Consider the following 57,671-nt stretch of genomic DNA (forward strand, 5'->3'; position numbering starts at 1 on the left):
GACTATAGCGTCAACAACACCAGCGCACAGCCTCTGGAACTTACGTTGTTCGGTCAGTTAAAGCAGTCTATCGAGTTACCTAAGCACCGCGATACCGGCAGCAGCAACTTTGCACTGCACACTTATCGTGGCGCAGCGTTCTCTTCCAGCGAAGACAAGTACAAAAAGTACAGCTTCAGCGACATGGACGAAAACCTGAACATCACGACCAACAGTGGTTGGGTAGCGATGCTGCAACAGTACTTCGCAACCGCGTGGATTCCAACGACGGCAGGCGCGAATACGTTCTATACCAGTAAACTGGGCAACGGTCAGGCTGCGATTGGCTTCAAGGCTGCTCCCGTTGTGGTTGCCGCTGGCAGTCAGCAGAATCTGAACGCGACGCTGTGGGTCGGCCCGGAAATTCAGGACAAGATGGCTGCTGTTGCACCGCATCTGGACCTGACCGTAGATTACGGCTGGCTGTGGTTTATTTCTCAGCCGCTGTTTAAGCTGCTGAAATTCCTGCATGGCTTTATCGGCAACTGGGGCTTCTCCATTATTGCCATTACCTTTATCGTGCGCGGCGTGATGTATCCGCTGACGAAAGCGCAATACACCTCGATGGCGAAAATGCGCTTACTGCAACCTAAATTGCAGGCGATGCGTGAGCGTATTGGTGATGACAAACAGCGCATGAGTCAGGAAATGATGGCGCTGTACAAATCAGAGAAAGTGAACCCGCTGGGCGGTTGTTTCCCACTGCTGATTCAGATGCCAATCTTCCTGGCACTGTATTACATGCTGATGGGCTCCGTTGAACTGCGTCACGCGCCGTTCGCCCTGTGGATTCATGACCTGTCCGCACAAGACCCGTACTACATTCTGCCGATCCTGATGGGCGTGACGATGTTCTTCATCCAGAAGATGTCGCCAACCACCGTGACCGATCCAATGCAGCAGAAGATCATGACCTACATGCCGGTCATCTTTACGGTCTTCTTCCTGTGGTTCCCGTCAGGTCTGGTTATGTACTACATCGTGAGTAACCTGGTTACCATTCTCCAGCAGCAGTTGATCTACCGTGGTCTGGAAAAACGTGGCCTGCATAGCCGCGAGAAAAAATAATCCGGTTGATGGCTAACCAATAGAAAGCGTAAGGCGGTCATTGACCGCCTTATTTTTTTAATAGCTGTCTTATCACCCAGCGATACGTAAAATGGCCTGCCAGACAGGCATTAATGCAGAGAGAATATCATGAGTAATACCGACACCATCGTCGCCCAAGCCACGCCACCGGGACGCGGAGGCGTGGGTATTTTGCGCATTTCAGGACAGGCGGCCACCGAAGTGGCGCATGCCGTTCTGGGTAAGCTTCCCAAACCACGTCACGCCGATTATCTGCCGTTCCGTGATACCAACGGCACCATGCTCGATCAGGGCATCGCCCTCTGGTTTCCCGGCCCAAACTCCTTTACCGGCGAAGATGTGCTGGAGCTTCAGGGGCACGGCGGTCCGGTTATTCTTGATTTGCTCCTGCAACGCATTTTGACGCTACCCAACGTGCGCATTGCACGCCCCGGCGAATTCTCGGAACGCGCCTTCCTGAACGACAAACTCGATCTCGCTCAGGCGGAAGCTATTGCCGATCTGATTGATGCCAGTTCGGAACAGGCCGCTCGCTCAGCGCTGAACTCTCTGCAAGGCGTATTCTCCACCCGGATAAATCAGTTAGTGGAAGCACTTACTCACCTGAGAATCTACGTCGAGGCTGCCATCGACTTCCCGGATGAAGAGATCGATTTTCTCTCCGATGGTAAAATTGAAGCACAGCTCAATGGCGTAATGGCCGATCTGGATGCCGTCAGAGCCGAAGCCCATCAGGGTAGCCTGCTGCGTGAAGGAATGAAGGTCGTGATCGCAGGTCGTCCTAATGCGGGTAAATCTAGCCTACTCAATGCATTAGCAGGTCGTGAAGCCGCGATTGTGACAGATATCGCAGGAACCACGCGTGACGTACTACGCGAGCACATCCACATCGACGGCATGCCGCTACATATCATCGACACCGCCGGGCTACGCGATGCCAGCGACGAAGTCGAACGCATTGGTATTGAGCGCGCCTGGCAGGAAATCGAGCAGGCCGATCGCGTACTATTCATGGTAGACGGCACCACCACGCAGGCGACTGAGCCTGAGCAGATCTGGCCAGAATTTATGGCGCGCCTGCCAAAAACACTGCCGATTACGGTAGTGCGTAACAAAGCTGACATCACTGGCGAAACGCTCGGCCTCGAGGATGTGAACACTCACTCACTTATCCGTCTTTCCGCCCGCACGGGTGAAGGCGTGGATACGCTGCGCGACCATCTTAAGCAAACGATGGGTTTCACCAGCAACACGGAAGGCGGTTTCCTGGCACGACGTCGCCACCTGCAAGCGCTAGAACTGGCAGCCCAGCACCTGACTCAGGGCAAAGAACAGCTGGTCAGCGCCTACGCGGGCGAACTGCTGGCAGAAGAACTGCGGCTGGCACAGCAGGCCCTGAGTGAAATCACTGGCGAATTCACCTCTGACGACCTGCTAGGCCGTATCTTTTCGAGCTTCTGTATTGGGAAATAACGATTAATTTATTCTAATCGACCCGTGCTACGCCACTGGCTGCTACGCTAAGCAGTCAGTGGCTCTTTACACCACTAGCCGTCGACATCAATTCACTGCGCAACAGCCCGAAAATCTGCTCACCTTATAGCCCTGAGTCCGACGTCATTAAATAAATTATCATTTTTTTAACAAAAAATTTGATAAAAAATAAAATGTGTTGTATTAATCAATAATACAAAAAAGCATTACTCATAATAAGAATATCCTCTATCCCCTTGCCGTTTCCGATGATTGAATTGACTATCAATAGCCTGGTGGCATTCATGACACCATCTGTCATCAACATAATGATTAATATAAAAAACGCTAGAATAACCGAAAGACATAGCAATCATTAACTGGCTATCCTTTTATATTGGATGATTAGCCTGACTCTCACGATCACATGATTGATTTTAAATAAAATAAAAATGGCGCGAGTTAAAAACGCCCGTGAAATATTCCTTTTCACTGGCATGGTTTTACATTGAAATTTAACAACAATATTGTCATTGGATAAATTTTATTTTCATTACAACACCTGGTATTTAGACGTTATCTATAGCCGTAGCATTTTATTTTTTTGTTGATGTTATATTTTAACTATGAGGTGGATAATGAATAGTAACACGACCAATAACGCTGGGGGACTATATTCTCACAGCGCAACGCAAGATGTCCCAATAGTAGCAAAAACCGTTTCCCCCAACCTGCCATCGCTGAACGGGATACGCATGATTCTGGCTCTCTTCGTCTATCTTTTTCATACGTCGTTAGACAACATGCTCAGCCCATTTTCTGATCCAGCAATCAATACTGCCTATGCATTCTTCCTTAGCAAATCAGGCTGGGTCAGCGTCTCTTTCTTTTTTATACTAAGCGGATTTGTCATGAATTGGTCATCAAAACCAGTTGGCAACACGCTTACTTTCTATAAGAAGAAATTTGCCAGAATATATCCGGTTAATATTATCGTCATGTTACTACTTGTTGCGACAGGATTGATTAATATCAGCAGGGTTGATATTTGGTTACCTAATGCCTTGCTGATACAAACCTGGCTGCCTGATGGGGAAAATTACATCGGGGGAAATATACCCAGTTGGTTTCTATGCACGATAGTTTTTTTCTACCTATTATTTCCCTTTTTACAGAGAGTTATTAGAGCAATCCCTACCGCTCATTTGTGGACATCCATAGGGTTTTTATACCTGATTATGATTGTCACACAAATTATTATCGCCCTATATACATCCGCAACGCCCTATATTGAAGGGTGGTCATTATTGATTAGTGAAAGTCGCTGGTGGCTCTCTTATACCTTCCCTCTTACCCGCCTGCCTGAGCTTATTATTGGTATGTTACTATCACGCGTTATTCAGGAAGGTAAATGGGTCCCCATATCAATTACAGCCAGCCTAATATTAACCGCTGTAACATATTTTATTGATCTCTTTATACCGCTTCAATTCAGTTTCAATCTGGTTACACTCATCCCTTTACTACTCGTAATTGGTTCACTAACCGTTAGTGACATCAATCAACGTCGCTCTTTTTTACATACCAAACCCATGCAATGGCTAGGTAATCTCTCTTTTGGGTTCTATATGATTCACTTCTTAGTGCTAAAACTCATTATGGTATGGGCTGACGGTGCTAAATATGATGTCCCTGAGGCGATTTTATTGGTTGTTGCCGGAATGGTGCTGAGCCTTTTAGGTGCCTGGCTGTTGTATAAATTCGTTGAGCTGCCAGCCAGTAAATGGATTACCTCAAAAACATGGCTCAACTTTCGTCGTGACCCACAAAAAACCGGCGCGACATCCTGATAAACAACGGAGCATCGCCGCTTAAGCGGCGATGCTCCAGTAAAAAAGGGAATAACCGTTAATGTGAACACTCACTTACATAGCGTGCACGTTCAGGCATTTTTCCCTCGGTGCTTCATTTGCTTTCTTACTTCAGCGTTGCTTTCACTACGGCTGACAGCGGCGTCGTTGGGCGACCAATCAGGCGGCTCAGCTGTTTACCGCCATCAAACAGACCGCCTTTGGATGCACCGGTGTCTGAATCCGCAATAATCTGCGCGAAAACATCAGGTAGTCCGGCTGAAACCAGTGCAGCGGTGAACTCCGCTTCGGACAGGTTTTGATAACCGATATTTTTGCCAGACTGTTTGCTAATTTCAGCAGCCAGTTCCGCCAACGTATAAGGCTCGTCACCAGCCAGTTCGTAAACCTTGCCAGCCTGTCCTTCCTGCGTCAGAACTGCGACAGCCGCGGCCGCGAAGTCTTCGCGCGTTGCAGAGGCAATTTTCCCCTCGCCTGCGCTACCGATAAATACACCGTGTTCCAGCGCCGCAGGGATGCTGGCCGCGTAGTTTTCGGTATACCAGCCATTGCGCAGCAGGACATGCGGTAAACCAGAGTCCTTCAGCAAGGCCTCCGTTTGACGGTGTTCTTCCGCCAGCGCCAGAGGGGACTTATCCGCGTGCAGCAGGCTGGTGTACGCAACCAGTTTCACGCCAGCTTTCACTGCGGCTTCAATGACGTTGCGGTGTTGCGCAGCACGCTGACCCACTTCGCTTGAAGAGATCAGCAGCACCTTATCCACACCTTGCAGCGCGGAAGCCAGTGCTTCTGGCTGATTGTAATCCGCTGCTTTCACCTGCACGCCTTTTGCCGACAGATCGGCAACTTTATTAACATCACGCACCAGCGCCACGATGTCGCTCGCCGGAACCTTCTCTAACAGTTGTGCGATAACCAAGCGGCCCAGTTGGCCTGATGCACCAGTAACAGCAATCATCTCAAGCTCCTTTTATTGACTGTCTTTTATTAACCATCTTTTACTTACGGGTAGTGGCTGGCATAATATCGGCAAAGCTAACTTTAAGTAAGTACATACATAAAGGTAAGTATAGTGAGTCAATCCCAAACGCCCATCGATTTATTGCCGCCCATTCTGCCAACCGGCAATGTCTTCGCTGAGAAATGTCCCTCTCGCCAGATACTTAATCACGTCACCAGCCGTTGGGGCGTGCTGATTTTGATTGCATTACTTGATGATACGCATCGCTTTAGTCAACTGCGTCGACGGATTGGCGGCGTGAGCGAGCGCATGCTGGCGCAGACCCTGCAATGGCTGGAAAGTGATGGTTTTGTCCTGCGAACGGCCTATCCGGTTGTCCCACCACACGTTGAGTATAGTCTGACGCCATTAGGCAAAGAGGTTGGCAAGCGGGTAAAAGAGTTGGCGATATGGGTCGAAGGGAATCTGGACGAGATCATGGCGGCACAGCAGGCCAGCGAACAATAATCCATCAAACCAGACATCATCAGATCATCAATCAAACCCTGCGCCTCCAGAATAGAGGTTCTTGTTCAGGAGGGCGCGCGATCGGGCAGTAGGCGGGAAATGTCAGTGAAAATAGCTTTCCAGGTTTCGTCATCGACCGCCATAAAGCCAAAATAGCGCAGCAGGAATGCCCCTTCGGATGCCAGAAACGCCAGCCGAGCATCTCGCCCTTCCTGGGAATTCAGGTCAAGCCCGGCCAACTGGCGGTCATACCACGCCTGTGATTTAGCAAGATGCTCGGGCATGTTCAGCAATGAAGCCATCATACCCGCCGCGCGATCGCCTTCTGCGGCATCCGTTCGATACGTGACGTCAACATGCGCACGTACTCTGGCCTCCTGACTATCATCCGCACCGATGCACGCGGCTGTCATCTCATCAAACTCATCTTCCCAGCGCTGATACATGGCACTAATCAACTCGTCTTTCGTCCCGAAGCACGACTGAATACCGCCTTTTGTCACGCCCGCGGCTTTGGCGACCGCATCAATCGTCAACGAGGCAATGCCCTGTGTGTGAACGATCTGTTCCGCCGCATCCAACACGCCTGCACGATTAATGCTCTTATTACGCCCCATACCTTCCCCGATTTAAAATACGTTTGTATTTAAAAAGCAATTCTATATCATCAGAACGCTATCCAACAGATGAAAAATGGAAGATCGAGGCAGAGATCCTGTTATGCAATCACCAAAAAAGTGGCTGATTCTGGCCATTGTTTCCAGTGCACTGTTCCTGATTGTTATTGACATGACGGTACTGTACACCGCACTCCCGACACTGACTCACGACTTGCATGCCACGGCATCGGACAAGCTGTGGATCGTGAATATCTACGCGTTGGTTGCCTCCGGCTTGCTGCTGGGAATGGGCACGTTGGGTGATAAGCTGGGCCATAAACCATTATTTATTTCCGGGCTGGTCGTATTCGGCACCGCGTCATTGTTCGCCGCTTATTCACCCACTCCCCATATGCTCATCGCCGCCCGTGCTTTGCTGGCAGTGGGTGCGGCAATGATGATGCCCGCCACGCTCTCCATTATCCGTCTGACCTTTTCTGATGAACGGGAACGCGCACTGGCGATTGGCATCTGGGCAGCGGTGGCATCCGGCGGTGCCGCGTTTGGCCCCGTCATGGGCGGGATATTGCTTGAATACTTCTGGTGGGGCTCGGTTTTCCTCATTAATGTACCGGTCGTTCTGCTTGCGCTCATCATGGGAGTCACCGTCATTCCACACCGGCCGGGTAATGCTTCACACCGCTGGGACTTCTTTGGTTCTCTATTGATTATGGTTGGTTTGATTGGTGTAACCTATGCCATAAAAGAGCTGGGCAAACGGGTTCCGTCTTATGCAGATGCGCTAATCGCGCTGCTGATCGGCGTGGCGTTCATTATCCTGTTCGTTCGGCGCCAGCGTAACAGCAAGCATCCTCTGGTCGATTTCTCTCTCTTCCGCCTGCGGCCTTTCAGCGCCGCCGTAGCCGCAGCTATTGTAGCAGCGGCCGCATTGATCGGTATGGAGCTGGCTTTCACCCAGCGACTACAGCTAGTCGTTGGGCTGTCTCCGCTACAGGCCGGCCTGTTCATTTTACCGCTGTCATTGGCTTCCTTTATCTCTGGCCCGCTGACCGGAAGAATGCTGCCGCGCGTGAATAGCGGGACAATGCTAGCCGCTGGCCTGTTGATTTCGGGACTCGGAATGGGAAGTTATCTGCTGCTCCACAATGCGCCCACCATGATACAAATCATCAGCCTGACCATTATTGGCGCAGGTGTGGGCTCCACCATGACGGCCGCATCGAGCACCATTATGCAGGTTGCTCCGGCGTCAAAAGCGGGTATGGCAGCCTCAATCGAAGAAGTGTCCTATGAATTAGGGGGCGCGACGGGCGTGACGCTGATGGGCAGTTTGCTGTCTTTCGCTTATTCTGCAACGTTTATGTTGCCCGCAGGGTTTACCGCACCGGACACCGCCTATGACAGCCTGGACGAGGCATTAATTTTTGCCGAATCCTTACCGGAAAATATGCAGCGCATTCTTACCGCACAGGCACATTCCGCCTTTGATTCCGGATTTTCCACCGTGCTGGCAGCGGCAACGTTGATTTTACTGTTGACCTCAGCCTTCGTCTGGGCAACGCGCCATAATAAACAACATCGTCATCAGGCCGCTGATGTATAGCGCCATAGGCTAAGACGATAAAAAACGCCGTTCAATGACGAACGGCGTTGGTAATGGCGATTTGGCAACGTACTACATAACGGATTAGTACGTTTCTTTACCGTATTGCAATGAGCGAGGCCCGTACAGCATACCGCGTGGATGGCCCGCCGCCAGCAGGCGCGTGCTGGTCACGCCAGCAACATCATGGCCTTTGTCGGAGATCGTGTCCGCAATCTGGCTCACCGCAGCCTGCACCAGCGCACCGATGATGCCGCCGTTAGAATTTGATTGCTGTTCGTTGCTGGACGCCGTTGCACTTCCGCTCCACAGCAGTTTTCCGGTACGCAGATCAACCAGACGTGCATCCGCAGAAACGCGGGTTTCGCTGCTAATCACGATGTATGACGTGCCGTATTCTTTTACGTCCAAATACAGTGCAGCATCAGCACCAAAGATTTGGTGCAGCTTCGCCGTACTCAGCGCATGAATATCCGCCGCAGTCGACAGACCATTCTGTTTGAACGTTTCGTCTACGACAGCGACAGGCAAGACGTAATAACCGGATTCCGCCAGCGGGTAGGTAACTTGTGAAAGCAGGCTATAGCTCGCTTTCACATCCGGCGAATGGTTAACCGGCGGCAATACCAGAATAGACTTAGGTTTACTCTGCTTAAATGCCGTGTAGTCATAGGGAACGGGTTTAGCACAACCGGTCAGCACCAGCGCAAAAACCAGACCACATAATCCTAAAAAACGATTCATTTAATGCTCCCTTTATTTTTACTCAACAGAAAGTCCATAAAAGGTGCTGATTCAGGGAATTTCGCTTTTTCAGTTTCAAACTGTTGGCGAGCTTCGCTATCACGGCCAGTGTTGGCATACAGCAACCCAAGTTGAGCATAGAGTCCCGGCGGGACAGGTTTATTGGCGGCTTTCGCTTTTTCGATCGATTCATTCAAAGCAAGAATTTGCTGCTCAGGGCCGACTTTATCTTGTTGATAGTAATCGTAAAGAGCCGGCTGATATTTTTCCCAGCTGTAAATGGTTTTTGGCTGAGACGCACAACCAGCCAGCACTGTCGCTGCAAGCAGCAGGACAATTTTCTTATGAGATAACATGGTTATATTCCTATTCCATTAGTTCGCTGGGCGCCAGGCACCACTTTCAATTCCCGCAACCAGATTATTGACGGCTTCACGAATAGCCAAATCCAGCACTTTACCGTTCAGCGTAGAGTCATAGCTGGCCGTACCACCGAAACCGATAATTTCACGGTTGGACAAGGTGTACTCACCGGCACCTTGTACGGAATACACCACTTCAGACGTTTGCACGTTCACCACGTTCAACGTAGTTTTTGCGTAAGCAACCTGTGTTTTTCCGCGACCAAGGATGCCCCACAGTTGATGGTCACCCACTTCTTTGCGACCAAACTCGGTCACATCGCCGGTAACAACATAGCTAGCGCCTTTCAGCGTCTGCGTTTGCCCTTTAATACCCGCTTCTGCTTTCAGCTCTTCCATATTGGTACGATCCAACACATTAAAGCGGCCGCTCTGCTGAAGATGGCTCACAAGAATGGTCTTGGATTGATTACCTAAACGGTCAACTCCATCAGAAAAAATTCCGTTCATGTAATTAGAGCGGTTTTCAAATTTTCCGACGGAAATCGGGCTGCGAACGCCCTGATAAGGCGTACTGTAAGAAGTCACTTTTTGTGCTTCTACGGTACGGGAAGACTCTGTAGCACATCCGCTCAATAACGCTGCTGACATGAATACAGAACAAAGAACGACTTTTTTATTCATAACACTATCCCTTAGTGACAATCCATTAACCCTGAGCAAAGCCCTGTTATTGATTCATAATGAAAATGCCGTAAAAACGTTATTTAGCTGCAACACAGTTTTGCTGCGTTTAAATAGCGCTCGACATTATGAGGGGCGTAAGGAAAAGTAACGAGTTATTTCATGGGAAAATTAGCAAAAATAATAAAAACCAGAATTTTTACCTGAAATAAATCGCTGTAAACCGGATAAAAAACAAGGTTATATGCAACCATGCCATTACTTTCACATAACATTACAACTAACTGAAACGATTCAATAATTTCATTAATAACACGCGTGAGATTTAACATTAACCGACTTTTTACCTGCTCTATATCAAGGTCAGGGTGTTATCCAGCTATTAGGATAAAGGCCACGATCGAGGGATCCAGGGTGGGAGAAGGTAATGAACCGATTTGTTATTGCCAGTACTCAAGACTGTATGGGGTGCCATGCATGCGAAATCGCCTGCGTCATTTCACACAATGATGAGCAGTATCCAGATAGCACCACGGTGTTTCAGCCCAGAATCAAGGCATTCAATACGCCAACGCTGCGAGCTGCCGTGACCTGCCGTCACTGTGAGGATGCCCCCTGCGCCAGCGTGTGTCCAACGCAGGCCTTGATCAGAAAAGACAATAGCATTCAGCTCGTTCAGGAAAAGTGCATTGGCTGTAAAAGCTGTGTACTGGCGTGCCCGTTCGGCGCGATGTCCATGGTGACAAACCCCGTGGACAATAGCACCGTCGCCCATAAATGCGATCTCTGCGCCGATCGTCCCGAAGGGCAAGCGTGTGTAGAAGCCTGCCCGACGCAAGCCTTGCAGTTAGTCAGCGAACAAACGTTGGCAGCCCGCCGTCAGGAAAAACAGCAGATGATGGCGCAGCGTTCAGCCTCCTACTGGCAGCGTGAAACGCCCGTGCTGAAAGCGCTGACGACCAATCCACTCAGTAAAAGGAAAAACTGGCCGCGCCGGGATGCCGAGAAAAAGCCGCTGACCCAGAGAACCTCCACGTTTGATGAAATCTATCATGGCTTCTCCGTGCAGCAGACGGAAGATCAGGCTGACCGCTGCCTTTCCTGCGGAAAACGCGCGATCTGCGAGTGGACCTGCCCGCTGCATAACAATATTCCTGAACTGCTGAGTCTGGCGAAGCAAGGGCGGATTCTTGAAGCCGTCGAGTTATCACACCAAACCAGCAGCCTGCCGGAAATCTGCGGCCGGGTGTGCCCACAGGATCGGCTATGCGAAGGAGCCTGTACGCTGGGTAAAGAGTACGGCGCCATCACCATCGGCAACGTTGAGCGCTACATTACCGATACCGCAATGGCCATGGGCTGGTCGCCCGATATGACGCGTGTCGTTCCCAGCGGCAAACGCGCGGCGATCGTCGGTGCTGGCCCGGCAGGGTTAGCCTGCGCCGATGTGCTGGCGCGCAACGGCGTGCAGGCTGTCGTGTTCGACCGCCACCCGGAAATTGGTGGGCTGCTCACATTCGGGATCCCGTCGTTCAAACTGGATAAAGAGGTGCTGATTCATCGCCGTGAAGTATTCAGCGCGATGGGAATCGAATTCCGGCTGAATACCGAAGTGGGGAAAGATATTTCTCTGGCTCAGCTTCTGGATGACTATGACACCGTTTTCCTCGGCGTAGGCACCTACCGCTCCATGAAGGCTAACATTGATAATGAAGAGGCTCCCGGCGTCTTCGATGCGCTCCCTTTCCTGATTGCCAATACCAAGCACGTCATGGGACTGCCTGAATTAGACGACGAGCCTTATATCTCGATGGCGGGCAAACGCGTCGTGGTGCTCGGCGGTGGAGATACCGCAATGGACTGCCTGCGCACATCCGTTCGACAAGGTGCGGTATCCGTCACCTGCGCGTATCGTCGCGATGAAGCCAACATGCCGGGCTCGAAAAAAGAGGTGAAAAACTCCCGTGAAGAAGGCGTGGAGTTCATGTTTAACGTCCAGCCACAAAAAATCTGCCTCAATGAACAGGGCGAAGTATGCGGGATTAGCCTGGTTCGCACCGAACTGGGCGAGCCTGACGCCAGCGGCCGTCGCCGTCCGCGCCCTATTCCCGGATCAGAATTTGTGCAACCTGCGGAAGCCGTGATAACCGCATTTGGCTTCCAGTCGCACAGCATGCCGTGGCTGGAAGAGGCCGAGATCGGTCTGGATAACTGGGGCTACATCACGGCCCCCCTAAATAGTCAGATCCCCTGCCAGACCAACCATCCGCGTATTTTTGCTGGCGGCGATGCCGTACGCGGTGCCGATCTGGTGGTAACCGCCATTGCCGACGGGCGCAAAGCCGCATTGGGAATGATTGCGACGATGGGGCTGACCGCCGTCACGGGTGCCATTCCCGCACACCCGCAGCGTCCCGAAACGCACGCAACCTGCGAGGAGCTCCGCTCATGAATCAATTTGTTATCGCCGAAGCAGAAAAATGTATCGGCTGCCGGACCTGCGAGATTGCCTGCGCAGTCGCCCATAGCGGTGGTCAAAGTGCGCAATTGCGGCCTTCTCACTTCTTTCCCCGCCTGAAGGTCGTAAAAAGCGCCAGCGTCAGCGTACCCGTTCTGTGCCGGCAGTGTGAGAATGCGCCCTGTGCCAGCGTGTGCCCAAATGACGCGCTGGTGCGCGATCGGGATAGTATTCAGGTTATTCAGTCCCGCTGCATCGGCTGCAAAAGCTGTGTCGTCGCCTGTCCCTTTGGGGCCATCAATGTGGTGACGAAAGCGTCGAATGATGAGGGAGAAGCGCACCTCACGCAAAGCGAGGTTCACAAATGTGATTTGTGCGCGGATGTCGCCCAGAGCCCTTCCTGCGTTAGCGTGTGCCCGACATCGGCGCTGCGATTAGTGACCGCAGATGAGCTGCGCAAGCAGACGCTGGAAAAACAGCGGCGTTCCGCACTAGGGTGGCCGAGCCATTAAAACAGACTGGAAGGTGGCGGGCAGGGAAGGATCGCCACAAAACACACGATGCAGAAAATTCGTTGTGCCTAATTAATAATTATCGCCGATTTATCCATCGATTTTTCTTTAGATCACATATTAGTCTGATAATATGCATTGGTAATGCCTGATAGGTTCCCATCTTTTATCACGATCACGGAGTGAACAATGACCTGCCATTTTGTCAGGTGGACAAGCACGGAAGCGCTTCCTGACTTACAAAGATTGCCCGATAGGCTCATCTCATCAACACAGGGTTTTTCAGCCAAACGCCGTGAGCGTTATCTGAAAAGTCGCGTGCTGCTGGCTGAGATGATGTTCTATTTTTTCGGCTATCCGCTGTTACCCACGCTGCTGGTGTCCCCTGAAGGACGCCCTTATTTTGCCGATCCCAATATGCCCAATTTCAGCATCGGCTATGCAGGCAATACCATCGCCATCCTCCTGAGCGAAGAAGGCAGTGTGGGTATGGATATCGAAATCGTTCATGTCAGGCCAACGAATCAGGCTATTCCACAGATGCAGGCGCAAACTCAGGCCGAACAGGCGTGGATCGACGCTCAGCACGACCCGCTGGAAGCGGCAACGCAGCTATGCACCATTCGCCAGTCATTGATGAAAATCCCTGGCGTAAACAGCCATCCTCCCAATAACCTGAAACTCCACCCCGCCTCTGGCAGGCTGCGTTCAACCTGCACCCCCGCCGTAGAAGTGATGAGCGATGTTGATGATTATCTTGCCTGGGCCTGCGCCCATATCCCTACACTTAACCGATTGATCATGTGGAAATATACATCGGCATCGGGCATGAGAAAATCGGGAGAAATTCTACAGCAGCAGCGCCAGTCTTTACGCTATATGAAATTGACCAGCCATACGATAGAAAAAGTTACCTCTACCGCCTCACAGTAGCCAGCCGCCTTGTAGCAGGCTGAGGCTCCGGGAAAGCCCGGAGCCACGAACGGATTAATGCGCGTCGATAAACACGATTTTCAGCAGGAACAGCAGCGCAACGACAACCACACACGGGCTGATTTCACGCCAGCGTCCCGTCGCTAACTTCATTACACAGTAAGAAATGAAGCCCAGCGCGATCCCCTCGGTAATAGAGAAGCTGAACGGCATCATCACGGCGGTAATAAAGGCCGGAACGGCTTCCGTCAAGTCATCCCACTTCACACGCGCCAGACTGGACGTCATCAGTACGCCCACGTAAATCAGTGCGCCCGCGGCCGCATAGGCAGGCACCATACCCGCCAGCGGTGACAGGAAGATCACCAACAGGAACAGCAAACCCACCACCACGGCGGTCAGACCGGTGCGCCCACCGACGGACACGCCAGAGGAGCTTTCAATATACGCCGTAACGGAGGAGGTGCCGATAAACGAACCGGCCACAGAGCTAACGCTATCAACATATAGCGCCTGCTTCATACGCGGGAACTTACCGCGCGCATCGACCAGACCGGCTTTATCCGTCACGCCAATCAGCGTACCGGAGGAGTCAAACAGGTTAACCAGCATGAAGGAGAAAATAATGCCGGACATCCCGAGGTTCAGCGCACCCGCCAGATCAACCTGACCGACCACCGACGTTACGCTCGGCGGCATAGAGAACACGCCAGCAAACTTCACATCACCCAGCAGCAGGCCAATCGAGGTGGTCACGACAATGGAGATCAGCACCGCAGCATGAATATTGCGTGAAGCCAGCGCCACAATAATGAAAAAGCCCAGCGCACCCAGCAGCACGCTGTGTGACGTCAGGTTGCCAATTGTCACTAGTGTTTCAGGATTAGGAACGATAATACCGGCATTTTTCAGGCCCATCATGGCAATGAATAGCCCGATACCGCTGGCGATCCCCAAACGCAGGCTAAGCGGGATATTGGCGATCATCCAATAGCGAATCTGGAAGATGGTCAGCAACAGGAAACCGATTGCGCCCCAGAAAATAGCACCCATCGCAACCTGCCATGGCAGCCCCATCGCTCCCACAACAACAAACGCGAAAAACGCATTCAGCCCCATTGCTGGAGCCAGCGCCACAGGCAGGTTCGCCAGCAGCCCCATCAAAATACTGCCGAATGCCGCAATCAGACAGGTGGTCACAAAGACCGCTTTGGTATCCATCCCCGCCGCACCCAGAATCTGCGGGTTAACAAAAACGATGTAGACCATCGTCAAAAACGTCGTGAAACCGGCAATCGTTTCCGTACGTGCTGTCGTGCCGTGTTGTTTAAGTTTAAACACGCGCTCCAGCAGGCCCTGCTCGGTAGCAAGACCGGGTTGTGATTTATTCATGAGTAACAATCCAAAGAAGGGAATAACTGTCGTCGGGTATCCTATAACAAAACGCTACGTTTTTACGTTGATCCCACGTTTTTTTTCATCGAATAAGAAGAACCTATTAACGTCATCGTTTTCTCTCGGTTAAATCCCCCTGATTTTACGCAAGATAGCGCTAAAAATGGCTTTGTAGGTCGCAATATCGGGTCAATTGGTTAAAGTAAGGAACGCCTTCTCATTCTGATCGTTTAAGAACCGAGATACCGGGGCGACCACGGTGCGAGGTGTCCCTACGGGAACCTCATCACCGTGTTTCCCCTAAAGTGATAATAAGACTTTATATTTCATCGATAAGGATTGGTCATGCCACGTATTGAATGCGTCTTCTTCGACTGTGATGGCACGCTGGTTGATAGCGAAGTGCTGTGTTGTCAGGCTTATGTGAATATCTTCATCCCATACGGGGTGAACTTATCGCTGGAGGAGGTGATAAAAACCTACAAGGGCGTGAAGCTGTACGAGATTATTGCCCGCATCAGCCAGCAGCATGGCTTAACCGTATCGGTAGAAGACGCGGAGCGTCATTTCCGGCAAGAGGTGAAACGGCTGTTCGATGAATCCCTGCAACCGATCGAAGGCGCACGTGAGCTAGTGCAGTCCATCACCGTTCCGATGGCTGTGGTTTCTAACGGCCCGGTCAGCAAGATGCAGCATTCGCTCGGCCTGACGCATATGCTCGATCTGTTTGGCGACCATCTCTACAGCGGCTACGATCTGAAAAAATGGAAGCCCGATCCCGCGGTGCTGTATCACGCTGCCGAGCAGCTACAGCTTCCGATTGAGCACTGCATTTTGGTTGAAGACTCCGCCGCTGGCGTACAGGCTGGCATCGCGGCGGGCATTCCGGTGTTCTATTACTGCGCCGATCCCCACAATCAGCCGATTCATCATCCGCTGGTCACGATGTTCGATGATATGCGTGAACTGCCGCAAATCTGGCGCGAAAAAGGCTGGAATATCACCGAGCAGTAGCAGCATCGAGATACACGGGGCGACCACAGGGGTGAGGCCTCCCTACGGGAACCTCCCCCTGTGTTTCCCCTAATAACAGGCTTCAGTGACCCGTATTCGTCTCACGCAGGCTTATTCCGCCACCACAGCAAACGGCGCTTCGGCTGCTTTTCCTGCTGGTTAAAACGGGCGTTAACCCGGTTAGCCAGCAGTTCCAATGACAGGCAAAACACAAAGTAGACCAGCGCGACAAACAGGAAAACCTCCATCGGGTAGACCATGCTGCGGTTATTAACCTGGGTAGCGAGAAACGTCAGCTCGCCGACGCCGACAATGTAGGCCAGTGAAGTGTCTTTAATCAGGGAAATCCACTGATTAATGAAAGAGGGCACCATCATCCGCAGCGCCTGCGGCAGGACTATCTGCCATAGCACCTGCCAGCGGCTTAATCCCAGCGAGAGTCCAGCCTGCCACTGGCCGCGCCCAATCGCGACAATGCCCGCTTTCACGCCATGCGCCAGATACGCCGAGGCGATAAGCGCCAGCGCACACACCACGGTCGTGATTTCAGGGATATCGACGCCAAAAACGATCGGCAGCAGAAAGTAGGTCCAGAAAATCAGCATGATGACGGGAATCGCACGGAAAAACCCTAGCACCATCGCCAACAGCGCGCTCCATACGCCTCGGGACATCGCCAGCGCCACGCCCAATATCGTACCCAGAACAGCAGAGGCTACGCCCGCCAGCAGACTCATCACCAGTGTCAGCGCCGCGCCACCCAGCGGGCCATCCGGGAACGTTCCCCACATCAAATAACCGATGTTATCGGTGATAACGGTAAAATCCATCTCAGTGTCTCTCCGCCAGATTGCGCTGCTGACGCCACATGCCCCAACCTTCCATTACGGCAATAATCACGATGTACAACACCGTCGCCACGCCAAACGCCTGAAACGTGCGTAAGGTTTCCGTCTCCACCTGACGCGACGCGTAGGACAATTCAGCGACGCCAATCGCCATCGTCAACGACGAGTTCTTAACGATATTCATGTATTGCCCCAGCAGCGGTGGCAAAGCGATTTTTAGCGCCTGCGGCAGCACCACATAGCGCATGGATTGCCAACCGGTTAGCCCCAGAGCATGCGCCGCGTACTTCTGCCCTCGCGCCACACCGCGAATACCGGCGCGAATTTCCTCGGCAATAAACGCGCTGGAGTAGAGCGTCAGCCCGGCCAGGCCCGCCAGAAACTCAAAAGAAGGCCACGCTAACGTCATGCCCAATAGCGAAAGAACATGCGGAGTGTTCAGCCATTGCATCATCTCTGAGGGAAAAAGCTGACCGGCACCGAAATACCAGAAAAACAGCTGCACCAGCAGCGGCGTATTACGAAATAGCGAGCTGTAAGCAACAACGATGCTGCTCAGCAGCCGAATCTGGCTGTCTCTGGCTGCGGCCAACAGAAAGCCCAGCACCGTAGACAGGACGATCGTACTCAGGGATATGCCCAGCGTGATCAAGAAACCGTGCCACAGCCAGATGAGGTATTGAGGAGCCAACAGCCACGACTCAATCGATTGCAGCGCCGTATCCATGCGTTTATCTCTCTTTGTCATTATTACGAGGTACAAATAGAAATGCCCTCTGCATGCAGAGGGCTAAGATCATCGCACTGAAGATGTCAGCTATCAGGATTTAGGCTGCTGATCCAACGGGGCAAAGGTGAAATCGCCGCGCGGCTGAGCCGATTTCGTGCTTGGCCCAAACCAGCGATCGTAGATCGTCTTCGCTTCGCCCTGTTTTTCCAGGTTAATCAGCGTGTCGTTAATCTTCGCTGTCAGGCGCTCTTCGCCCTTCGGAATCCCGACGCCCTGATACTCTTTGGTGATGCTGAACGGAGAGATTTCAAACTCCGCCTTCTGGGCATCAGGTACGTTCGCCAGCAAACCGACCAGCTTGGCATCATCCTGCGTGATGGCCTGAACGTTGCCGTTACGCAGCGCAGCGAAGGCCAGCGGCGTATCGTCGTAGGAAATCACTTTGGCAGTCGGGTAGTGTTCACGCAGGGTAATTTCCTGCACGGTGCCTTTATCGGCGCCGATACGCAGCGTTTTGATGTCGTCCGGCGTTTTCAGCACGCCTTTACGGGCGATGAATTTCTGCCCGGTGGCGAAGTAAGGAATACTAAAGTTAACCTGCTTGGCACGCTCATCGGTAATGGTGAAGTTCGCAGCGATCAGATCGACTTTCTGCGAACTTAACAGCGGAATACGGTTAGCCGGGTTAGTCGCGCGCAGCTCCACCTTCACGCCCAGCGCCTTACCAATCGCCTCGGCGATATCCACGTCATAACCCACCAGCTTTTTGCTCTGCGGATCGACATAGCCAAACGGCGGGTTGCTGTCGAAGACAGCAATTTTCACCACGCCCGCCTTCTGAATGTCATCTAATTTATCTGCCTGTGCAGCACCAGAAACGGAAGCCAATCCGGCCAATAAAGTCACTGTCAAAATCTGCTTTTTCATTCCCTGCCCCTTAGTTATCGCTGTATTAACAGCAGGCTATCAGCAGGGTGAAAACGCGGGAAATAACATAAACAGCTATAATATAACCTTATGTTACTTCGGTATTCTGGCAGATTATCCTGATTCAAGTACGTTCTGGTGGATTGATGGAAAGCGGCAAACTACCGCCAAGCACGTCATTAATCTGACTGGCTACCTCATCAAATAACGCATAGCGTCGGCGGTATTCCGCCCGTTTGCGGCTGGGAATGTCCTGTTCAGACTTTCTCGGAATTGATAACGGCAACGCAATGTTGCCATCAGGCAGCGATTGACCGCCGTGAGCGAAAAGGAAAGCATTGTAGTCGGCCAGAAAAACATGGCGTTTCTTACTGCGATAGCGCCAGTGTTTATAGATATGCGTTTCGTTACTGACCGCGACAACGTGCGCCAGATTAAGGCCTCGAGCCAAGTTAAGCAGGCCTTCCAGAAGAAGGCGTTTGGGAAACAGACTATGGCAATCTCGCGTCGCGCCCTGAATAACGTGATGCGGCGTTTGTGCATCCGGCCCCTGGATACCACCGACAAACAGGCTCATTTCCCCTTCAATGCGCAGGATGGAGAATGTCATCTGTGCCAGCACGTGCTCGCTGCTCTCAAGTTGCAGGGAAAGTTCGCCTTCCTTACACATTTGATCGTTAGTCATCAGGCGAAGCGTGTAATTTTCACCACTTTTCCCCTGAAAACGAGCCAGAACGTTACCGCTCTCGTTCTGACCATATAACAAGCGCTGGCGATGTAACGGCAACGATTGGATAAAGCGGTAATGATCCATTAAGGCCGCGCAGGTTTGATGTGTCGGTAGCGACGCCATCAGGTAAGGGCGCTGGAGCTTGCTGTACAGCTGATTTCCGTCACGTCGAAAAATATCCTGCACGGGATAATTAACGATAAAACTAAGCCATTTCATGGTCAGCAGCGGGTGAAGCATCACTCGGGCGGTATATTTTATACGCCAGTGAACGCTTTCCCAGCGCCGATCCGGCTTGTGTTTCCCTGTTGCTAATGCCAAAAAAAGGGAAAATGCGGCCCGAAACTGGGTTTTCGTACTGCCAAATGATTGTGTAGAGGTAATGTCCATGAATGTCACCGTGATTAAGATGACGAAATCGTAGCGGGACATTCATCAATGAAACTAAAATCGCGACACCTAAAAAGCCGCGTTCTCTTATCCGTTGAGGATTAATTTAAGATAGGCGCTCGCCTAATCGCGATCGTTTAAGGATCAAGATACCGGGGGCTACCACGGTGCGAGGTATCCCTGCGGGAACCTCATCACCGTGTTTCCCCCTATAAAATGCAAACGCATTTTAAATGCCACTTGTGGCAGCCCGTCAGGGCGAGCACAGGCACTGGGCGAGTAAATCCATGTTTAAGTGAACAGCATTAGGTACTCGCCTATTTTCCTACTTCACTCAGCGTAACGCCGCTTTTCTTCCAGACAGCACCAGCCAGGTCATCATCCCGCCAATCAGTCCCCAAAACGCCGCGCCGATTCCCCATAGCGTCAATCCAGAGGCGGTAATCAGGAAAGTGACTACCGCGGCATCACGCTGTTGTTCATCCAGCAACGCACGATACAGACTGCCCGAAATGGTGCTGAGCAGCGCCAAACCGGCGATAGCGTGAATCAGCGGCTGCGGCAGCGCCGTAAAAAGCTGTCCGATAGACCCACCGAAAACGCCCGCCAGCAGATAAAACCCACCAGCAGCGACGGCGGCAAGATAGCGTTTCTTCGGATCGGGGTGTACATCCGATCCCATACAGATCGCGGCGGTAATCGCGGCGATACAAACGGAGAAGCCACCGAACGGCGTCAATATCAACGCAATTAATGCCGTAACGGTAATCAGCGGCGACACGGGAACCTGATAGCCAGCGGCTTTCAGCGTGGCAATGCCCGGTGCGTTCTGCGATGCCATGGTGACAATGAAAAATGGAATACCTACGCCCAACAACGATGCCCACGAAAAATGCGGCGTAATAAACGCCGGTACGGCGAATACCAGCGGTGAATCAGAGACCGCAATTTGCCCTCGAAATAAGGCCAGCAGCAGGCCAGCAAATAATGTCAGCACAATGGCAAAACGGGGCAACAGCCTACGGCTGAGCAAATAAGTCACGCACATCGTGAAAGCCAGCCAGAAATCCTGTTGCAGGGAAAGAAAGGCATCCGCGCCAAAGCGCAGCAGAATCCCCGCCAGCATCGCGGCAGAAATGGCCTGCGGAATGATGTTCATCAGGCGGGCAAAGAGGCCGGTGATCCCGCAGATAAAGATAAGCGCGGAAGCAAACAGGAACACGCCGATCGCTTCATTGAGTGACGTCCCCGGCAGGCTGGTGACCAGCAACGCCGCCCCTGGTGTTGACCAGGCCGCCAGTATCGGCGCACGGTAGTACAGCGACAGGCTAATGGACGCCAGCCCTTGGGCAATCCCCAGCATGCTTAACCAGCCGCCGATCTGCACCGCACTGGCACCCGCCGCTTCCGCCGCCTGAAAAATGATAGCGGCCGAACTGGTGTAACCCACCAGTACTGCAACAAAACCGGCGATAAGGGTCGAAAAGCTGACATCTTTTAGCGCAAATGACGCAGGCATGGTATACCTTCACTCTTGTCGTGCGCTATAGCGCACAGAAAGCGTTAACATAGCAGCGTGCGCTATAGCGCACAAGCAGGAGCAGCCTTGATGTCTGATAAGCTAACCCGCCGGATTGGCAATACCTTGAAAACGTTAAGGCAAGAGAAAAGCTGGAGCCTCACGCGTGCGGCAGAAGAGACGGGAGTAAGCAAAGCAATGCTGGGCCAGATCGAGCGGGGCGAGTCCAGCCCAACGGTTGCCACCCTGTGGAAAATTGCGACCGGAATGAATGTGGCGTTCTCTACCTTTATTGAACCGACGCTCACAGATGAAGACGTGACGTATCGCTCGGGAGCAGGTTCGGCATTCAGGGAAAATGAGGCGGGAATGCACGTTGTGCCGATCTTCCCCTTCGACGAAAAACTGCGTTTCGATATGTTGGTTATTGAGCTGGCAGCGGGTGCCAGTAGCACCTCATCGGCGCATGAAAGCGGGGTGATCGAGCATATTATTGTGCTGGAGGGCCAACTGGAGATGACCGTTGATGGGCAGACACAGTTGTTATCCGCGGGGGATGCCCTGCGTTTTGCCGCCGACAGAGAGCACCGCTACCACAACCCTGCCGATACTACTGTTCGCTTCCACGATCTGATTCACTATCCTGATAAAAACTAAATCGTGATAAAAAATAACGCCCTGCAAGCAGGGCGTCAGCATGATAAGCCTAAGAACGGGCTTACTCTTCTTCTTTCTTCTCTTTCTGCGCCAGCAGCTTCTCCAGCGCATCGCCACCGAGGTGACGGAAGTCCTGACCTTTGACGAAGTAGAAGATAAATTCGCAGATATTCTGGCAACGGTCACCGATACGCTCGATAGAACGGGCGCAGAACAGCGCGGTCAGTACGCTTGGGATGGTGCGGGAATCTTCCATCATGTGAGTCATCAGCTGACGCACAATGCCTTCGTACTCTTTATCCACTTTCTTGTCTTCGCGATAAATACGAATCGCTTCGTCCAGATCCATACGGGCAAAAGCATCCAGCACGTCATGCAGCATTTGCACGGTATGGCGCCCTAATGATTCCAGGCTAACCAGCAGCGGCTGATGCTGATGGGAGAATTTCTCCAGCGCGGTGCGACAGATTTTATCCGCCACGTCACCGATACGTTCCAGTTCAGAGATGGTTTTGATGATCGCCATCACCAGACGCAAGTCGCTCGCGGTAGGCTGACGTTTCGCGATAATGCGCACGCAGGCTTCATCAATCGCCACTTCCATCATGTTAACTTTGGCATCGCCTTCGATGACCTGCTGAGCCAGCTCCGCGTCCTGATTATGCATCGCGGTAATCGCGTCAGTCAGCTGTTGCTCCACCAGCCCGCCCATTGTCAGGACCTGCGTGCGGATATGTTCCAGTTCGGCGTTAAACTGACCGGAAATGTGTTTGTTCAGATTCAGATTATCCATGATGCTTCCTAATCAACCGTAACGGCCGGTGATGTAATCTTCAGTCTGTTTCTGCCGTGGAGCAGTAAACAGGGTATCAGTATCGCTGAACTCGATCAGCTCACCCAAATACATAAACGCCGTATGATCTGAACAACGCGCCGCCTGCTGCATGTTGTGAGTCACAATGACCACGGTGTAGTCTTTTTTCAGCTCGGAGATCAGCTCTTCAATGCGGCCTGTAGAAATGGGGTCGAGCGCAGAACAAGGTTCATCCAGCAGCAAGACATCCGGGCGGATCGCAATACCGCGTGCAATACATAAACGCTGCTGTTGACCACCAGACAGGCTGTAGCCGCTCTGGTGCAGTTTATCTTTCGTCTCTTGCCATAGCGCCGCTTTGGTCAGCGCCCACTGCACACGCTCATCCATATCGGCGCGAGACAGTTTTTCAAACAGGCGAACACCAAACGCGATGTTATCGTAAATGGACATCGGGAACGGCGTCGGCTTCTGGAAAACCATGCCAACCTTGGCGCGCAGCAAGGCGATATCTTGCTTATCCGTCAGGATGTTATTGCCATCCAGCAGGATGTCGCCTTCAGCACGCTGCTCAGGATAGAGCTGGTACATTTTGTTCAGCGTACGCAACAGCGTGGATTTGCCACAGCCGGACGGGCCGATAAACGCAGTAACCTGATTCGCGGCAATATCCAGCGTGATGTTTTTCAACGCATGGAATTTTCCGTAATAGAAATTCAGATCGCGTACCTGGATTTTGTTGGATGTCTCAGTTGCCATACTCATCAAGACTTCTCTCTTTTTCCTGGCGCTGACTGGCAACGCCTTGAATTTATTTAATGTTTCTCAGCAAGCTAATATTTCTTAGCAAATCAATGCTTCTTCGCGGAGAAAATAACACGCGCCAGAATATTCAGCAGCAGAACGCACAGCGTAATCAGCAGAACCCCTGCCCAAGCCAACTGTTGCCACTCCACAAACGGACTCATGGCAAATTTGAATATGGTGACCGGCAGGTTAGCAATCGGATGCATCAGATCCGTGCTCCAGAACTGATTCGACAGCGACGTAAACAGCAACGGTGCGGTTTCCCCAGCAATACGCGCGATAGCCAGCAACACCCCGGTGATAATGCCCGATACAGAAGCCTTCAGCGTAATCGCAGAAATCATTTTCCATTTCGGCGTACCCAGCGCATAAGCCGCTTCACGCAGGCTATCCGGCACCAGTTTTAGCATGTTCTCGGTGGTACGAATCACAATCGGCACCTGCAACAGCGCCAGCGCAATCACGCCCGCCCAGCCGGAGAAGTGCTGCATCTTTGCCACCACCAGCGTGTAGACAAACAGGCCAACCACAATTGAAGGCGCTGACAGCAGGATATCGTTGATGAAACGAATCACTTCGGCGATCCAGGATTTACGACCGTATTCCGCCAGATAGATACCCGCCATAATGCCCAACGGCGTCCCCAGCAGCGTCGCCCACAGGATCAGCAATCCGCTCCCGACGATGGCATTCGCCAGTCCGCCACCTGCCGTATTCGGCGGCGGCGTCATCTCGGTAAACAATGCCAGAGACATACCGTCTACACCGCGGGTCACTGTCGAGAACAGAATCCAGATCAACCAGAACAGGCCAAATGCCATCGTGGACATGGATAAGAACAGCGCAATGCGGTTTTTCTGGCGACGCCAGGCCTGCATTTTACGCCGCGAGCGCGCCAGTGCGGCTTCTTGTTCTATGCCTAATGTAGCCATTAGCGCGCCCCCTCATTTTTTGCCAGACGCATCACCATCAGCTTTGAACACGCCAGAACAATAAAGGTAATCACAAACAGAATCAGACCCAGCTCCATCAGCGCCGCCGTGTGCAGGCCGGATTCCGCTTCGGCGAATTCGTTCGCCAACGCAGAGGTAATACTGTTGCCAGGCATATACAGCGACGCGCTGTCGAGCTGGTAGGTGTTACCGATGATAAAGGTGACCGCCATGGTTTCCCCCAAGGCGCGCCCTAATCCCAACATCACCCCGCCGATCACGCCGTTTTTGGTGTAAGGCAGCACAATGCGCCAGATCACTTCCCACGTCGTACAGCCGATGCCGTAAGCGGACTCTTTCATCATGACTGGCGTTTGCTCAAACACATCACGCATCACCGCCGCAATATACGGGATAATCATGATGGCCAGAATGACGCCGGCCGCCAGAATACCAATCCCGAACGCCGGGCCAGAGAACAGTGCGCCCACAATAGGAATGCCGGACAGGACGTTGCCTACTGGCTGTTGGAAGTATTCGGCAAACAGCGGAGCGAAAATAAACAGCCCCCACATGCCGTAAACAATACTCGGTATGGCCGCCAGCAATTCAATCGCCACGCCAAGTGGGCGCTTCAACCATGCGGGTGCCAGTTCGGTCAGAAATAACGCAATCCCGAAGCTAATCGGGATGGCAATAATGAGTGCAATCAGTGAGGTCACGACGGTACCGTAAATCGGCACCAGTGCACCAAACTGTTCTGCGGGCGCATCCCACTCTTTCGTCCACAAGAAGGCAAAACCGAACTTCTCGATGCTGGGCCAGGACGCTACAATCAGGGAAACAATGATGCCTCCCAAGAGCAGTAGCGTGACCAGCGCCGCCAGTTTTACCAGCGTGCTGAAGAGGATATCGCCATATTTTCCCGGGGCTTTGATAGTTGGCTTGTACTCAGCCATACGTCTCTCTTCTCATTTTTAACTACATATGAAAGGCAGAGAGGTTATGATTACCTCTCCGCCCCGATACGACTTGTTATTCCACTACGTATTTCCCAGAACCTGACAACCTCATCACGTTTTGGTTATCAACACGAGGTCGATGCAATACGTTGTTGATGCAATAATTAGTACAGCGCTTTACCGTTGCTGTCTTTTACCTGGGTTTTCCAGGCAGCACGGATTTGCTCAACCACTTCTTTTGGCAGTGTGGCGTAATCCAGAGCAGTAGCCTGCTCGCCGCCTTTCTTGAACGCCCAGTCGAAGAATTTCAACACTTCAGCGCCCTGCTCAGGTTTATCCTGCTTGGTGTGAACCAGGATGAAGGTAGTTGACGTGATTGGCCACGCGTCCGCGCCTTTCTGGTTGGTCAGATCCTGAGCAAAAGATTTGCTCCAGTCGATCTCTTTAGCCGCGTTGCTGAAGCTCTGTTCAGTCGGGCTAACTGGCTTACCATCAGCAGAAATCAGTTTGGTGTAGGCCAGGTTGTTCTGCTTGGCATACGCATATTCTACGTAACCGATAGAACCAGGCAGACGCTGTACGAACGCTGCGATACCATCGTTACCTTTACCGCCCAGACCGGTTGGCCAGTTAACGGTAGAGCCAGAACCGACTTTCTCTTTCCACTCGGCATTCACTTTCGCCAGGTAGCTGGTGAACACGAAAGAAGTACCAGAACCGTCAGCACGACGAACGACAGCGATATCCTGATCCGGCAGCTTGGCATTCGGGTTCAGTTTGGTGATTGCCGGGTCGTTCCATTTTTTGATGTTGCCCAGGTAGATATCACCCAGTGTTTTACCATCCAGCGTCAATTCGCCAGATTTGATACCAGGAACGTTCACTGCCAGTACCACGCCACCGATAACGGTAGGGAACTGGAATAAACCATCCTGTGCTAATTTGTCGTCAGCCAGCGGCGCATCAGAAGCACCGAAGTCTACAGTTTTAGCGACAATCTGTTTTACACCGCCAGAAGAACCGATTCCTTGATAGTTAACTTTATTACCGGTTTCTTTTTGATAAGAGTCAGCCCATTTAGCATAAACAGGCGCAGGGAATGTCGCACCGGCACCGGTGAGGTTAGCAGCAGCAAAAGCAGAGAATGCCGTCAGAGAAAAGGTTGCCGCAACAACACTGGCAAGAGTGGTACGCATCAGTTTCATAATCCCTCCTGTGGGATAATCGACGTGTCGACGTGGAGTCGTTATCAATCAGAGTTATCAAATCAGAGTGTAGTTCGCAGGAGGAAAAATAGGACAATTTAGTGACAGTAAAATGTACACAATATGACAGTTTTATGACAAAGAGACCGTAAGCGGGAAAATTCAGGGGCAACCAGCCAGAACACGCGTTCTGACTGGTAAAGAAGCAAAGTCAGTGAGTCTGGCTATGGCTAAGCAGTTTGTAAATCGTATCAGGCTTATAGCTATCGCCCTGATAATAAATCGCCCAGTCAGTTACCCGTGATATATCAACGGAATACACACCACCTTCCTGCATATCCTCAACGTAGAACGGATGATTGATTAATGTTCCCGTGACGACCGTATCGTGGATTTTTTCAGGTATAAACCACATGTGCTCACGCTCTTCTCCCTCTTCGCCATGAGGGATGCCAAACTTCACCATAAAGCGCCATTCATTTTCGACAGGCTTCGGTGATTTTTTTAGTAGCTTAGCTAAAAATCCCTGCTTAGCCGGTTCGTCACTCACATGGTAGTTTTTAAACATATTGACGAAATAACGCCAGCGCAGCTGCGCCTTACGCGACATTTCTGCCGTTTCCGCATTCGTACGCCAGAACATGATGGCATTCTGCTCATCAAATCCTTTAAAGAACGTTTGCAGTACCGGGTTTTCTTCGTTGGTACGAAACAGCATACAGGAAGGCTCCTGATGCACATCATCCCGATCGGCGCGATCGCCCAGAAACACGCCTTCCGGCGTCCCTTCCAGATCGTAGCGCATCTCTTCCAGAGGCCGCAGTTGGTCAATCGGCGTGGATTGATTCACATGCCGTAGCCCTTCTTCAAACGGCAACGCCACCAAATATTCATAGCCGCTGTCCGTTTGTCCGCACAGAATCGGCTCATTAAAGGTAATTTGCTGATTTTGAATGGCATTATTGACAAAACTTCTGAATAAATCCGGGATGCCATAATACGAACTCAGCGTCTCTGGAATGACTAGTTCCGCTTCCGTCAGGCCGCATCGCGCCAGACCATGCGAGTGAAACCAGAATGTCGTTGGCGGATCGTTCTCGGTGTCGTACACGGCATGAATGGTATACAACGATTCAATTTCCGGCAGGACATCATCCTCTAGCTGAAAATTCAGCCATTCGCGGGTAAACACGTTACCGGCGGCAGAAATATCGATCCCCAGGAGAAAATCCGGTACCACCGCACTTAATAAACGAAGCTGATGAACGTAGTCTTCCAGCGGGTTTTGCCCAAAAAGACACTCGACCATCACTTCCTGCGTTGCCGCATTAGCCTGCGCCAGCAGTTCAGGTGAAATTGGGTCGGTTGAATGTATCGGCGTGATTTTATTCTCGGGATCGCGCTCCGATACCTCAAGATAAAAGGTCAGCTCTCTATCCTGATGGCGACAGGTATAAAAGAACCCGCCTTGCCCCTGTTCGGGATAGCTTATTTCACCATCAGTAAAGAATGACTGCGCCTCTAACAGGCTTTCCAGCAGCGGATAGTTCATCTCTCGTGAGGAAAAGGCCACCATCGTTGAAGGCGCTTTTTCGCCCTTTCCCTCGGCGATATCCAGGTATTGTTGTTTGTTATTCATATTAAGAACGAGTCAGTATTCAATATGGGTAAACCAATATACCGAATAAATTTTAATGAGGAGAGTTTGGAGAGCTTAAAAAAAATGGGGAAGAAAAAATGAGCCGTAATATGAAAAATAAACGAAGGTAAGTAGCACCAGGGCTATTTACCTTCGTTTTTTAAAAATTACTCAACAGTAACGGATTTCGCCAGGTTACGTGGCTGATCGACATCAGTGCCTTTAATCAGCGCGACGTGATAAGACAGCAGCTGCAACGGCACCGTATAGAAGATTGGCGCGATCACTTCTTCGATGTGCGGCAGTGGAATAATTTTCATATTTTCGCTGCTGGTGAAACCGGCATCTTCATCTGCGAAAACATACAGTTCACCACCGCGCGCCCGCACTTCTTCGATGTTGGATTTCAATTTCTCCAACAGTTCGTTGTTCGGCGCTACCACTACAACCGGCATATCCGCATCGATCAGCGCCAGCGGGCCGTGTTTCAGCTCGCCTGCCGCATAGGCTTCCGCGTGGATGTAAGAGATCTCCTTCAGCTTCAGCGCGCCCTCCATTGCGATCGGATACTGATCGCCACGGCCAAGGAACAGCGCATGGTGCTTGTCAGAGAAACCTTCTGCCAGAGATTCGATGAGCTTGTCCTGAGACAGCATCTGCTCAATACGCGCAGGCAGCGCCTGCAAACCATGAACGATGTCATGCTCAATCTGCGCATCCATACCACGCAGACGGCCAACGCGCGCCACCAGCATCAGCAGAACGGTAAGCTGGGTGGTGAAGGCTTTGGTCGACGCCACGCCAATCTCTACGCCCGCTTTGGTCATCAGTGCCAGATCGGATTCACGCACCAGCGAGGAACCAGCAACGTTACAGATAGCCAGCGATCCCAGATAGCCCAGTTCTTTGGACAAACGCAGCGCTGCCAGCGTATCCGCCGTTTCACCGGACTGAGACAGGGTAATCATCAGGCTGTTCTTACGCACCGCAGGCTTGCGGTAGCGGAATTCTGAAGCGATTTCTACGTCGCACGGAATTCCCGCCAGCGCTTCAAACCAGTAGCGAGAAACCATGCCAGAGTTGTAAGACGTCCCGCAGGCGATGATCTGAACGTGCTCAACCTTCGCCAGCAGTTCATCCGCTTTCGGGCCTAATTCAGAAAGATTAATTTCGCCGTGACTGAAACGCCCTTCGAGGGTGTTCTTGATCGCCATCGGCTGTTCGTAGATCTCTTTCTGCATGTAGTGACGATACGCGCCTTTGTCACCCGCATCGTAATTCACTTTTGATTCAATTTCTTCGCGTGTAGCAAGCTGGCCGGCTTTATCAAACACGCGCACGTCACGACGGGTGATTTCCGCGATGTCGCCTTCTTCCAGGAACATAAAGCGACGCGTCACGGGCAGCAGCGCCAGCTGATCGGAAGCAATGAAGTTCTCACCAACACCACGGCCAATCACCAACGGACTACCAGAACGCGCGGCAACCAGTACGCTTGGGTCGCGGTTATCCAACACCACCATGCCATACGCACCGCGCAGCTGTGGGATCACACGCTTAACCACCTCAACCAGCGTGCCGCCGTTCTGCTGCTGTTCAAAATGAACCAGATGGGCAACGACTTCCGTATCGGTTTCAGAAACGAAACGATAACCGCGACCGATCATCAGCTCGCGCAGCGGTTCGTGGTTTTCGATAATGCCGTTATGGACGATAGTGATATGTTCAGAAACATGCGGGTGTGCGTTCTCTTCAGAAGGTTCGCCGTGCGTTGCCCAACGGGTGTGGGCGATACCGGTACCACCGTGCAACTCACACTCTTCGGCTGCCTGAGACAGTACCTGCACTTTCCCCAGACGGCGTAAACGGGCGACATTTCCTTCGCTATCAACAACCGCTAACCCCGCAGAGTCATAGCCGCGATACTCAAGACGGCGTAAACCTTCCAACAAAATTTCAGCAACATCACGTTGCGCAACTGCGCCTACAATTCCACACATCGATGGTATTCCTATAAAAGTGACATATTGTGTCACCAGGGATGTCTTAGACCTGATTGTTCCGGTTTTTCCGGGTTCCCCGAGCCTTGTAGAGAGTTGGGGATTATTATGTTTTGTTCTGTACTCTGGGAAACCCCTCGGGGGATCGGCCAACGTACAGGACAAAACTGCCTCCGCCACTGCGGAGGCATTAAATATTATTTCTTTTTCACTGGACGCTGCCAGCCGGAAATATGCCGCTGTTTCACGCGGCCGACCACCAGCTCATTCTCTGCTACATCACGCGTAACCGTTGTTCCCGCACCAATGGTCGCACCGCTGGCAACGCTAACGGGTGCCACCAATTGGCTATCCGAACCGACAAATACGTCGTCGCCAATAATCGTTTTGTGTTTATTCGCACCGTCATAATTACAGGTGATCGTTCCCGCGCCAATATTAACACCGGAACCGATATCCGCATCACCCAAATAGCTCAGGTGACCCGCTTTTGATCCTTTGCCTAAACGCGCCTTTTTCAATTCGACAAAGTTACCGACATGCGCGCCTTCAGCCAGTTCAGCGCCTGGACGCAAACGGGCAAACGGGCCAACGGTACACTCTGCTTCTAACACGGCGTCTTCCAACACAGAGTAAGGACTGATTTCACAACCGTCGCCAATGGTGCTGTTTTTAATCACACAGCCTGCGCCGATTTTCACCCGGTTGCCTAGCTTAACATTACCTTCAACAACGACATTGACATCAATCACCACATCGCGACCATGGGTCAACTCGCCACGCAGATCAAACCGTGCCGGATCGAGCAGCATCACACCGGCCAGCAGCAGCTTATCTGCCTGTTCACGCTGATAAACCCGCTCCAGCGCCGACAGTTGCAGGCGATTATTGACGCCCTCCACTTCACTCAGCCGCTCGGGATGAACCGCTTCAACACGCTGACCCTCTTCCGCTGCCATCGCAATGATATCAGTGATGTAAAACTCGCCTTGTGAATTATTGTTATTCAGCTGGCTTAACCAACGCTTCAAATCCTTGCCGTTCGCAATCAAAATGCCGGTATTGATCTCGTTAATCTGGCGCTGCTCTTCACTGGCATCCTTGTGCTCGACGATCCCCACAACAGCACCGTTTTCACGCACAATTCGCCCATAGCCCGTCGGATCGTCCAGTTTCACCGTCAACAGGCCGATACCGCCCTGCGGCTTAGCCTGACGTAAACGCCCCAGCGTTTGTGGCGAAATCAGCGGCACATCGCCATACAACATCAGGATGTCTTCATCATCGGCAAAATAAGGGGCAGCTTGCTGCATCGCATGGCCGGTTCCCAACTGTTCCGCCTGCAGTACCCAGTTCAAGGCTGGATCGGTCAATTCACGTTTGAGTAAATCACCGCCGTGACCATAGACCAGATGAACGTGCTGTGCGCCTGTTGTCATTGCCGCATCAATGACGTGCTGAACCATCGGCTTACCTGCCAGTTTATGTAACACCTTGGGAAGGTCGGAATACATACGGGTTCCTTTACCCGCAGCAAGGATCACCACACTCATAGCACTATTTGACATAAGCATCCTGACAGTGCGAAGCCATCGCTCCGCAAGAATAAAAATGGCTAGCCTGTTACGGCATGAATAACCAGAGTTTACCGAAACTCATGCATAACGCGGATACTTTTTGGTGAGTTTTTTCTGAAAATCTCGCACAAAACGACGAATACTCATGACGGGAGAGTGAAGTCCCCAAAAACAGAAATGGCACAGGGTTTCATAAAAAACAGACTTTGTTTTTAAGTATTTCCATTTGTGACACACGCAAAAGAAACAGCGTTTCATTTATAGCAATATACGCGGGCGAATAATTCAATAACGAAGGAGATACAATGAAACGTTGTTCTTCACCAAAATGTGATTCTTTACGGAAACACCGTTCTTCACGCCTCGCAGCCGTCGCGTTGACGAATGCATTACTTTTCAGCTTCAGTACACACGCCGCGACAGAATCAACGCCAGTCTGGCACGGCATCGCCTTTGGTCAATCAACAGACGTAAACTTCTCATCCAATGTCCTGCCGGAAAAAATTGGTGTTAACGACGTCACTATTAACGGCAAGAAATTAGCGCCGGGAGATAACGCTGATTTGTCCGCGCCGATCACGATCGAGAGTCGTGGCGGAAAAATAGCCAATACCCATGACGGACTGACGTTTTTCTATACGCAGTTGCCTGCCAATGTGAATTTTACGCTTCAGTCTGATATTACCGTGGAACAGTTTGGGCCTGAAAACGGCGCCAAACCTGCGGCTCAGGAAGGGGCAGGGATTCTGGTGCGCGATATTATCGGCGTGCCGCGTCAGCAACCGCTGAAAGAAGGGTATGAAGAGTTCCCTGCTGCGTCCAACATGGTGATGAACGCCATCATGACGCAGGATAAAAAGTCTCATACCGAAATTAAACTACAGGCTATTTTGCGCAATGGCGTGACACAGCCGTGGGGCAACGCAGGCGCCAAGATTACCAAAACCAGCTATCAGGAAAATGTGAATCTGGAGCAAACGCCGACGTTCCGCCTGAAACTGGAACGTACCAACGACGGTTTCATTACCTCTTATGCACCGAAAGGCACGGATAACTGGGTATCAAAAGAAGTCAAAGGCGCGGACGTCGTTACCAAGCTGGATAAAGACCACTACTACGTCGGTTTCTTTGCCTCCCGTAACGCCAAAATCACCGTCAGCAATGCTCAGTTGACCACCACGCCAGCGCAAACCAAAGCGTCACCGGAGTTTAAGGCTAAGGCTTATGATCCTTTGCTTCAGGTGATGTCATCGCCTAAAACCACCAGTGAACACTATGTTGTGCAGGCGAAAGCCAATTACAACGGCACGATCGCAGTATCACAAGACGGTAAATCTCTGGGCGATGCCAAGCAGGTAAAAGCGGGAGAGACCTTCTCTCTGCCTGCGAAAATTGCCGGCAACGGCGCTGAGTTCAAGATAGCCTATCAGCCTGCGGAAGGGGATGATAAAGCGGTAAAAGAGAGCACATTCAAGGTTGAAAGAGTGGCCTACGCAGACGCTAAAAATCTGTATGTTTCGCCACAAGGTTCAGCCAGCAATGACGGCAGTAAAAATGCACCGCTCGATTTAGCCAGCGCCGTCGCCGCTCTGCCAGCAGGTGGTACCATTTGGCTCAACGATGGTGATTACAGCGCGGCTGAAATCCCTGTCAGCGCCAGCGGCCAGCAAAAAGCCGTCAAAAACCTGTTTGCTGTCAGTAATAAAGCCGTCATTCACGGCCTACAGCTGAAAGCGAGCCATTGGCATGTTAAAGGGATTGAAATCACAGAGAAACCGTTCCGTATCGAGGGGAGCTACAACACCATCGAACGCGTTCTGGCGCACCACGCTGACGATACCGGTATTCAGGTGACCTCAACGGCCGATGTAGGCAGACCGCTGTGGGCCAGCCATAACCTGATCCTGAACTCTGAATCTCACAGCAACCAGGATCCAGGCAAAATTAACGCCGACGGTTTCGCGGTGAAAATGCGTGTCGGTGAAGGCAACGTGATTCGCGGCGCGTTCTCACACAACAACATCGATGACGGCTTCGACCTGTTTAACAAAATCGAAGACGGTGCAAACGGCGTTGTGGTGATCGAGAACTCAATTGCCATGAACAACACCAGTAACGGTTTCAAAATGGGTGGCGAAGGTCAGCCGGTGGCGCATCAGGTTAAACACAGCATTGCCGTGGGTAACAAGCTTGATGGTTTCACTGACAACTTCAACCCTGGCGCACTGATCGTTGAAGACAACATCGCGTTAGATAACGAACGCTTTAACTTTATTTTCCGCCCAAGCCCTTACTCAGGCCCGGAAAAACAAGGCGTCTTCAAGAACAACGTTTCGCTGAAAACCAAAGCGGGTAAATATGATGATGCAGTTGTCGGCAATATCGATAACACCAACTATTTCATCAAAGGCGACCGTTCGGTTAACGCGCAAGGTAAGGAAATCACCGTAAATAATTTCGTTTCGGTAGCCATCCCTGAGACGTTTACGCGTGATGCCAAAGGCAATCTGGTACTTGGCGACTTCCTGAAGAAAAAATAAGGGCTTCAAGCCCCCGCCTAACAAGGTAGGGGGCTGACAAAGCATATCGAGCAGTAGTAAATGGGTTTATCCGTGCTCTTAATGCCTGCTTTCGCAGGCATTTTTATATGTCACATACGCTTAAATGTAAAAAGGCCAGTCAGTTCATACTGACTGGCCTTCAATTACTGCAAGCTTATCTGTTACATCGCTTTTCTGGTCAGCTCGATAACGCGCAGCTTCGCAATCGCTTTGCTCAGCTCAGCTGAAGCCTGAGCATAATCCACATCGCCATGCGAATTACGGATATGATCTTCAGCTTTGCGTTTCGCTTCCAGCGCACGTGCTTCATCCAGATCCTGCCCACGGATAGCGGTATCAGACAGTACGGTAACGGTATTCGGCTGCACCTCAAGGATGCCGCCAGAAAGATAAATATACTCTTCCTCACCGTGCTGCTTAACGATACGAACCATACCAGGCTTAATGGCAGTAAGCAGAGGGGCATGTCCCGGATAAATACCCAGTTCGCCTTCGCTCCCCGTTACCTGGATCTTCTGCACCAGACCGGAGAACATTTGCTGTTCTGCACTCACGACATCCAGATGGTAAGTCATAGCCATGTCACCCTCCTACAAGGCGTTACAGTTTCTTGGCTTTTTCCACGACTTCGTCAATGGAACCAACCATGTAGAACGCCTGCTCTGGCAGGTGGTCGTATTCGCCTTCCATAATCCCTTTAAAGCCACGGATGGTGTCTTTCAGGGCAACGTATTTACCTGGAGAACCGGTAAATACTTCCGCTACGAAGAACGGCTGTGACAGGAAGCGCTGAATTTTACGCGCACGAGATACCACCAGCTTGTCTTCTTCAGACAGCTCGTCCATACCCAGAATCGCGATGATGTCTTTCAGTTCCTGATAACGTTGCAGAATAGACTGCACGCCACGGGCAACATCATAGTGTTCCTGACCAACAACCAACGGATCCAGCTGACGGCTGGTGGAATCCAGCGGGTCAACGGCTGGGTAGATACCCAGAGAAGCGATCTGACGGCTCAGTACCACGGTTGCATCCAAGTGAGCAAAGGTGGTGGCTGGAGATGGGTCAGTCAAGTCATCCGCAGGAACGTAAACGGCCTGAACGGAGGTGATAGAACCGGTTTTGGTTGAGGTGATACGTTCTTGTAGAACGCCCATCTCTTCCGCCAGCGTCGGCTGATAACCTACCGCAGAAGGCATACGACCCAGCAGTGCGGATACTTCCGTACCAGCCAGGGTATAACGGTAGATGTTATCGACGAACAGCAGTACGTCACGGCCTTCATCACGGAATTTTTCCGCCATGGTCAGACCGGTCAACGCAACGCGCAGACGGTTACCTGGTGGCTCATTCATCTGGCCATAAACCAGTGATACTTTGTCGATTACGTTGGAATCGGTCATTTCGTGGTAGAAGTCGTTACCTTCACGGGTACGCTCACCCACGCCTGCAAACACGGAGTAACCGGAGTGCTCGATCGCGATGTTACGGATCAGCTCCATCATGTTTACGGTTTTACCTACGCCCGCACCACCGAACAGACCCACTTTACCGCCCTTGGCAAACGGACACATCAGGTCGATAACCTTGATGCCGGTTTCCAGCAGCTCCTGTGAGTTTGACAGCTCTTCATAGCTCGGAGCTGCGCGGTGAATAGCCCAACGCTCTTCTTCGCCGATGTCGCCTTTCATGTCGATGGGTTCACCCAACACGTTCATGATACGACCCAGCGTTGCTTTACCTACCGGTACTTCGATCGGGTGGTCCAGGTTATTCACGTTCAACCCGCGACGCAGACCGTCAGAAGAACCCATTGCGATACAGCGAACAATACCGCCGCCCAACTGCTGCTGTACTTCCAGCACCAGTTTTTCAGCGCCGTTCTCTACCTCAAGCGCATCGTACACCTTCGGTACGGCATCTTGCGGGAACTCGACGTCCACCACGGCGCCGATTACCTGGATAATCTTTCCAGTAGCCATCTTGAATCCTCTACGTAATTCGACAATACGTAATTCGTAAACCTGCTTTAAACCGCGGAGGCTCCCCCGACGATTTCGGTGAGTTCCTGGGTAATGCTGGCCTGACGAGCTTTGTTGTATACCAACTGCAGCTCTTTGATCAGGCTACCGCCGTTATCGGTCGCGGCTTTCATCGCAACCATTCGCGCGGCCTGCTCACTGGCCAGATTTTCTACGACGCCCTGATAAACCTGAGATTCTACATAACGGCGCAGCAGGGTATCCAGCAGCGACTTAGGATCGGGTTCATACAGGTAATCCCAGGATTTCTTCTTCAACTCACCGTCATCCGAAGGCGGTAACGGTAACACTTGAACAACAAGCGGTTCCTGAGACATGGTATTGATAAACTTGTTGCTTACGATATACAGCTTGTCCAGACGACCTTCGTCATAGGCTTGCAGCATAACTTTAACCGGGCCGATCAGTTCTGATACGGAAGGGTTGTCTCCCATACCGGTAACCTGAGCAACAATGTTTCCGCCTACCGAACCGAAGAAAGAAACCGCTTTGGAACCAATCAGCGCTAAATCAGTTTCAACGCCTTTGTCGCTCCAGGATTTCATATCAGCCAACAGTTTCTTGAACAGGTTAATGTTCAAGCCACCGCACAGGCCACGGTCAGTAGACACCACCAAATACCCAACGCGCTTAACGTCGCGTTCTTCCAGGTACGGGTGTTTATATTCCAGATTTCCTAACGCAAGGTGACCAATCACATTGCGTATGGTTTCCGCATAAGGACGGCTGGCCGCCATACGATCCTGCGATTTACGCATTTTGGAAGCGGCGACCATTTCCATTGCTTTGGTGATCTTCTGCGTATTTTGGACGCTTGCGATCTTACTACGTATCTCTTTTGCGCCGGCCATCTTTGCTTCTCCTCAAAGCCTTGCGGCCTGCTTTACAGCAGGCCACCGGGCGTTACCAGGACTGGGTTGCCTTAAAAGTATCGAGGATGCCTTTAAATTTGCCCTCGATCTCATCGTTATAAGCGCCAGTTTGGTCGATTTGTTGCAGAAGTTCGCCATGCTCACGGTCAGCATAAGCCAGCAGTGCCGCTTCAAAGCTACCGACTTTCGACAGCTCAACATCTTCCAGATAACCACGTTCCGCCGCAAACAGAACCAGAGACTGCTGTGCGACAGACATCGGCGCATACTGTTTCTGCTTCAGCAACTCGGTCACTTTCTGACCGTGGCTCAACTGCTTACGAGTTGCATCATCAAGGTCGGAAGCGAACTGAGAGAATGCCGCCAGTTCACGGTACTGTGCCAGAGCGGTACGAATACCACCGGACAGTTTCTTCATGATCTTGGTCTGTGCTGCACCACCCACACGGGATACGGAGATCCCAGGGTTAACCGCAGGACGAATACCGGCGTTAAACAGGTTGGATTCCAGGAAGATCTGACCATCGGTAATAGAAATTACGTTGGTCGGAACGAACGCAGAAACGTCACCTGCTTGCGTTTCGATGATCGGCAGAGCGGTCAACGAACCGGTTTTCCCCTTCACTTCACCCTTGGTGAATGCTTCAACGTAATCGGCGTTAACGCGCGATGCACGCTCCAGCAAACGGGAGTGGAGATAGAAAACGTCACCAGGATAAGCTTCACGACCTGGTGGACGACGGAGCAGCAGAGAAATCTGACGATAAGCAACGGCCTGTTTGGACAGGTCATCATAAATAATCAGCGCATCTTCACCGCGGTCGCGGAAATACTCGCCCATCGCACAGCCGGCATACGGTGCCAGATATTGCAGAGCAGCAGACTCGGACGCGGTAGCAACGACAACAATGGTGTTTTCCAGTGCGCCGTGCTCTTCCAGTTTACGCACCACGTTAGAAATCGTGGAAGCTTTCTGGCCGATAGCGACGTACACACATTTGATGCCAGAATCACGCTGGTTGATGATGGCGTCGATAGCCAGAGCGGTTTTACCCGTCTGACGGTCACCGATAATCAGCTCACGCTGACCACGACCGATTGGAATCATGGCGTCAACGGACTTATAGCCCGTTTGTACTGGCTCATCAACGGATTGACGTTCGATAACGCCAGGCGCAATCGCTTCAACCGCAGAGAAACCGTCGTGATCCAGTGCGCCTTTACCGTCAATCGGTGCGCCCAGCGTGTTGACCACACGACCCAGCAGGCCACGGCCAACTGGAACTTCAAGAATACGGCCGGTGCATTTTACTTTCATGCCTTCAGCCAGATCCGCATACGGGCCCATAACTACCGCACCAACGGAGTCGCGCTCCAGGTTCAGTGCGATCGCATAACGGTTACCCGGCAGAGAGATCATCTCTCCCTGCATCACGTCTGCCAGACCGTGGACGCGGATGATTCCGTCGCTGACGGAAACAATAGTACCTTCATTGTGAGCTTCGCTCACCACATTGAACTGAGCAATGCGCTGCTTGATCAGTTCGCTGATTTCGGTGGAATTCAGTTGCATGCTCCAGTCCCCTTAAGACTGCAAGACGTCTGCCAGACGTTCCAGACGACCGCGAATGCTGCCATCTATCACCATGTCGCCCGCGCGGATAACCACGCCGGCCATGACAGACTTATCAATTTTGCAATTCAGCTTCACTTTGCGTGACAGACGTTTTTCCATAGCGGCAGCGATCTTCGACAGCTGCTGCTCACTCAACGTGTTGGCAGAAATCACATCGACGTCAACCGTCGATTCTAGTGCTGCCCGCAGTTGAATAAATTGTTCCAGTACTTCAGGAAGTACCGGTAAACGTCCGTTTTCGGCCATCACCTTAATCAGGTTCTGACCGGCTTCATCAAGTTGATCACCACAAACGGCAATAAACGTTTTTGCCAGCTCAATCGGTGCAACTGCACCGGAAAGCAGCTCGGCAATCTGCTCATTGCGCGCTACTTCGGCCGAAAACGCCAGCATGTTATGCCAGCGATCCAAGGCCTGATTCTCAACCGCAAAGTCAAAAGCTGCTTTGGCGTAGGGGCGAGCTACCGTGACAAATTCAGACATCAGCCCCTCCCTCCTTACAGTTCAGCGACCAGTTTATCAACGATGTCGCTGTTAGCAGCTTCATCCACGGAACGTTCAATAATTTTCTCGGCACCGGCAATCGCCAATACGGCAACTTGTTTACGCAGCTCTTCACGAGCACGTTTACGTTCGGCTTCGATTTCAGCCTGCGCCTGCGCCACAATCTTGTTACGTTCAGCTTCCGCTTCAGCTTTCGCCTCATCCAGGATCTGAGCACGGCGTTTGTTCGCCTGCTCGATGATAACCTGAGCATCCGCTTTGGCTTTCTTCAGTTGATCTGTCGCATTGGCCTGAGCCAAGTTCAAATCTTTTTTGGCACGTTCAGCAGAAGCCAAACCGTCAGCAATTTCTTTCTGACGTTTCTCGATGGCTGCCATCATCGGCGGCCATACATACTTCATGCAGAACCAGACAAACAGGACGAACGCAATGGCCTGGCCGAGGATTGTTGCATTAATATTCACAGCACAATGCCTCTTTCAAAGTTAAATAAGTTGATGTTTTAACCTCAGCAGAAAACATTCTGCTTAGGCCACCGCAAACATCACATACAGCCCCAGACCAACAGCGATCATTGGGATGGCGTCAACCAGACCCATGACGATAAAGAACTGTGTACGCAGTAAAGGAATCAGGTCAGGCTGACGAGCAGCACCTTCCAAGAATTTACCACCCAGAATGCCGATACCGATCGCAGCACCGATTGCCGCCAAACCCATCATTAACGCGGCAGCCATGTACAGCAGATCCACACTCAGGTTTTCCATGACAGTCTCCAGTTTGTTTCAGTTAAAAACGTTATTTGTTGAAAGAAAATCAATGCTCTTCAGATGCCATCGAGAGATAAACAACCGTCAGAACCATGAAAATAAAAGCCTGAAGCGTAATAATCAAAATGTGGAAAATAGCCCAAGGCACATTTAACAGCCATTGTGACCACCACGGCAACAGACCGGCAATCAGGATGAAGATCAACTCACCCGCATACATATTGCCAAACAGTCGCAAGCCTAAGGAAATAGGTTTGGACAGCAGGCTGACACCTTCAAGAATCAGGTTAATAGGAATAAATACTGGATGGTTGAACGGCTGCATGGTCAGTTCTTTAACAAAACCACCGAGACCCTTCATTTTGATGCTGTAGAACAGAACCAGGATAAACACCCCAAGCGCCATCGACAGCGTAATGTTCACGTCAGCCGTCGGCACGGCACGCAGGTAAGCATGCGCCGGATCGTATCCCAACAGGCTATAAATGCCCGCCCAGGCTTGCGGCAACAGATCGATAGGCAGCAGGTCCATCAGGTTCATCAGGAAAACCCAGACGAAAATGGTCAGCGCCAAAGGAGCAATCAGTTTGCTTTTGCCATGGAACATATCGCGCACGGTACCATCAACGAAACCGATAATCAGTTCGACGGCCGTTTGCAGCTTACCTGGCACACCGCTGGTTGCGCGCTTAGCGACACGGTGAAAGATAACCAGAAAGAGGATCCCAAGAGCGATGGAGAAAAACATCGAATCGACGTTGATCGACCAAAAACCCGTCCCTACCTGCAAATGGTGCAAGTGGTGACTGATATACTCTTGCGGAGTAGAGATTTCTCCAGCAGCCATGATGTCCCTTACCCTTTTGTTGTTAACTACGGTAACGATTAATTACGGCCGGTGCCACGATCTGCATAATCAGCACCGATAAATAAGTCAGGCCAAGCGGAAAAAATGCCGCTTTAAACACGCCTAACGCCACCACTAACAGTGCAATGGTGATAAAGACCTTGAGCGCCTCGCCAATCGCGAATGACCAGGCCACACGCCCATCTGCGGGCTTGTGCGACTGATGACGCAAGGCAAACAGCACAAACAAAACATTCGGCAACCAGGCTGCCAATCCCCCACCTAATGCAGAAGCGGCAGCATTGACGCTATTGAGGCTGAAAACAGCACTCAACAAAGCAAAAGTCACTAACTGTAACAACAGCAGCCTGAAGGCTACTTTTCCGCTGTAAAGGGATACAGGCATGACGTTTGCTCTCTCCGTACCTTTTCAGAGGTATACCGAATGACGTATAAAACTGCCTTTACACCACTGAGTCAAGCAGCAAAAAACGAGCAAATTATACGGGTCATACCTGCGAATTCAATCGATAAGTAGCGAAAAGGTGAACAATTATTTAAATTTCTTTCTGAAGCCCCGTTTTTACTAACAATCATCCCTTATCATGTCTGGTGTAATTAATTTCTAAAGGCCTCTAATCTGTGATGTGACTCACATAAAAGGCTTTACGACTATTTATAACAGAACGTGTTTTTTTTTGTCTTTAGCAAAATAAGCTATTTATTTTATTTAACTTCAATAAGTTATAAAAATATCTATTCAAAAAACGCAACAAACAACGTTTCAACCGACTATTGACATTATTGATATCGTTTTTTTACTCAATTAACACAAAAATAACTAAATTTTGATGCCAATGATTTATTTTCGTTCGTTATTATTCAGTGCGAAAGCAAAAGGACAACGTTGAAAAAACGAAGATGTAAAATTTCAGTGATCGTGATGCATTCTGGAACGCTGCCACCGATAAACGAGGTGGCAACTTCACACGCAATATTTAGTTATAATTTTTTTGATAAAAAACAAAATTAGTTTGGTTTAAGCACGACCAAATGGCGCTCGCCTTCCAGTTCGGGGACAGATAAGCGAACGACCTGATCCAATAGGACACCTTGTGGCAAAGATGACAATTCATCCTCTGGAAGTACACCTTTTAGCGCATAAAATCGCCCTGTCGATCTGGCAGGAAGATGGCTGCACCAGCTAATCATGTCATGCAGAGAGGCAAATGCCCGACTGATCACGCCATCAAAAGGTGGCTCTGCTGGAAATTCCTCAACGCGACTTTGCACCGGCGTGATGTTTTCAAGCTGCAGTTCATGCTGAACCTGACGCAGGAAACGTACGCGCTTACCCAGGCTATCCAGCAAGGTAAAGTGCGAATCAGGGCGAACAATCGCTAATGGAATCCCCGGCAACCCAGGCCCCGTCCCCACATCGATAAAACGTTGCCCGTGTAAATGCGGCTCAACCACGATGCTGTCCATGATGTGACGGACAAGCATTTGCTGCGGATCGCGTACCGACGTCAGGTTGTAAGCTTTGTTCCACTTATTCAGCATGTCAACATACTGTATCAGAAGATTTTTTTGCTTATCTGAAATCACAATGCCAGCCGCGTTTAGCAGATTATCGAGTGTGTTGCGCACAATAAGATCCCGATGAAAAATATGAGGTTAATAATAAAAATAGCCGGATAACCGGCTATTTAGGGGATAAGTTTACCTTAAATCAGGCGCTGCGGCGCAGCAGACCCTGTTTTTTAAGCCAGATCAGCAGAATGGAAATTGCCGCAGGCGTAATACCGGAAATCCGTGAAGCCTGACCGATAGACGAAGGTTTGTGGTCGTTCAGTTTGGCAATAACCTCATTGGACAGCCCGTTAACCTGCTTGTAGTCCAGATCGGCAGGCAGCAACGTATTTTCATTACGCAGCTGTTTCTCGATTTCATCCTGTTGACGAGCAATATATCCTTCGTATTTGACCTGAATTTCAACCTGTTCAGCAGCCTGCTCGTCGGTTAATCCCGGAGCAAACAGCGGCAGCGCAGTAAGCTGAACGTAATCCACTTCAGGGCGACGCAGCAGCTCTTCACCGTTCGCTTCACGCGACAACGGCGTTTTCAGCAGCGAGTTAACTTGATCTAACTGCTCAGACTGTGGGTGAACGTGAATATCGCGCAGGCGCTGGCGCTCTTTTTCAATATTCTCGAGTTTCTCGTTGAAACGTGCCCAGCGATGATCGTCGACCATCCCCAGCTCGCGACCCATTTCAGTCAAACGCAGATCGGCGTTATCTTCGCGCAGCATCAGACGATATTCGGCACGCGACGTAAACATACGGTAGGGTTCTTTCGTCCCCAGCGTACAGAGGTCGTCAACCAACACGCCGAGATAGGCCTGATCGCGACGCGGTGACCAGCCTTCCTTATCGGCAGCTAATCGAGCCGCATTCAGCCCTGCCAGCATGCCCTGCGCAGCGGCTTCTTCGTATCCTGTTGTGCCGTTGATTTGTCCGGCGAAGAACAGGCCATGAACAAATTTGTTTTCCAGCGTTGGTTTCAGATCGCGGGGATCGAAGAAATCGTACTCAATGGCGTAGCCAGGGCGAACAATGCGTGCATTTTCCATTCCTGCCATTGAACGAACAATCTGCCACTGAACGTCAAACGGCAAACTGGTTGAGATCCCGTTAGGATAAATTTCGTTACTGGTCAGGCCTTCTGGCTCAAGGAAGATCTGATGCGTATTTCGATCGGCAAAACGCATGACTTTGTCTTCGATCGATGGGCAATAACGCGGGCCGATCCCTTCGATGATCCCGGCATACATCGGGCTACGATCCAGATTATTACGGATCACATCATGGGTTTTCTCGTTGGTATGCGTGATGTAGCACGGCATTTGCGCCGGATGCTGGCTCGCATTCCCCAGGAATGAGAAAACCGGCATTGGGTTGTCACCGTGCTGTTGAGCTAGCACGCTAAAATCGATCGTTCTGGCGTCAATACGCGGCGGAGTACCGGTTTTCAGGCGGTTAACGCGCAGAGGCAGCTCACGCAGGCGACGTGCCAGCGGAATAGAAGGCGGATCGCCTGCACGCCCACCGCTGTAGTTGTCCAGCCCGATGTGAATCTTGCCGTCAAGGAAAGTGCCTACCGTTAATACGACGGCTTTCGCACGAAATTTTAGTCCCATCTGGGTTACGGCACCAACGACACGATCGTTTTCCACAATCAGATCGTCAACAGCCTGCTGGAAGATCATCAGGTTTGGCTGATTCTCCAACGCGGTGCGAACCGCCTGACGGTAGAGTACGCGATCCGCTTGCGCGCGAGTGGCTCTGACCGCTGGGCCTTTACTGCTGTTTAGTATCCTAAACTGTATACCTGCCTGGTCAACGGCGCGCGCCATCAACCCTCCCATGGCATCGATCTCTTTAACCAGATGGCCTTTTCCAATACCGCCAATCGCCGGGTTACAAGACATTTGTCCCAGCGTATCAATATTGTGTGTGAGTAAAAGCGTCTGTTGGCCCATTCGGGCAGAAGCCATCGCAGCTTCTGTTCCGGCATGACCGCCACCAATCACGATGACGTCAAATGGATCTGGATAAAACATGGTACTGCTCCTCGCATTATTGCGAATGATGAGTGGTGAACGATCGTTATTTGCCCTGGGGTGGGGGATTCTACTCAACTTTGAGCCAACGACCAAGTCCGTTGGATCCTCGTTAATTAAAGAAAGATCTTTTTATTTAAAGATCTCTTTATTAGATCTCTTATTAGGATCGTCGTGTTGTGTGGATAAGTGATTATTCACATTAAAGATCAAGAGAATGGCGTTGATCCTTACCTGTGAATGATCGGTGATCCTGGCCAGTATAAGCTGGGATCTTAATGCGGGTTTATACACAGGACAAAAAATGAACTTGGGTTATTATTGGGATAACTACGGCTTTTACACCTGAATTAAGTATAGTTATCCACATTCAACTGCCGAATATTTAATCTTATTTGAGTAAATTAACCCACGATCCTAGCCATTCTTCAGCCGGATCTTCAGGAATCTGATGCTGGGTGATGTCGATCTCGAGGATGTCCCCGATCCGTTTAGCCCCTAACTGAGTCAGCACACGATCCGCTGTTTGGATCGCGCCACAAAACGTATCGTACTCTCTGCTACCGATCCCTATCGCACCAAAGCTCATCTGAGAAAGATCGGGCTTCTGTTGTTCCAACTGGTCAAACAGCGCTTTCAGGTTATCAGGAAATTCCCCGGCACCGTGGGTGGAGGTCACCACCAGCCATACACCGCTCTTAGGCAGTGCATCAAGCTCAGGACCGTGCAGAAGTTCAGTGGAAAAATCATCCTTCTCCAGCAGTTCAGCCAAATGCTCTGCGACGTATTCGGCGCTGCCAAGGGTACTGCCACTGATCAAGGTAATGTCTGCCATAGCGATCCCATCTGATAAAAGACGGGACATTGTACGCTGTGATCTGGCTGGGATCTACCTGTGGATAATATGGGTATAGGAAAAAAGCATTACGGCGCGATCGTCCGCATGATGGGGTTCTGCAGGGAGATGAGTGTTTCAGTGGACTGAATTTCATCAATGGTTTGGATCTTGTTGATAAGTACATGTTGCAGCGCTTCTATCGAGCGGCACATGACCTTAATAAAGATGCTGTAATGCCCGGTGGTGTAGTAGGCCTCGACCACTTCTTCCAGATTGTTCAGCTTCTCCAGCGCCGAGGGATAATCTTTGGCGCTTTTCAGAATGATGCCGATAAAGCAGCACACGTCATAGCCCAGCTGTTTTGGGTTCACGTCCAGACGCGTACCGACAATGATGCCCGCCTGTTTCATTTTTTCCACTCGAACGTGGATTGTCCCCGGACTGACGGAAAACTGTTTTGCCAGTTCGGCATACGGGGTGCGTGCATTTTCCATTAAGGCGGAAAGAATGCCGCGATCGAGATTATCGATCTGATAAATTTCTGCCACTTTGAGCCTCCTATTTTAGCGAATAATGATTTTATACCGCTATAAAATGACGGATTAAAAGCACAAGAGCAATTTATCCATAAGATTATTGAATGGCTAGCGGTTTTTATTGCTTAATGAATAACTAAATACGATGAATAAGAGACGCGGCAATGAAAAAGCAGTACATCGAAAAACAGCAGCAAATCAGCTTCGTTAAATCTTTCTTCTCCAGCCAGCTGGAGCAGCTTCTGGGATTGATTGAAGTCCAGGCACCGATTCTTAGCCGTATCGGCGATGGCACGCAGGATAACTTGTCCGGTACGGAAAAAGCGGTGCAGGTTAAGGTGAAAGCCCTGCCGGATTCCACATTTGAAGTGGTGCACTCACTGGCTAAATGGAAACGTAAAACGCTGGGCGCGTATGATTTTAGCTTCGGCGAAGGCATCTATACCCACATGAAGGCACTGCGCCCGGACGAAGATCGTCTGAGCCCGATCCACTCGGTCTATGTCGATCAGTGGGACTGGGAGCGCGTGATGGGAGACGGCGAGCGTCATGCTGAGTATCTGAAATCGACGGTGACGCGTATTTATCAAGGCATTAAAGCGACGGAAGCCGCAGTACATCAGGCGTTTGGTATTCAGCCTTTCCTGCCGGAACAGATTCACTTTGTGCACACCGAAACGTTGCTGCAGCGCTATCCCGATCTGGATGCCAAAGGACGTGAACGCGCTATTGCTAAAGAATTGGGTGCCGTTTTCCTGATTGGGATTGGCGGTAAGCTGTCCAGCGGGCACTCTCATGATGTGCGTGCGCCGGATTATGATGACTGGACGACTCCAGGCGAGCAGGAACTGGCGGGTCTGAACGGCGATATCGTCGTGTGGAACCCGGTTCTGAACGATGCGTTTGAGATTTCATCCATGGGCATCCGTGTCGATGCGGAAGCGTTAACACGCCAGCTGGCGCTGACGCAGGATGAAGAACGTCTGAAGCTGGAATGGCATCAGGCGCTGCTGCGCGGTGAGATGCCGCAAACGATCGGCGGGGGAATCGGTCAGTCTCGCCTGGTCATGCTGCTGCTGCAATTGTCGCACATTGGTCAGGTTCAGTGCGGCGTGTGGCCACAGCCGCTGCGTGAGTCGGTTTCCGGCCTGCTTTAATACGCTTTGCCGTGCTGCCAGCGGCGCATTAAGCGGCTTTTTAACCCGGTATCAAAGCGCCAGATATGGTCAAAGATGTGCATGATGCCGGGTTTGCCATGATCGGACATCGCTACAGCATGGAAACGATGCTGTAGCTGCCTCTGACGGCTTTTCACCTTATTGACCACCTCATCCGGCAATCGCTGGGCGATAAAATCCGAAATCACCACGGCGTCGGCGTCATGCCAAAGCGCGTCATCCATCTTATCCAGCAGCGCTGACAGACAGGCACTCATATCCGTGCCGCCGCGGAAGGACTGGCTGAGAAAACGTATCGCCTGCTCTAATCCATCCGCAGATGTGAGTTCGTATTTCACCACGCCGGTAGAAAACAGCATGATGTAGCAGCGGCGGTTGTCGGCGAGCGCGATGCGCATCAGCGCCAGACAGAAGGCTTTGGCACAGCGCTCATTAAAGCCGCCCATCGAGCCTGACGTATCAACGCAGACGATAAACGGGCCACGCGGCTGCTGTTCGTTTTGCTGATGCACTACAGGACGTTCCGTGATTTTCTCGCGCCAGCTCTCACCTTGTAAGCGGTATGTCAGCAGCCGATGTTCCAGCAGACGGCGATAAAATTCGTATTCCAGTTCGCTGATGCCCAACGTGGCCAGCTCTGTCGGCATCAAACGCAGGATATCGTCGCTCTGATGTACGCCGCTGACCTGCTCAGGTACGGTGGCGGGTTCCCGTACGCTTACCCGGAAGGCTTCTTTCGGGGCTTCCTGTGTAAGGATGGATTTGGTTTCCCGGCTGCGTCCCAGACGTTCCGCCAGTTTCTGCAATGCGGGCTGGCGTTGCAGGAACGCGCCAAAATCCAATAACTGGCGGGGATCGGTTTGAATACGCTGTGCGGCGCTGAGATCCCAGAGTCGTCCGGCCGCATGTTCATTTTCGGCCAAAATCGGTTCGAGCTTGCCGCTGAGCGTCAGGCGCTGTTGCAGTTCATCCAGCAGGATTTCCCGTTCTTGCTCCATCAACTGCTGATGCAGTGAAACGGTTTGCAGTGTGAGGCTCAACCGCCAGCGTTGAAGAAAGAGTGCGTGGAGCCCACTCGTTACCTTCTGTCCTAAGGTTCTCTCTGGGGCAGTGATAAGCTGCGAAGCCTGCGTCAGAAACGGTGACTCCACGGTGTTCAGCGTATCCATAATCGCAGGCAGGCGCGTCTGAAAAGTCTGATTGTCGATCGATTGTGAACGTTGATAGCAGCTAAATTCTTTTTCCAGCTCTGGCGGTACCTGGGTGGTGCGCAGGCGCTGCTTTAAGGTCTCTTTCCAGTGAGGCAGGTCATTGAGTAACGCGGACTTCAGGCTGGGGTACTTTTCAAAGAAGAAAGCGAGCTGGGGCGTTGCCAGCAGCGTGACGACAAGATCGTCCAGCAGTTCGTTTTCATCGATAGACAGCAGCATTTCCAGTGATTCCAGCGTGATCATCGGCGTTAATCCTGTTGCTCTGATTGCTGGATTTGCTCGGCAACCTGTTGCAGGCTGGCTTCTATTTTGGCCAGCCACTCGCTGGGAACAAACAGGCAAGGCTGATGCTGGCTGAATAAGCGGCGCTGTTCACGCAGCTGCATGTTCAGCTTTTCATATTCATCGGTAATTTCGGCAGGAAGCGCACAATCGCGTTTTTCCGGCAGAGAAAGAATAGAGGATTGCAGACTAATATCGCGAACGGTTAGATGTTGACGATCGTCCACCACCAGATCGAGGCGTTGGGTAAAGCCGATACCGTTGAGCTTACCTCGGATCTCTCCCCCTTTCTGTAGCCAGCTTTGTAGGGCATTCTTCTCAATGATCAGATGGTTGACTTCAATATCGTGCAGGATCAGCGGGCGTTGCAGCACCAGTTCCATGGTTTCTGTGGTAACCGTGTCAGGCAAGGAGTAATGGAATTTCCGGCCGAGGAAGTGCCCTTGTTTTTCTACCGAAAATGCCTGTAATTCGCTTTGTTCACGCTGGAATTGTTGGCGTTTGGTATTCACCTGCTGCAGGCGGAACAGCAGGCTTTTTTGCTGGTAGGCGTGTTCGGTAATCAACAGCTCAAGCTGGTGTTCAATGAGCGTCAAGGTGCTTTGGTCATGCCAGAGACAGTCTTTCAGAAGAATGATATCAACCGGTGTAATGGCGTCCCGGCCGCAGAAAAACGCACTGGCCTGAAGTAGACGCAGGGCTTTTTTCCAGCGTCGATCGGAAATGTAAGGGGCCTGTTCCAGCGTATCGAGCTGCTGGCGTAGCGTGTAAATCAGTTCAAAACCGGCTTCCGGCAGTGCAATGTGCTCAATGTCCTTTTGCCACTGTTGGTACTCTTCATCGCTGACGCTGAGAGCGGGCGGAACGGGGTTATCGCGTTCGCTGCTGTTGTTCACGAGGAGCGCCCGGAAATTCTGTTTTTCCTGAACACGATCGAGCCACAGGCGGATAAGCATACGGTCGTAAAGCGCTTCCAGGCCGCCATCAGCCTCTGGTAGTTCATTCGAGGCCGCGACCAGCAGGCGCATTGGGATGGTGTCTTCGCTGTTGCCGTTACGGAAACGCCGCTCGTTAATAGCCGTCAGCAGGGTGTTCAAAATGGCGGGACCCGCTTTCCAGATTTCATCCAGAAACACGATTTCGGCTTCCGGCAGATAGCCCGCGGTCAGACGCTGATAGCGGCCTTCATCTTTTAACGCCTGAATGGAAAGGGGGCCGAATACCTCTTCCGGGGTGGAAAAGCGGGTCATCAGGTACTCAAACGCATTCGCATGACGAAACGCGAATTTAAGACGCCGAGCGATCATACTTTTGGCTATACCTGGCGGCCCCAGCAGAAAAACACTTTCTCCGCTTAGCGCTGCCAGCAGACAGAGACGAATGGCGTGTTGTCTTTCGTAGAGTCCGTGTTCTAGCGCATGGCTGAGACGAGAAATTCTTTCAGCCAATGCCGCAGTTTGACGCATAATTAATCCGTTAGTCCCATGATGTGATGTACTGAAATCGTTTATTTCTTCACCCGATTGCTTCGCTGAAAACGGTCTATCAGAAAAACCCTGCTTTCAGAAAGACAATAGTAATAATAAACGGCAGATCACAGATTTTTATTAGAATACTTTTACGGATTATTACACCCTAACGGGGTGAGTAAGCAATAAACCACTTTTTACAGGATGTTTCGTGTACAGGTGACCGCACAATAAAAATGGGTTTTTATCCTGATTTGTGCATACTGTGCGCTCTTGGACGGGTTGCTGTGAACGATGTGCTTCGCGGACTGATTAATAACAGAAGATAGGTTTATGAGCTCAGAACATAAACGTTCGCTTCCGGCTGTCACGCTGGCGGCCATCGGGGTGGTTTATGGAGATATAGGAACCAGCCCTCTTTATACGTTAAGGGAATGTTTATCAGGGCAGTTTGGCTTTGGGGTCGAACCTGATTCGGTCTTTGGCTTTCTTTCACTGATCTTTTGGCTGTTGGTTCTCGTTGTTTCTCTGAAATACCTGACCTATGTGATGCGTGCTGATAACGCAGGCGAAGGTGGGATTCTCACATTAATGTCGTTAGCCGGGCGCAATACCTCCGATCGCATGACGTCCGTGCTGGTGATCATGGGCTTGATTGGCGGCAGCTTCTTCTATGGGGAAGTGGTCATCACGCCAGCCATCTCGGTGATGTCAGCGATGGAAGGGCTGGAAATCGCTGCGCCGTCGATGGACAGCTATATCGTCCCGCTCTCGATTGTCGTTCTGACATTACTCTTTATCATTCAAAAACACGGTACGGGTAGCGTCGGCAAGCTGTTTGCGCCCGTGATGCTGATTTGGTTTTTGACGCTCGGTGTGCTGGGCGCGCGCAGCGTGATCGCTAACCCCGAAGTCTTGCAGGCGTTGAACCCGATGTACGCCGTGCGCTTCTTTGTCGAATATAAAGCTGTGTCGTTCTTCGCGCTGGGAGCCGTGGTGCTGGCGATTACCGGCGTTGAAGCGCTGTATGCCGATATGGGGCACTTCGGTAAATTCCCGATTCGTCTTGCCTGGTTTACGGTGGTGCTGCCGTCGCTGGTATTAAATTACTTCGGGCAGGGCGCGCTGCTGTTGAAGAACCCGGAAGCGATCAAGAATCCCTTCTTCCTGCTGGCGCCAGATTGGGCGCTGATTCCACTGATGATCTTGGCTACGTTGGCGACAATCATTGCTTCACAGGCGGTGATTTCCGGCGTTTTCTCTCTGACTCGTCAGGCAGTGCGGCTGGGCTATTTGCCGCCGATGCGTATCGTACACACGTCAGATATGGAATCCGGTCAGATTTACATCCCTGCCATTAACTGGATGCTGTATATCGCCGTCGTCATCGTGATTGTCAGCTTTGAGCATTCGAGCAATCTGGCTGCGGCTTACGGGATTGCGGTAACGGGCACCATGGTGATTACCAGCATTCTGTTCTGTACGGTGGCAGTGAAGAACTGGCTCTGGAATCGCTATCTGGCGTGGGCGCTGCTGGCGGGGTTACTGGTTATCGATGTACCGATGTTTTTGGCGAACGTGGTCAAGATTCTGTCCGGCGGCTGGCTGCCGCTGGCGTTGGGTATGGTGATGTTTATTATCATGACGACGTGGAAAAGCGAGCGCTTCAGGCTGCTGCGTCGGCTGCATGAGCATGGTAACTCGCTGGATGCCATGATTGCGTCGCTGGAGAAATCACCGCCGACGCGTGTACCGGGAACCGCTGTCTATTTCTCGCGTGCGACTCGCGTGATCCCATTCGCGCTGCTGCATAACCTGAAGCACAATAAGATCCTGCATGAGCGCGTGGTGCTGTTAACCATGCGAACGGAGGATGCTCCCTATGTGCTGAACGCCCGCCGCGTAACGGTTGAACAGCTTTCACCGACGTTCTGGCGAGTGATTGCCAACTACGGCTGGCGTGAAACGCCGGATGTGGAAGAGGTCTTTCAGCGCTGCTGGCAGGACGGGTTAACCTGCCAAATGATGGAAACGTCTTTCTTTATGTCCAATGAATCGCTGATTATCGGTGAGCGTCCGTGGTATCTGCGCTTGCGCGGTAAGCTATTCATGATGCTCAGCCGCAATGCGCTGCGAGCGGCGGATCAGTTTGAAATACCGCCAAACAGGCTGATTGAGCTGGGGATACAGGTCGAGATTTAAGTGAACCCTCTATACTCGCTATCGTTAACAAGCAGGCAGCGACTCACTGTTTGTTATTAGGGAAACACGGGGATGAGGTTCCCGCAGAGACACCTCGCCTCGTGGTCGACCGTGTATCTCGATCTTACCCCAACGTAACGCTCTATAGCTTTTACCAATTAACCGACACGATCAGCCCGCCTTGGGGCTGGTTGGTAAACGTAACCCGCATGTGGTGCAGCTTGGCAATATTGTTGACGATGGAAATTCCCAGACCGCTGCCAGATTTTTCTTGCCCCGGTGGGCGATAAAAGCGCTCTCCGATTCTTACTAGCGCTTCCTCGCTGATGCCCGGTCCGTTATCGGCCACCTTAAAGCCGTGTTCCGTCAGCGTCAGATTTACCGTCCCCCCCTCATGGCTGTAGCGAATGGCGTTATCCAACAGATTGCGCACCAGCAGAGTCAGCAGCAGCGGATGTCCCTGCCGGATAAACGGGGTGTCCGGTAAATCCAGCGTGAGTTCGATACCCGCGGTTTGCGCCGTGTGGTAATGCGCGATCGCGGCCTGTTGCAGTAGTTCATTGAGTTGGACGGGCTGCATCCCTTCGGGGGACGATTCGGCATCCAGTCGCGACAGCGTCAGGAGCTGATCCACCAGCCGGGTGGCCCGATCGATGCCTTTGTCCAGATTGATCAAGGCATGGCGGCGCATGGCTTCATCGTCATGCGCCAACTGCGCGACTTCGGTTTGAACTTTCAGCGCTGCCAGCGGGCTACGCAATTCGTGAGCGGCATCGGAGGTAAAACGGCGTTCTCGAACCAGCATGTCGCTGATACGAGAAAACAGGTGGTTCAATGCGTTGACCAACGGGCGAACTTCTTGTGGGATGTGCTGCGTCGCTAGCGGTGTGCTTTCGTCGGGGGAACGTTGCTGAAGCTCGGCGGTTATACGTTTTAGCGGTGAGAGTTCACGCGTGACCAGCCAGAACAGCAGCGCCAGCATGATCGGCAGGGCGAATAGCCAGGGCAGCAGGTTGGTTTTTACAATATCCAGCGTCATGTCCTGACGGTATTCCCATTCCTGCCCGACAGCGATCGCATAGCGATTATCCGCCGTGGTTAGCCAGACGATGCGCCAGGCATCGTCGTCGTCCCGTAATTTGCCGTCGGTGAAGCCGTTGCGCGTATAGTCAAAAATGAAATCTTTGCCGTTCTCGCCATCGTTCAGCACCATTTTCCCGTCTCGGGTAAAAATAGCGAAGGCCAGCGCATCATCGTCCTGCTTGCCGCGGTTCTTATGTACCAGACTCTTGGTTTTGGGCAGAGATACCGGCTGGATTCGCAACTCATCAGGATTCATGGTGGCCAGACGTTTGGCGAACAGCATTTGCTGGGTATCAAATAGCTCATTGATGTTATGGCGTGTTTGATACCACGAAAGCAGGCTGGCTACGCCCCAGCAAATCAGTGTCAGCAGTGTAAAACCGGTAATCAGGCGTAAGCGCAGGCTGAGTCGGTTCATGGCGCGTCCCCCAGAATATAGCCAACGCCATGCACGGTACGGATAAACCCGCTGCCCAGCTTTTTGCGCAGGTGGTGGATGTGCACTTCTACGGCATTGCTGGAGACGTCATCGTCCCACCCGTAGAGCTTTTCTTCCAACTGCGCGCGCGTGAGCACGCGGTTCGGGTTGAGCAAAAACAGTTCCAGTAGCGCCAGTTCGCGAGATTTTAGTATCAGCGGTTCATTGTTAAGCGTGACGCTCCGCGAACCCGGATCTAGGGAAACAGCGCCGTGTGTTAATGCCGACTGCAGTTGACCGTGACGGCGGCGAATCAGCGCCTGCAGGCGAGCAGCAACTTCCGTCAGCGCAAAGGGCTTACATAAATAATCATCGGCACCTTGTTGCAGCCCTTCCACACGCTGTTCCAGCGCATCGCGTGCGGTCAGAATCAGCACTGGTTCGTCATGCCCAGCCTGACGCCACTGCCGCAGGATATCCATCCCGTCCATACCCGGCAGGCTGAGATCGAGCACAACCGCATCATAGGGTGCAGCCTTCAAGGCAGCGGCACCCGCTTTACCTTCCGTAAACCAGTCAATATTAAAGCCCAGTTTGTTAAGCCCTGCTTTCAGGCCGTCGCCAATCAGGCGATCGTCTTCGATTAACAATATTCTCATGGCTGCCTCGCAGGAAATGTGTCGCTGTCGCGTTTGCGCCTTTTCCGGTTTTATACGAAATCGGGGGGCGACGTGTACAGGACAAATCGCTGAAATCGGGCGATTTAGGCAATATAAAAAAATAAAAATGCAGACGCTGATTCCTTAAGATTCTGTTAAGAACGGTTTGTTTTAATTCTTCCCGAAGACCGATTACTCCCGCAGGTTGACTGCGAAACGACAGACAATAAGGAAGGTAAAATATGAAAAAAGCAGCTGCGTTACTCGCCATTACCGCTCTGGTTTCTGCACCGGTATTTGCTGCGCAAAGCGGCGGTGGTTTCGTCAACCCTGAAACGCCGGCGGTTGGCACCCATAAAGGGGGATTTATCGATCCGCAGGGTTCCCTCACGACGGTAGATAAGGCTAAAGATCTGCCTGACGACAGTTGGGTTACGCTGAGCGGCAATATTGAAAAACGGATCGGTGATGAGAACTATTTGTTCCGCGATTCGACGGGCACGATGGAAGTCGAGATCGATCACAAGCGCTGGAATGGCCAGATGGTTTCGCCCACCGATAAAGTGGAAATCCAGGGTGAACTGGATAAAGACTTCAACTCCGTCGAACTGGATGTGAAGCAGATTCGTAAACTCTAAATCGTTATCCTCAATTCCCTATTGGCGGGCTTTGGCCCGCTATTTATCAATCTCCTATACCCGTCATTCTTCAAGTTGCATGTGCGTTGGCTTCATTCAAATACTCGGCCCGTCGTGGGCCTCGCCCTGAAGGGCCGCTGCAAGCAGAGTTCAAATCTGCTCCCGGCAGATTTGTCACCCGAATCACTGACTTGAGTAAGCTCATCGGGATGAAATGAGAGACATCCTGTCTCTCACCGAAGGCCAGCTGCTGGCTGGTCAAATTCGTTCCCGACGAATTTGTCCCTTACTCGCCGCCTGCCTGAAACTCGAATTATTTAGGGTCTATAATGACCTCTCGTTCTCTTTATTTTTTTGTTAGCGAAACGTTTCGATAGCGATCACATTTTTTTTATCTCTTCGTTGCCTTTCTCTCTTCTTTTTCTAGAATGTTATTAGCGAAACGTTTCGCTGGTGGGGTGAGAAGATGAAAAAAGCAGCATTATTGAATTCAGATATTTCTTCCGTAATTTCTCGACTGGGACATACCGATAGCCTGGTTATTGGTGATGCGGGTTTGCCGATTCCTGAAACGACGACGCGTATCGATCTGGCGTTAACACATAACGTGCCGACGTTTTTGCAGGTGGTGAGTGTGGTCACCAGTGAAATGCAGGTCGAGGCCGCTATTCTGGCGGAAGAGATTATTGAAAAGAACCCCACAGTCCATGACGCATTACTCGATCAATTGAAGCAACTTGAACAACACCAGGGAAACTCAATTGCATTGCACTATGTTAGCCATGAAGAATTTAAAACCCAAAGCGGCAAAAGCCGGGCCATCATTCGCAGCGGAGAGTGCTCTCCGTATGCCAATGTCATCCTGTGTGCTGGCGTAACGTTCTGAGGCATCCATGCAACCTTTACTGCAACTGCAAGGCATCACGAAATCTTTTCCCGGCGTTAAGGCGCTGTCCGGTGCGGCGCTTAACGTCTATCCGGGAAAAGTGATGGCGCTGGTGGGCGAGAACGGTGCGGGCAAATCCACCATGATGAAAGTCCTGACCGGGATCTACCGTAAAGATGCGGGTAGCATCCATTTTCTGGGGCAGGTGGTGGATTTCAACGGGCCGAAAGCGTCCCAGGAAGCAGGTATCGGTATCATCCATCAGGAGCTTAACCTGATCCCCCAGCTTACGATTGCCGAGAATATCTTTCTCGGGCGTGAATTTACCAACCGCTTTGGCCGTCTCGACTGGAATAAGATGTATGCGGAAGCCGACAAGCTGCTGAAGCGCCTTAATCTGCGCTACGACAGCCGTCGTATGGTCGGGGATTTATCGATTGGCGATCAGCAAATGGTGGAAATTGCCAAGGTGCTGAGCTTTGAATCGAAAGTCATCATCATGGATGAACCTACCGATGCCCTGACGGATACCGAAACCGCTTCGCTATTCAGCGTGATCAAAGAGCTGCAATCTCAGGGATGCGGCATTGTCTATATTTCCCACCGTCTGAAAGAAATCTTTGAAATCTGCGATGACATTACTGTGTTCCGCGATGGTCAGTTTATCGGTGAGCGTCCGGTCAGTGACTTACAGGAAGATACGCTGATTGAAATGATGGTGGGCCGCAAGCTGGAAGATCAGTACCCGCGTTCAAGTAAAGTGCCGGGAGAGGTTCGCCTTAAGGTGCAAAACCTGTCCGGGCCGGGCGTCGACAGCGTTAGCTTTACGGTGCGGAAAGGTGAAATCCTGGGCGTTGCCGGGCTGATGGGCGCGGGTCGTACCGAGCTGATGAAGATTCTCTACGGCGCACTGCCGCGGACTGGCGGTAATGTGACGCTGGATGGCCGCGACGTGGTAACCCGAAAACCGCAGGATGGTTTGGCGAACGGCATTGTTTACATCTCGGAAGACCGTAAGCGTGATGGTTTGGTGTTGGGCATGTCGGTAAAAGAAAACATGTCCTTAACGGCACTGCGCTATTTCAGCCATGCGGGCGGTCGTCTGAAACACGCTGAAGAGCAATTAACGGTTGCCGACTTTATTCGCCTGTTCAATGTTAAAACGCCTTCAATGGAGCAGCCTATCGGCCTGCTTTCCGGTGGTAATCAGCAGAAAGTGGCGATAGCTCGCGGCCTGATGACACGCCCGAATGTCCTGATCCTCGATGAACCGACGCGTGGCGTCGATGTCGGGGCGAAGAAAGAAATTTATCAGTTAATCAATCAATTCAAAGAAGAAGGGCTGAGTATCATCTTGGTGTCATCCGAAATGCCCGAAGTCTTGGGAATGAGCGATCGCATCATTGTGATGCAT

Annotated in this window: 52 protein-coding genes (2 of these 52 running past the window's edge); 16 read left to right on the forward strand and 36 right to left on the reverse strand. The window is 51.5% G+C overall.

Going from position 1 to position 57,671, the window contains the following annotated elements; translation table 11 throughout:
* The 3 genes from yidC to R9X49_RS18140 all read left to right on the forward strand — a co-directional run.
* Positions 1–1,107, forward strand: partial view of a membrane protein insertase YidC gene (yidC, locus tag R9X49_RS18130; RefSeq protein ID WP_319849739.1) — the 3' portion only. It extends 528 nt beyond the left edge of the window; the window shows 1,107 of its 1,635 coding nt (coding positions 529–1,635); its start codon lies beyond the left edge, outside the window; it ends in the stop codon at positions 1,105–1,107.
* Between the two features lie 129 nt (positions 1,108–1,236).
* Positions 1,237–2,601 carry a tRNA uridine-5-carboxymethylaminomethyl(34) synthesis GTPase MnmE gene (gene mnmE, locus R9X49_RS18135; RefSeq protein ID WP_319849740.1) on the forward strand — a complete coding sequence of 455 codons (1,365 nt, stop codon included), beginning with the start codon at positions 1,237–1,239 and terminating at the stop codon, positions 2,599–2,601.
* Positions 2,602–3,239: 638 nt separating this feature from the next.
* Positions 3,240–4,451 carry an acyltransferase gene (locus R9X49_RS18140; RefSeq protein ID WP_319849741.1) on the forward strand — a complete coding sequence of 404 codons (1,212 nt, stop codon included), beginning with the start codon at positions 3,240–3,242 and terminating at the stop codon, positions 4,449–4,451.
* 127 nt (positions 4,452–4,578) lie between these two features.
* Here R9X49_RS18140 and R9X49_RS18145 read toward each other — a convergent pair whose 3' ends face one another.
* Entirely contained in the window at positions 4,579–5,430 is an 852-nt protein-coding gene (locus tag R9X49_RS18145) for an SDR family oxidoreductase (RefSeq protein WP_319849742.1), read from the reverse strand.
* A gap of 114 nt (positions 5,431–5,544) precedes the next feature.
* On the opposite strand from R9X49_RS18145, the gene R9X49_RS18150 reads away from it, so the two are divergent.
* Positions 5,545–5,940, forward strand: a complete 396-nt coding sequence (locus R9X49_RS18150; protein WP_413775896.1) for a winged helix-turn-helix transcriptional regulator — start codon at positions 5,545–5,547, stop codon at positions 5,938–5,940.
* A 65-nt stretch (positions 5,941–6,005) separates the two neighbouring features.
* Here the strand turns inward: R9X49_RS18150 and R9X49_RS18155 are convergent, their stop codons facing one another.
* The gene (locus R9X49_RS18155) at positions 6,006–6,557 is read right to left on the reverse strand and encodes a TetR/AcrR family transcriptional regulator (protein ID WP_319849743.1); all 552 of its coding nucleotides are present in this window, start codon (positions 6,555–6,557) and stop codon (positions 6,006–6,008) included.
* Between the two features lie 103 nt (positions 6,558–6,660).
* On the opposite strand from R9X49_RS18155, the gene R9X49_RS18160 reads away from it, so the two are divergent.
* On the forward strand, positions 6,661–8,163 hold the full coding sequence (locus R9X49_RS18160) for an MFS transporter (RefSeq protein ID WP_319849745.1): 1,503 nt from the start codon (positions 6,661–6,663) through the stop codon (positions 8,161–8,163).
* 84 nt (positions 8,164–8,247) lie between these two features.
* On the opposite strand, the gene R9X49_RS18165 is transcribed toward R9X49_RS18160, so the two are convergent.
* From R9X49_RS18165 to R9X49_RS18175, 3 genes are read right to left on the reverse strand one after another with little or no spacing between them, the layout of a single operon-like run.
* The gene (locus R9X49_RS18165) at positions 8,248–8,907 is read right to left on the reverse strand and encodes a DUF799 domain-containing protein (protein ID WP_319849746.1); all 660 of its coding nucleotides are present in this window, start codon (positions 8,905–8,907) and stop codon (positions 8,248–8,250) included.
* A complete protein-coding gene (locus R9X49_RS18170) occupies positions 8,904–9,263 on the reverse strand; it encodes a DUF4810 domain-containing protein (protein ID WP_015842353.1) in 360 nt (119 codons plus the stop codon). The genes R9X49_RS18165 and R9X49_RS18170 overlap by 4 nt, the downstream gene beginning before the upstream one ends.
* A gap of 18 nt (positions 9,264–9,281) precedes the next feature.
* A complete protein-coding gene (locus R9X49_RS18175; RefSeq protein WP_039363695.1) occupies positions 9,282–9,953 on the reverse strand; it encodes a CsgG/HfaB family protein in 672 nt (223 codons plus the stop codon).
* 427 nt (positions 9,954–10,380) lie between these two features.
* On the opposite strand from R9X49_RS18175, the gene aegA reads away from it, so the two are divergent.
* The 3 genes from aegA to R9X49_RS18190 all read left to right on the forward strand — a co-directional run bounded on the left by aegA (position 10,381) and on the right by R9X49_RS18190 (position 13,856).
* Positions 10,381–12,405: a formate-dependent uric acid utilization protein AegA gene (gene aegA, locus R9X49_RS18180; RefSeq protein WP_319849747.1), complete on the forward strand. Its 2,025-nt coding sequence runs from the start codon at positions 10,381–10,383 to the stop codon at positions 12,403–12,405.
* Complete coding sequence (locus R9X49_RS18185; protein ID WP_319849748.1) at positions 12,402–12,923, forward strand: 4Fe-4S dicluster domain-containing protein; 522 nt, start codon at positions 12,402–12,404, stop codon at positions 12,921–12,923. Before aegA ends, R9X49_RS18185 begins: the two co-directional genes overlap by 4 nt.
* A 189-nt stretch (positions 12,924–13,112) precedes the next feature.
* Positions 13,113–13,856 carry a hypothetical protein gene (locus R9X49_RS18190; protein WP_319849749.1) on the forward strand — a complete coding sequence of 248 codons (744 nt, stop codon included), beginning with the start codon at positions 13,113–13,115 and terminating at the stop codon, positions 13,854–13,856.
* Between the two features lie 54 nt (positions 13,857–13,910).
* On the opposite strand, the gene R9X49_RS18195 is transcribed toward R9X49_RS18190, so the two are convergent.
* Positions 13,911–15,248, reverse strand: coding sequence for an NCS2 family permease (locus tag R9X49_RS18195; RefSeq protein ID WP_015842348.1), 1,338 nt, complete (start codon positions 15,246–15,248; stop codon positions 13,911–13,913).
* A gap of 348 nt (positions 15,249–15,596) precedes the next feature.
* Between R9X49_RS18195 and yieH the strand changes: the two genes are divergently transcribed.
* Positions 15,597–16,265 (forward strand): 6-phosphogluconate phosphatase, encoded by a 669-nt coding sequence (gene yieH / locus R9X49_RS18200; RefSeq protein ID WP_319849750.1) that lies wholly within the window; start codon positions 15,597–15,599, stop codon positions 16,263–16,265.
* A gap of 101 nt (positions 16,266–16,366) precedes the next feature.
* Here yieH and R9X49_RS18205 read toward each other — a convergent pair whose 3' ends face one another.
* From R9X49_RS18205 to R9X49_RS18225, 5 genes are all read right to left on the reverse strand, one after another.
* Entirely contained in the window at positions 16,367–17,095 is a 729-nt protein-coding gene (locus tag R9X49_RS18205) for an amino acid ABC transporter permease (RefSeq protein WP_319849751.1), read from the reverse strand.
* Between the two features lies 1 nt (position 17,096).
* Positions 17,097–17,840: an amino acid ABC transporter permease gene (locus tag R9X49_RS18210; RefSeq protein ID WP_319849752.1), complete on the reverse strand. Its 744-nt coding sequence runs from the start codon at positions 17,838–17,840 to the stop codon at positions 17,097–17,099.
* 93 nt (positions 17,841–17,933) lie between these two features.
* The gene (locus R9X49_RS18215) at positions 17,934–18,770 is read right to left on the reverse strand and encodes an ABC transporter substrate-binding protein (RefSeq protein WP_319849753.1); all 837 of its coding nucleotides are present in this window, start codon (positions 18,768–18,770) and stop codon (positions 17,934–17,936) included.
* 124 nt (positions 18,771–18,894) lie between these two features.
* Positions 18,895–19,890 carry a VirK/YbjX family protein gene (locus R9X49_RS18220; RefSeq protein WP_319849755.1) on the reverse strand — a complete coding sequence of 332 codons (996 nt, stop codon included), beginning with the start codon at positions 19,888–19,890 and terminating at the stop codon, positions 18,895–18,897.
* 334 nt (positions 19,891–20,224) lie between these two features.
* Positions 20,225–21,409 carry a benzoate/H(+) symporter BenE family transporter gene (locus tag R9X49_RS18225; RefSeq protein WP_319849756.1) on the reverse strand — a complete coding sequence of 395 codons (1,185 nt, stop codon included), beginning with the start codon at positions 21,407–21,409 and terminating at the stop codon, positions 20,225–20,227.
* 90 nt (positions 21,410–21,499) lie between these two features.
* Here R9X49_RS18225 and R9X49_RS18230 point away from each other — a divergent pair, with 90 nt between their 5' ends.
* Complete coding sequence (locus R9X49_RS18230) at positions 21,500–22,066, forward strand: XRE family transcriptional regulator (protein WP_319849757.1); 567 nt, start codon at positions 21,500–21,502, stop codon at positions 22,064–22,066.
* 61 nt (positions 22,067–22,127) lie between these two features.
* Here the strand turns inward: R9X49_RS18230 and phoU are convergent, their stop codons facing one another.
* The 8 genes from phoU to glmU all read right to left on the reverse strand — a co-directional run bounded on the left by phoU (position 22,128) and on the right by glmU (position 31,993).
* Positions 22,128–22,859, reverse strand: a complete 732-nt coding sequence (gene phoU / locus R9X49_RS18235; protein ID WP_015842340.1) for a phosphate signaling complex protein PhoU — start codon at positions 22,857–22,859, stop codon at positions 22,128–22,130.
* Between the two features lie 12 nt (positions 22,860–22,871).
* Positions 22,872–23,645 carry a phosphate ABC transporter ATP-binding protein PstB gene (gene pstB / locus R9X49_RS18240; RefSeq protein ID WP_010681437.1) on the reverse strand — a complete coding sequence of 258 codons (774 nt, stop codon included), beginning with the start codon at positions 23,643–23,645 and terminating at the stop codon, positions 22,872–22,874.
* Between the two features lie 86 nt (positions 23,646–23,731).
* Positions 23,732–24,619: a phosphate ABC transporter permease PstA gene (gene pstA, locus R9X49_RS18245; RefSeq protein ID WP_319849758.1), complete on the reverse strand. Its 888-nt coding sequence runs from the start codon at positions 24,617–24,619 to the stop codon at positions 23,732–23,734.
* Positions 24,619–25,578: a phosphate ABC transporter permease PstC gene (gene pstC, locus R9X49_RS18250; protein ID WP_015842338.1), complete on the reverse strand. Its 960-nt coding sequence runs from the start codon at positions 25,576–25,578 to the stop codon at positions 24,619–24,621. Before pstC ends, pstA begins: the two co-directional genes overlap by 1 nt.
* Positions 25,579–25,745: 167 nt before the next feature.
* Positions 25,746–26,786, reverse strand: coding sequence for a phosphate ABC transporter substrate-binding protein PstS (gene pstS / locus R9X49_RS18255; RefSeq protein WP_319849760.1), 1,041 nt, complete (start codon positions 26,784–26,786; stop codon positions 25,746–25,748).
* 211 nt (positions 26,787–26,997) lie between these two features.
* Positions 26,998–28,425, reverse strand: a complete 1,428-nt coding sequence (locus R9X49_RS18260) for a DUF4026 domain-containing protein (RefSeq protein WP_319849761.1) — start codon at positions 28,423–28,425, stop codon at positions 26,998–27,000.
* 167 nt (positions 28,426–28,592) lie between these two features.
* Positions 28,593–30,425: a glutamine--fructose-6-phosphate transaminase (isomerizing) gene (glmS, locus tag R9X49_RS18265; protein ID WP_319849762.1), complete on the reverse strand. Its 1,833-nt coding sequence runs from the start codon at positions 30,423–30,425 to the stop codon at positions 28,593–28,595.
* A gap of 197 nt (positions 30,426–30,622) precedes the next feature.
* Positions 30,623–31,993 carry a bifunctional UDP-N-acetylglucosamine diphosphorylase/glucosamine-1-phosphate N-acetyltransferase GlmU gene (gene glmU, locus R9X49_RS18270; RefSeq protein WP_319849763.1) on the reverse strand — a complete coding sequence of 457 codons (1,371 nt, stop codon included), beginning with the start codon at positions 31,991–31,993 and terminating at the stop codon, positions 30,623–30,625.
* A 314-nt stretch (positions 31,994–32,307) separates the two neighbouring features.
* Between glmU and pelX the strand changes: the two genes are divergently transcribed.
* Entirely contained in the window at positions 32,308–34,542 is a 2,235-nt protein-coding gene (gene pelX, locus R9X49_RS18275; protein WP_319849764.1) for a pectate disaccharide-lyase PelX, read from the forward strand.
* Between the two features lie 182 nt (positions 34,543–34,724).
* On the opposite strand, the gene R9X49_RS18280 is transcribed toward pelX, so the two are convergent.
* The 13 genes from R9X49_RS18280 to asnC all read right to left on the reverse strand — a co-directional run bounded on the left by R9X49_RS18280 (position 34,725) and on the right by asnC (position 46,243).
* On the reverse strand, positions 34,725–35,144 hold the full coding sequence (locus tag R9X49_RS18280) for a F0F1 ATP synthase subunit epsilon (RefSeq protein ID WP_015842332.1): 420 nt from the start codon (positions 35,142–35,144) through the stop codon (positions 34,725–34,727).
* Between the two features lie 19 nt (positions 35,145–35,163).
* Positions 35,164–36,546, reverse strand: a complete 1,383-nt coding sequence (atpD, locus tag R9X49_RS18285) for a F0F1 ATP synthase subunit beta (RefSeq protein WP_015842331.1) — start codon at positions 36,544–36,546, stop codon at positions 35,164–35,166.
* Between the two features lie 47 nt (positions 36,547–36,593).
* Positions 36,594–37,457: a F0F1 ATP synthase subunit gamma gene (atpG, locus tag R9X49_RS18290; protein WP_015842330.1), complete on the reverse strand. Its 864-nt coding sequence runs from the start codon at positions 37,455–37,457 to the stop codon at positions 36,594–36,596.
* 52 nt (positions 37,458–37,509) lie between these two features.
* Entirely contained in the window at positions 37,510–39,051 is a 1,542-nt protein-coding gene (atpA, locus tag R9X49_RS18295) for a F0F1 ATP synthase subunit alpha (RefSeq protein WP_005976551.1), read from the reverse strand.
* A 12-nt stretch (positions 39,052–39,063) separates the two neighbouring features.
* Positions 39,064–39,597: a F0F1 ATP synthase subunit delta gene (atpH, locus tag R9X49_RS18300; protein ID WP_319849765.1), complete on the reverse strand. Its 534-nt coding sequence runs from the start codon at positions 39,595–39,597 to the stop codon at positions 39,064–39,066.
* Between the two features lie 14 nt (positions 39,598–39,611).
* The gene (atpF, locus tag R9X49_RS18305) at positions 39,612–40,082 is read right to left on the reverse strand and encodes a F0F1 ATP synthase subunit B (protein ID WP_010681466.1); all 471 of its coding nucleotides are present in this window, start codon (positions 40,080–40,082) and stop codon (positions 39,612–39,614) included.
* 63 nt (positions 40,083–40,145) lie between these two features.
* Complete coding sequence (gene atpE / locus R9X49_RS18310; RefSeq protein WP_005976545.1) at positions 40,146–40,385, reverse strand: F0F1 ATP synthase subunit C; 240 nt, start codon at positions 40,383–40,385, stop codon at positions 40,146–40,148.
* Positions 40,386–40,434: 49 nt separating this feature from the next.
* The gene (atpB, locus tag R9X49_RS18315) at positions 40,435–41,235 is read right to left on the reverse strand and encodes a F0F1 ATP synthase subunit A (protein WP_015842329.1); all 801 of its coding nucleotides are present in this window, start codon (positions 41,233–41,235) and stop codon (positions 40,435–40,437) included.
* Between the two features lie 22 nt (positions 41,236–41,257).
* Positions 41,258–41,641, reverse strand: coding sequence for a F0F1 ATP synthase subunit I (gene atpI, locus R9X49_RS18320; RefSeq protein ID WP_180743538.1), 384 nt, complete (start codon positions 41,639–41,641; stop codon positions 41,258–41,260).
* Between the two features lie 623 nt (positions 41,642–42,264).
* Positions 42,265–42,885 carry a 16S rRNA (guanine(527)-N(7))-methyltransferase RsmG gene (gene rsmG, locus R9X49_RS18325; RefSeq protein ID WP_225086334.1) on the reverse strand — a complete coding sequence of 207 codons (621 nt, stop codon included), beginning with the start codon at positions 42,883–42,885 and terminating at the stop codon, positions 42,265–42,267.
* An 82-nt stretch (positions 42,886–42,967) separates the two neighbouring features.
* Positions 42,968–44,857 carry a tRNA uridine-5-carboxymethylaminomethyl(34) synthesis enzyme MnmG gene (gene mnmG, locus R9X49_RS18330; protein ID WP_319849766.1) on the reverse strand — a complete coding sequence of 630 codons (1,890 nt, stop codon included), beginning with the start codon at positions 44,855–44,857 and terminating at the stop codon, positions 42,968–42,970.
* Positions 44,858–45,248: 391 nt separating this feature from the next.
* Positions 45,249–45,692 (reverse strand): FMN-binding protein MioC, encoded by a 444-nt coding sequence (gene mioC, locus R9X49_RS18335; RefSeq protein ID WP_319849767.1) that lies wholly within the window; start codon positions 45,690–45,692, stop codon positions 45,249–45,251.
* Positions 45,693–45,781: 89 nt separating this feature from the next.
* On the reverse strand, positions 45,782–46,243 hold the full coding sequence (asnC, locus tag R9X49_RS18340) for a transcriptional regulator AsnC (protein WP_010300103.1): 462 nt from the start codon (positions 46,241–46,243) through the stop codon (positions 45,782–45,784).
* A 152-nt stretch (positions 46,244–46,395) separates the two neighbouring features.
* Between asnC and asnA the strand changes: the two genes are divergently transcribed.
* Positions 46,396–47,388 (forward strand): aspartate--ammonia ligase, encoded by a 993-nt coding sequence (asnA, locus tag R9X49_RS18345; RefSeq protein WP_319849768.1) that lies wholly within the window; start codon positions 46,396–46,398, stop codon positions 47,386–47,388.
* On the opposite strand, the gene viaA is transcribed toward asnA, so the two are convergent.
* Positions 47,385–48,863, reverse strand: coding sequence for an ATPase RavA stimulator ViaA (gene viaA / locus R9X49_RS18350; protein ID WP_319849769.1), 1,479 nt, complete (start codon positions 48,861–48,863; stop codon positions 47,385–47,387). The two genes, asnA and viaA, sit on opposite strands and share 4 nt — an antisense overlap.
* A gap of 5 nt (positions 48,864–48,868) precedes the next feature.
* Entirely contained in the window at positions 48,869–50,368 is a 1,500-nt protein-coding gene (gene ravA, locus R9X49_RS18355) for an ATPase RavA (RefSeq protein ID WP_319849770.1), read from the reverse strand.
* Positions 50,369–50,704: 336 nt separating this feature from the next.
* Here ravA and kup point away from each other — a divergent pair, with 336 nt between their 5' ends.
* The gene (kup, locus tag R9X49_RS18360; RefSeq protein ID WP_319849771.1) at positions 50,705–52,573 is read left to right on the forward strand and encodes a low affinity potassium transporter Kup; all 1,869 of its coding nucleotides are present in this window, start codon (positions 50,705–50,707) and stop codon (positions 52,571–52,573) included.
* A 151-nt stretch (positions 52,574–52,724) separates the two neighbouring features.
* Here kup and qseC read toward each other — a convergent pair whose 3' ends face one another.
* Complete coding sequence (gene qseC, locus R9X49_RS18365) at positions 52,725–54,074, reverse strand: quorum sensing histidine kinase QseC (protein ID WP_319849772.1); 1,350 nt, start codon at positions 54,072–54,074, stop codon at positions 52,725–52,727.
* Positions 54,071–54,733, reverse strand: a complete 663-nt coding sequence (gene qseB, locus R9X49_RS18370; RefSeq protein WP_319849773.1) for a quorum sensing response regulator transcription factor QseB — start codon at positions 54,731–54,733, stop codon at positions 54,071–54,073. The genes qseC and qseB overlap by 4 nt, the downstream gene beginning before the upstream one ends.
* A gap of 242 nt (positions 54,734–54,975) precedes the next feature.
* Between qseB and R9X49_RS18375 the strand changes: the two genes are divergently transcribed.
* The 3 genes from R9X49_RS18375 to rbsA form a co-directional block, all read left to right on the forward strand.
* Entirely contained in the window at positions 54,976–55,371 is a 396-nt protein-coding gene (locus tag R9X49_RS18375; RefSeq protein WP_319849774.1) for a NirD/YgiW/YdeI family stress tolerance protein, read from the forward strand.
* 466 nt (positions 55,372–55,837) lie between these two features.
* Positions 55,838–56,257, forward strand: coding sequence for a D-ribose pyranase (gene rbsD / locus R9X49_RS18380; protein WP_039533593.1), 420 nt, complete (start codon positions 55,838–55,840; stop codon positions 56,255–56,257).
* A 7-nt stretch (positions 56,258–56,264) separates the two neighbouring features.
* Positions 56,265–57,671 carry the 5' portion of a ribose ABC transporter ATP-binding protein RbsA gene (gene rbsA / locus R9X49_RS18385; RefSeq protein ID WP_319849775.1) on the forward strand. 99 nt of this gene lie beyond the right edge of the window, so only the first 1,407 of its 1,506 coding nucleotides appear in the window; the start codon lies at positions 56,265–56,267; the stop codon falls past the right edge of the window.

The sequence above is a fragment of the Pectobacterium carotovorum genome (genome assembly GCF_033898505.1).
Classification (GTDB): Bacteria; Pseudomonadota; Gammaproteobacteria; order Enterobacterales; family Enterobacteriaceae; genus Pectobacterium; species Pectobacterium carotovorum_J.

Excerpts from the sequence above, each read along its gene's own strand:
- mnmE (WP_319849740.1), top strand. The coding sequence starts at position 1,237 with ATGAGTAATACCGACACCATCGTCGCCCAAGCCACGCCACCGGGACGC.
- mnmG (WP_319849766.1), bottom strand. The coding sequence starts at position 44,857 with ATGTTTTATCCAGATCCATTTGACGTCATCGTGATTGGTGGCGGTCAT.
- atpG (WP_015842330.1), bottom strand. The coding sequence starts at position 37,457 with ATGGCCGGCGCAAAAGAGATACGTAGTAAGATCGCAAGCGTCCAAAAT.
- atpE (WP_005976545.1), bottom strand. The coding sequence starts at position 40,385 with ATGGAAAACCTGAGTGTGGATCTGCTGTACATGGCTGCCGCGTTAATG.
- R9X49_RS18145 (WP_319849742.1), bottom strand. The coding sequence starts at position 5,430 with ATGATTGCTGTTACTGGTGCATCAGGCCAACTGGGCCGCTTGGTTATC.
- R9X49_RS18155 (WP_319849743.1), bottom strand. The coding sequence starts at position 6,557 with ATGGGGCGTAATAAGAGCATTAATCGTGCAGGCGTGTTGGATGCGGCG.
- atpH (WP_319849765.1), bottom strand. The coding sequence starts at position 39,597 with ATGTCTGAATTTGTCACGGTAGCTCGCCCCTACGCCAAAGCAGCTTTT.
- mioC (WP_319849767.1), bottom strand. The coding sequence starts at position 45,692 with ATGGCAGACATTACCTTGATCAGTGGCAGTACCCTTGGCAGCGCCGAA.
- R9X49_RS18280 (WP_015842332.1), bottom strand. The coding sequence starts at position 35,144 with ATGGCTATGACTTACCATCTGGATGTCGTGAGTGCAGAACAGCAAATG.
- R9X49_RS18185 (WP_319849748.1), top strand. The coding sequence starts at position 12,402 with ATGAATCAATTTGTTATCGCCGAAGCAGAAAAATGTATCGGCTGCCGG.
- R9X49_RS18195 (WP_015842348.1), bottom strand. The coding sequence starts at position 15,248 with ATGAATAAATCACAACCCGGTCTTGCTACCGAGCAGGGCCTGCTGGAG.
- pelX (WP_319849764.1), top strand. The coding sequence starts at position 32,308 with ATGAAACGTTGTTCTTCACCAAAATGTGATTCTTTACGGAAACACCGT.
- rbsD (WP_039533593.1), top strand. The coding sequence starts at position 55,838 with ATGAAAAAAGCAGCATTATTGAATTCAGATATTTCTTCCGTAATTTCT.
- pstB (WP_010681437.1), bottom strand. The coding sequence starts at position 23,645 with ATGAGTATGGCAACTGAGACATCCAACAAAATCCAGGTACGCGATCTG.
- ravA (WP_319849770.1), bottom strand. The coding sequence starts at position 50,368 with ATGCGTCAAACTGCGGCATTGGCTGAAAGAATTTCTCGTCTCAGCCAT.
- R9X49_RS18230 (WP_319849757.1), top strand. The coding sequence starts at position 21,500 with ATGTCTGATAAGCTAACCCGCCGGATTGGCAATACCTTGAAAACGTTA.
- R9X49_RS18220 (WP_319849755.1), bottom strand. The coding sequence starts at position 19,890 with ATGGACATTACCTCTACACAATCATTTGGCAGTACGAAAACCCAGTTT.
- pstS (WP_319849760.1), bottom strand. The coding sequence starts at position 26,786 with ATGAAACTGATGCGTACCACTCTTGCCAGTGTTGTTGCGGCAACCTTT.
- qseB (WP_319849773.1), bottom strand. The coding sequence starts at position 54,733 with ATGAGAATATTGTTAATCGAAGACGATCGCCTGATTGGCGACGGCCTG.
- viaA (WP_319849769.1), bottom strand. The coding sequence starts at position 48,863 with ATGATCACGCTGGAATCACTGGAAATGCTGCTGTCTATCGATGAAAAC.
- R9X49_RS18210 (WP_319849752.1), bottom strand. The coding sequence starts at position 17,840 with ATGGATACGGCGCTGCAATCGATTGAGTCGTGGCTGTTGGCTCCTCAA.
- R9X49_RS18140 (WP_319849741.1), top strand. The coding sequence starts at position 3,240 with ATGAATAGTAACACGACCAATAACGCTGGGGGACTATATTCTCACAGC.
- glmS (WP_319849762.1), bottom strand. The coding sequence starts at position 30,425 with ATGTGTGGAATTGTAGGCGCAGTTGCGCAACGTGATGTTGCTGAAATT.
- qseC (WP_319849772.1), bottom strand. The coding sequence starts at position 54,074 with ATGAACCGACTCAGCCTGCGCTTACGCCTGATTACCGGTTTTACACTG.
- pstA (WP_319849758.1), bottom strand. The coding sequence starts at position 24,619 with ATGGCTACATTAGGCATAGAACAAGAAGCCGCACTGGCGCGCTCGCGG.
- R9X49_RS18375 (WP_319849774.1), top strand. The coding sequence starts at position 54,976 with ATGAAAAAAGCAGCTGCGTTACTCGCCATTACCGCTCTGGTTTCTGCA.
- atpD (WP_015842331.1), bottom strand. The coding sequence starts at position 36,546 with ATGGCTACTGGAAAGATTATCCAGGTAATCGGCGCCGTGGTGGACGTC.
- R9X49_RS18205 (WP_319849751.1), bottom strand. The coding sequence starts at position 17,095 with ATGGATTTTACCGTTATCACCGATAACATCGGTTATTTGATGTGGGGA.
- R9X49_RS18170 (WP_015842353.1), bottom strand. The coding sequence starts at position 9,263 with ATGTTATCTCATAAGAAAATTGTCCTGCTGCTTGCAGCGACAGTGCTG.
- R9X49_RS18165 (WP_319849746.1), bottom strand. The coding sequence starts at position 8,907 with ATGAATCGTTTTTTAGGATTATGTGGTCTGGTTTTTGCGCTGGTGCTG.
- R9X49_RS18160 (WP_319849745.1), top strand. The coding sequence starts at position 6,661 with ATGCAATCACCAAAAAAGTGGCTGATTCTGGCCATTGTTTCCAGTGCA.
- R9X49_RS18190 (WP_319849749.1), top strand. The coding sequence starts at position 13,113 with ATGACCTGCCATTTTGTCAGGTGGACAAGCACGGAAGCGCTTCCTGAC.
- R9X49_RS18175 (WP_039363695.1), bottom strand. The coding sequence starts at position 9,953 with ATGAATAAAAAAGTCGTTCTTTGTTCTGTATTCATGTCAGCAGCGTTA.
- R9X49_RS18215 (WP_319849753.1), bottom strand. The coding sequence starts at position 18,770 with ATGAAAAAGCAGATTTTGACAGTGACTTTATTGGCCGGATTGGCTTCC.
- atpI (WP_180743538.1), bottom strand. The coding sequence starts at position 41,641 with ATGCCTGTATCCCTTTACAGCGGAAAAGTAGCCTTCAGGCTGCTGTTG.
- asnA (WP_319849768.1), top strand. The coding sequence starts at position 46,396 with ATGAAAAAGCAGTACATCGAAAAACAGCAGCAAATCAGCTTCGTTAAA.
- phoU (WP_015842340.1), bottom strand. The coding sequence starts at position 22,859 with ATGGATAATCTGAATCTGAACAAACACATTTCCGGTCAGTTTAACGCC.
- R9X49_RS18225 (WP_319849756.1), bottom strand. The coding sequence starts at position 21,409 with ATGCCTGCGTCATTTGCGCTAAAAGATGTCAGCTTTTCGACCCTTATC.
- yieH (WP_319849750.1), top strand. The coding sequence starts at position 15,597 with ATGCCACGTATTGAATGCGTCTTCTTCGACTGTGATGGCACGCTGGTT.
- aegA (WP_319849747.1), top strand. The coding sequence starts at position 10,381 with ATGAACCGATTTGTTATTGCCAGTACTCAAGACTGTATGGGGTGCCAT.
- atpA (WP_005976551.1), bottom strand. The coding sequence starts at position 39,051 with ATGCAACTGAATTCCACCGAAATCAGCGAACTGATCAAGCAGCGCATT.
- pstC (WP_015842338.1), bottom strand. The coding sequence starts at position 25,578 with ATGGCTGAGTACAAGCCAACTATCAAAGCCCCGGGAAAATATGGCGAT.
- R9X49_RS18260 (WP_319849761.1), bottom strand. The coding sequence starts at position 28,425 with ATGAATAACAAACAACAATACCTGGATATCGCCGAGGGAAAGGGCGAA.
- glmU (WP_319849763.1), bottom strand. The coding sequence starts at position 31,993 with ATGTCAAATAGTGCTATGAGTGTGGTGATCCTTGCTGCGGGTAAAGGA.
- kup (WP_319849771.1), top strand. The coding sequence starts at position 50,705 with ATGAGCTCAGAACATAAACGTTCGCTTCCGGCTGTCACGCTGGCGGCC.
- atpB (WP_015842329.1), bottom strand. The coding sequence starts at position 41,235 with ATGGCTGCTGGAGAAATCTCTACTCCGCAAGAGTATATCAGTCACCAC.